This window comes from Paenibacillus solanacearum (genome assembly GCF_910593845.1).
GTDB classification, from domain to species: domain Bacteria; phylum Bacillota; class Bacilli; order Paenibacillales; family NBRC-103111; genus Paenibacillus_G; species Paenibacillus_G solanacearum.
In genome coordinates, this window is sequence record NZ_CAJVAS010000015.1 from 1 (window position 1) to 57671 (window position 57671).

Consider the following 57671-nt stretch of genomic DNA (forward strand, 5'->3'; position numbering starts at 1 on the left):
CCCCAGAGGGCAAGCCCTCTGGTTTGGGCTAATCCGCTTTCGCTCGCCGCTACTTACGGAATCACTTTTGTTTTCTTTTCCTGAGGGTACTTAGATGTTTCAGTTCCCCTCGTCTGCCTCTACATTACCTATGTATTCAGTAATGAGTACGTATCAATTACGATACGTGGGTTTCCCCATTCGGACATCCCCGGATCAAAGCCTGCTTACGGCTCCCCGAGGCGTTATCGTTGTTCGCCACGTCCTTCTTCGGCTCCTGGCGCCTAGGCATCCTCCGTGTGCTCTTATTAGCTTAACCAAACCGCTTCGGTATATATTTTCGCGTTCCGTTGTACTTCGTACAAAGGTCACTTCCGAAAACATATACGCTCCGCTTGCAGCTAAACCTAAAAGATTGAAGATCTATCAAGATCATCTTTAAGGATGATTCAGCATTTGTTGCATTGTTTCGATATCCAGTTTTCAAGGAACAATGTTGCAACTGTTAGATCAACTTGTGATCCGAGTTGCTTCCCAATCCTTTGTTGCCGATAAGGCAACGAAAGCTATAATATCATATTGATGGGCTTGTTTCAAGATACAATATCTCTTAAACTTCAAGAGATAAATGGTGGAGCCAAGCGGGATCGAACCGCTGACCTCCTGCTTGCAAGGCAGGCGCTCTCCCAGCTGAGCTATGGCCCCAAACTCTTGAAAAGAAAACTCCATCAAAACTGAACAAATGAATTTCGAGTGATTAATTTGTCCGATGACCTACAGTCATCATGGACTCCATAGAAAGGAGGTGATCCAGCCGCACCTTCCGATACGGCTACCTTGTTACGACTTCACCCCAATCATCTACCCCACCTTCGGCGGCTGGCCCCCTTGCGGGTTACCCCACCGACTTCGGGTGTTGTAAACTCTCGTGGTGTGACGGGCGGTGTGTACAAGACCCGGGAACGTATTCACCGCGGCATGCTGATCCGCGATTACTAGCAATTCCGACTTCATGCAGGCGAGTTGCAGCCTGCAATCCGAACTGAGACCGGCTTATAAAGATTGGCTCCGCCTCGCGGCTTCGCTTCCCGTTGTACCGGCCATTGTAGTACGTGTGTAGCCCAGGTCATAAGGGGCATGATGATTTGACGTCATCCCCACCTTCCTCCGGTTTGTCACCGGCAGTCAACTTAGAGTGCCCAACTTAAGTGCTGGCAACTAAGTTCAAGGGTTGCGCTCGTTGCGGGACTTAACCCAACATCTCACGACACGAGCTGACGACAACCATGCACCACCTGTCTCCTCTGTCCCGAAGGCCTGCCCTATCTCTAGGACATTCAGAGGGATGTCAAGACCTGGTAAGGTTCTTCGCGTTGCTTCGAATTAAACCACATACTCCACTGCTTGTGCGGGTCCCCGTCAATTCCTTTGAGTTTCACTCTTGCGAGCGTACTCCCCAGGCGGAGTGCTTATTGTGTTTACTTCGGCACCAAGGGTATCGAAACCCCTAACACCTAGCACTCATCGTTTACGGCGTGGACTACCAGGGTATCTAATCCTGTTTGCTCCCCACGCTTTCGCGCCTCAGCGTCAGTTACAGTCCAGAAAGCCGCCTTCGCCACTGGTGTTCCTCCACATCTCTACGCATTTCACCGCTACACGTGGAATTCCGCTTTCCTCTCCTGCACTCAAGTCTTCCAGTTTCCGGTGCGAACCGGGGTTGAGCCCCGGGCTTAAACACCAGACTTAAAAAACCGCCTGCGCGCGCTTTACGCCCAATAATTCCGGACAACGCTTGCCCCCTACGTATTACCGCGGCTGCTGGCACGTAGTTAGCCGGGGCTTTCTTCTCAGGTACCGTCATTCGCAGAGCAGTGACTCTCCACGACGTTCTTCCCTGGCAACAGAGCTTTACGATCCGAAAACCTTCATCACTCACGCGGCGTTGCTCCGTCAGACTTTCGTCCATTGCGGAAGATTCCCTACTGCTGCCTCCCGTAGGAGTCTGGGCCGTGTCTCAGTCCCAGTGTGGCCGATCACCCTCTCAGGTCGGCTACGCATCGTCGCCTTGGTGGGCCATTACCCCGCCAACTAGCTAATGCGCCGCAGGCCCATCTGTAAGCCACAGCTTGCACCGTGTTTTATAAGCGGAACATGCATTCCACTTAGTTATCCGGTCTTAGCTACCGTTTCCGGTAGTTATCCCGATCTTACAGGCAGGTTGCCTACGTGTTACTCACCCGTCCGCCGCTAACCCCGAAGGGTCCGCTCGACTTGCATGTATTAGGCACGCCGCCAGCGTTCGTCCTGAGCCAGGATCAAACTCTCCATTAAGGTTGCTCACAAAATCCGAAGATCATGCTTGCTATAATGTAAGCTGATTGAGCTCATTTCATTCAATAACGCTTAGCACTCGAATTCATTTGTTCAGTTTTCAAGGAGCTTTCGTTAGTGGCAATTTATTTTGCCGTCACAAGAAGTTATCTTATCATGTTTCGACATGTTTTGCAACTATCTTTTTTTCTTTACCGCTTGTCCGATCGTTTAAGTTCTTTCCGTCGTTCTTGGCGGCAAGCAATAATGTATCACAAATCGAGGGGCAATTGCAACTGTATTTTTCGATATTTTTTGTCTTGTCATTTTCGAGTCCATTTCAAGCCATTTCCCACCCTTTTTTACTCTCCCCAATGCCGCAATAGCTATTCATCATCTGAAGCTTTTCAAGCACTTCTAACCTACAATAACTCATGAAATAAAAACCGCCGCTCGCGAATACCTCGCAGCGACGGTGTTAGCCACAATTTGAAATCACGCTTCTCCAAGAAGCTGCAGCAGCTCCTCTTCGTTGTCGATAATCCGGATGCCCAGTTCCTGCGCCTTCGTCAATTTGCTCCCTGCGCTTTCCCCCGCAATCAGGATATCGGTTTTCTTGGACACGCTGCCCGTCACCTTCGCACCGAGACGCTCCAGCTTTTTGGCGCAATCCTCCCTGCCCATCGTCGAAAGTGTACCGGTCAACACGACCGTCTTACCATAGAAAGGATTGTTTTCGCTCGCTGCTGCAAGCTTCTCTTCGGCCCGAGGCTGCACGCCCGAGGCAAGAAGACGCTCAATGCTGCGCTGCATCGCAGGATCGCGGAAAAAGCCGGCAATGCTTTCAGCGACGATATCGCCGATATCGTGAAGTGCTACAAGCTCTTCCGGTTCGGCTTGCATCAATTTGTCCAAACTTCCGAAATGGTCGGCCAGCACCTTGGTCGTTGTCTTCCCTGTGTTCGGTATGCCTAATGCGAACAGGAAGGAAGCCAGGTCGCATGCCTTGCTTTTTTCAAAAGCAGCCAGCAGCTTTTCTGCCTTCTTGGTGCCAAACCGGTCCAGCTTGATCAGATCGTCAAACGTCAATCCGTACAAATCTGCAGGATCCCTCACGCTCAGCTCGTCGTACAGCTGTTCGGCCGTCTTTTCGCTGAACGTATCGATATCCATCGCGTCCCGCGAGGCAAAATGGGTAATACGACCGACGAGCTGCGGCCGGCAATCCAAACGGTTCGTACAGAACAGGTGGGCGCCCTTCACCTCCAGCGCACTGCCGCAAGCAGGGCACACGGCAGGAGGAACGATCTCTTCGCCATCGGCCTCCTCCGTTACTTTACCGAGAATCTCCGGTATGACATCGTTGGAACGACGGATATATACCAGGCTGCCCAAGGCGTGCTTCAAGTTTTTGCGCTCGATATCGTCCACGTTATTCAACGTACAGTTTTGTACCGTTACACCGGCAATATCTACGGCCTCTACCCTCGCCGTCGGCGTCACTTTTCCGGTACGGCCTACGTTCCAGTTCACGCCGAGCAGCGTCGTTACCGCTTCTTCGGCTTCGAATTTATACGCAACCGCCCAGCGAGGGAACTTGTCGGTATACCCCAGCACTTCGCGAGTCCGCATATCGGTGATTTTCACAACCAGACCGTCGATTAAAAAATCAAACGTATTCCGCATGGAAACGACGTTTTGCAGTTCTTCTTCGACAGCCTCGATATGATCGAGAAACTTGAGATACGGGCTCACTTTGAATTTATTTTCGCGTAAGAACGACGTCATTTCCTGATGCGTTTCGAACTGAATCATGTCGGAATAGCCTATATTGTAGAAAAAAGCGTTCAGCTTCCGCTCCGCCGTCACTTTAGGGTTCAAGTTGCGGAGCGCCCCGGCGGCGGCGTTGCGCGCGTTTTTCAGCGGCTCGGCGGCCGTCTTGTTGTATGCATCCAGCACGGACAAATTCATGATTCCTTCGCCCTGCACTTCGATAATGCCTTCGTGATATGGAATTTTCAAAGGAATGGATTTGATCGTCTTCACTTGGGCTAAAATGCCCTCCCCGACCATGCCGCTTCCCCTTGTCGCCGCATGCACCAGCTCGCCGTGATCATAAGTCAAGTTGAGCGTCAGACCGTCAAACTTCAGCTCAATGACAAAGGAAAGCGGCGGCAGCGGCTGGTCCGGGTTCTGTGCGTTATACTCGTTTACGAGCTTTTGCGCACGGGTATGCCAAGCCATCAGATCGTCGTGGTTTTGGGCTTTGTCCAGACTCCAGAGCCGCGCCAAGTGCCGATGCTCCTCGAAGCCTTTCAGCAGTTCCCCGCCCACTCTTGTGGTCGGAGAATGCGGCAGAACAACGCCGGTCTCGGCTTCGAGCTGCAGCAGTTTGGCGTACAACGCATCCCACTCGGCATCGCTGATCGTCGGCTCATCCAGCGTATAATAGTGGTAGTTATGTTTGCTGATTTCTTCGATGAGGGCTTCCATTGTTTCGAAAGCGTCCGGCATCTGGATTCCATCCTCTCGCGTCGCAACGCGGTACCGGCAGGCGGCACCCGTTGTCAACTATATTGGCTAAGCAATGTGCGGTAAAAGACATTGCCCGTATCGGCAAGTGGTCTAGCTCTGCTTCGTGATCGGCGCAAACTTGGCCAGCAGCCGCTTCACGCCGACAGGCGCCGGGAAAGCGATCTGCAGCTCGGTGTCGTCACCCGACCCTTTGATCGCGACGATGACGCCGGTGCCCCACTTGCCGTGCTGGACTTTATCGCCCATGGCGAAGTCCTGCGCGGGCGTCTTCGGAGCGCCTGCAGCCGCGGGTGCAGCGGCCGAACCGCTGCGGAAGCTCACGGGCGCGCGGCCCGCTCCCGCGGCAGGAGAGGCATTCGCAGTGCCGCCGAATCCGCCGGCACTGCCAAAGCGGCGCTCCCCGCCGCCCCAGGCGCTCGAGCCGCCGCTGCGGCCGAATCCGCCACCGGCACGCACGGACTCAACGAGCTCATGCGGGAGCTCGGTCAAAAACCGCGACGGCGCATTGGCCGTCGTGCGCCCGAACAGCGTGCGCATCCGCGCGCACGTCAGGAACAGCTCTTCCTCGGCGCGAGTGATGCCTACGTAAGCGAGGCGCCGCTCCTCCTCAAGCTCCTCGTTGTCCATTAACGCCCGGCTGTGAGGAAACACGCCTTCCTCCAGACCCATAATAAAGACGACGGGAAACTCCAGCCCTTTGGCGCTGTGCATCGTCATGAGCACGACACCGTTTCGTCCTTCTTCGGGATCCTCGTTCATCGAATCGATATCTGCAATTAACGCCAGATCCGTCAAAAAGGAGACCAGCGATTTATCGTCGTTGCGTTTTTCAAAATCCATCGTCACTGACAAAAGCTCGTCGATGTTTTCCAGCCGCGCCTGCGATTCGATCGTATTTTCCCGCTTCAGCTCTTCCCGGTATCCGGATAGCTCCAGCACTTTCTCGGTGAGCTCGGTAACGGACACATACTCGGTCATCCGGTACAAATTCTCGATCATGTCACGGAAGTCGGACAGTGCGTTCCGCGCCCGCGAGCTGATCTCGAGCATCTCGGCATTTTCCAGCATGGCGAACATCGATACGCCGTAGCGTCCGGCGAGTTCCGCGAGCTTATCCACGGTCGTATCGCCAATGCCCCGCTTCGGCACGTTCACCACTCTTGCAAATGAGATGTCATCGTCCGGGTTGGAAACAAGGCGAAGATAAGCCAGTATGTCTTTGATTTCTTTGCGGTCATAGAACTTGATGCCGCCGACGATTTGGTAAGGAATGTCGGACTTGATCAATATTTCCTCCATCACCCGCGATTGAGCGTTGGTCCGGTACAAAATCGCATGATCGCTGTATCGCCTGCCGCCATCGACGTTCTTGCGGATTTCTCCGGTGATGAAATAACCTTCCTCATGCTCCGAATCCGCTTGGTACAGCTTGATTCTGTTGCCTTCTCCCTTGTCGGTCCATAAGTTCTTGGCCTTGCGGCCGATGTTGTTCGCGATGACTTTGTTCGCGGCGTTCAATATAGTGGCGGTGGAGCGGTAGTTCTGCTCCAGCAAAATGGTGGTCGCGTTCGGATAGTCTTTTTCGAAATCGAGAATATTGCTTATATCCGCGCCGCGCCAGCGGTAAATCGACTGGTCGCTGTCGCCGACCACGCAAATACGCTTAAACTTGTCTGCCAGCATCCGGCACAGCATATACTGCGCACGGTTCGTATCCTGATACTCGTCGACGTGAAGGTATTGGAATTTGTTCTGATAAAACTCCAGCACCTCGGGCACTTCCTGAAACAATCGAATCGTCGTCATGATCAGGTCGTCGAAGTCGAGGGAATTGTTGTTTTTCAGCTTATTCTGGTACAGCTTGTACACTTTCGCCACGATGCCGTCAAAATAATCGCCGATCTTGCTCTCCAGCTTCTCCGGCGTCAGCAGTTCGTTCTTCGCATTGCCCAACGCCGCTTGAACGGCTTTCGGCTCGAATTTCTTCGAATCGATGTTAAGTTCTTTCATGCAGTTCTTGATGACGGATAACTGGTCGCCTGAATCCAAGATGGTGAAATTAGAAGTGAATCCGATACGGCTTATATCCCTGCGCAAAATCCGTACGCACATCGAGTGAAATGTCGATACCCAGATATCCTGTCCTTGCGAGCCGACGAGTGCGCCGACCCTCTCCTGCATCTCGCGCGCCGCTTTATTCGTAAAGGTGATCGCCAAAATGCTCCATGGCGCGGCTTTACGCGTGGCGATAAGGTACGCAATGCGGTGCGTCAGCACCCGGGTCTTGCCGCTCCCGGCCCCGGCCATGATCAGCAGCGGCCCGTCCACCGTCTCCACGGCGCGCCTTTGCTGGGGATTCAGTTTTTGCACGGCTTTCATTATATCAACAGGTTCATTCATCATTGTTCTATGAATTTCCTTTCTTTCCTTATTCTCGGGCGGCACACACCGTTGCGAGGGCTTGTTCCAGATCGCTGTACACGGCATTGCCTACGACGATGGTATGCGCCGCCTGCGCCGCTTCCCTCGCCTTATCCGGTCCGTCGATGCCGCCTCCGTAGAACAGTCTTGTTTCGCTGAGCAGCCCGCGAATGCGGCGGACCCATTCCATGTCGCCAAACATGCCGCTGTATTCGAGGTATACGACCGGGCATCGGAACAAATGTTCCGCCATACGCGCATAGGCCTCGACATCTCTCAGCGACAGCTGCGCATCCGCTTCAGTCACTTGCGCTACCGCCGAATTGCCGTTCATGATGATGTAGCCTTCCGTCCTTACGTGTTTCCAGTCCAGCATCGATCCGTATTCCTTGATCGCTCCGTGCTGCTGCCCTACAATCCAATCGGCGTTCTTGGCGTTCAATACGATCGGAATCAGAAACAAGTCGAACCCAGGCACAATCGCCTCCCGGCTCGACACCTCAAGCACACACGGAACCTCGTACCGGCGAATGCGGGCAAGCAGGTCGACGGTATTGTCGAACGTGACGCCCGTCGAACCGCCAACGATCACGGCATCGGTGCCGGATAAGCAAATCTTCTCAAGCGCTTCGTCGGACAATTCCCGGTCAGGATCGAGCTTAAATGCGTGCTTCCATTGGTCCAATCGCAAATGCACGAGTAATCCTCCTGTCGGTCAGTACAAAGCAAGCCTCCCCTATTCCTAAGAGAGAATCGGGGCATCAGCTTGTCTAAAAATAGTCTATGCTACCCCTAAGTCGGTGTCAATCGACGATCCACTCCACTCTTCCGATTATACCACAATAATAGAATGTTTGTTCGTATAAATACCAAAAAATAAAAGCAGTAAAGCGCTCGCGGTTTGCGTGAACTTTACTGCCTCCAGCATCAAACAACGGCGCTTCGGAACACCGATTAAGCCGTCGTTTTGAACTCGGTAATGATCAACCGGTTTTCTTTGACCTGATATACGGATTCGTGATGCATTACCGACCGGGCGTGATCGAAATTCGTGGCGCCTTGCAGCCAGATTTTATACTGGCCTTGCGCCGGCTGCGTCTTGCGCACCTCATATTGACCCCATTCGCTTCGCAGATTGAGCATCGCGCGCGTACTGTTCGCCTTGTATGTCGTCGATGTCGGGTCGTAGCGATAAAAACCGGTGATCAGCCGCTCCGCCATATCGGCGCTGTATACTTGCGTCAGATGAATTCTCATTTCCCTCATGGCGTATGTATCCATTTCCCCTGTGACCGGGGAGGACAATACCCGATATGTCCAATCGTCCACCTGCTTGATCCATGTGATCAACTGATCGTCCTGCTGGTCTATCATCTCTTTGCCCATCGGGGGCGGCGCAATTTGGCTAAACGTATGGAGCAGCCGGTCGCGGCCCACGGTTTTTTGCAGCGTCTGCATTTTCGTATCGTTCTGGACACTTTTTTGCTGTGCACAGCCACCCAGCAGCAAAGCCGTCGCCATCAGTGCAATCCCTATCATTCTCATGAAATCGTTCCCTCCCACACCTGCGTTGTATGTGCATTTTTTCGTATTATGGTTAAAAAACGAAAAACTATACGACAACCCAAACGCAATACGTCGATTCCCGACAGAGGCACTAGCGGTTTCTGCCTAGGCAAGAAAAAAAAGCCCCGCTCCTGTCGATCCAGGCTGCGAGGCTTGTAGATGCTGCTACATCATATATTTGCCGTTGCGGGACGAATCGGTACCGTACTGCTGCTTCGTACCAGACGCGGACACGGATCCGCTTGCGTTCGCGGTCGAACCGCTCGCTGTCGTACTTGCATTGTGGCTTGCCGCGCCGAAGGTATAGTTGCTGCTGTGGCGCGAAGTCGCCGCGTTGCCGGAAGCGCTATACGTTTGCTCCGGCTGGCTTTTCAACCCGTAAGATTCCGCCGTTGTGCCGCCGGAATATTGGTTGCCCGTATAGTCCTGTGCCGATCTGGCGGAGTAATACTCTTGCTGGTCCGACCCGGAGACGGACGATTTCAGCGAAGCGTCTTGCTGCGACGAAGTCGCGGCATATCCATGCGCCGTGCTGGCGGATGGAGCATAACTTGGACTGCCGGTTTGACTATAGCCCTGCTCGGCGTAAGAAGCGCTGCTGTAACCGTGAGCGCCACCGGACAATGCTCCTTGACTGCCGTAGCCACCGGATGCGCTGCTGCCTGACGCAGCCACTCCTTGACTTGCATACCCTGCAGACCCGCTTCCATAGCCGGAAGAATACGAAGGGGCTTGCGCATAAGCTTCATGCTGCATACCGTATTGCGCTTGCTGAGCTTGCTGTTGTTGCTGCTGCTGGTACATCCCGGCCGCAGAAATGCTGCTGTGCTGAAGCGCTTGGTGGACCAGCGATTGCAGCTGCTCCGCCTTGCGGATTTGCTGCTGCAGCTCTTGCTGCACTTCTTGCTGCGAAGCCATTTTCACCGAGCCGTAGCCCTGCATCTGCTCCAATACAGTGAACAGCTCCGCTTGATCCTGGAGCGTTTTTTGCGTCAAGCTGGCAAATGTTTGGCGAATCGCCGGATGCGTGGATTCCAGCGCTGCCGTTGTATATTCGCGAGCCGCGCGTTTCAATTCAGATAGCACCAGGTTGCCCGCATCCTGCTCCTGTAAATGAAAATGCTGCTGCGTTTGCCCTGCTTGCTGCTGTCCAAAAAAGTTTTGCTGCTGATACATCTCTCCAGCACCTCCTTATATTAGTGAGTCATTTGCGTATACTGCTGCAGCGTCCGCAGCAGTTGATCCGTATTTTGCAACCGGTCCTGCGCGATTTGCGTCAATTTTTGCTTCAGTTGCGGCGTCGTGCACTCCGCGGCGCCTTGAACCGCAAGCTTGGCAAGCAGCTCCTCATTCTTTAAGCAATCCGTTATGTACGCCAATTCCTTGGAGCTTACCGTGTTCATCCCTTGCTGCTGTTGTTGTTGTCCTTGATACATCACGTATTCCTCCTTTCGTAAATGACAAAGTGTAGGTTGTCCTGTTTGTGGAAAAATTATGTATGTTTGGCGGAATTATTTAAACATATCCAAAGAAATATAAAAAGCACCCTTTGATCCCCGCGTTGGCGGACCAAAAGGTGCATCGCTTATTTGCTTTACTTCGTTTGAGCGTTATTTGGAGCATTGTTTTGCGCAGCAGCCACTACATCGTTAGCTTTGTCATAAAGCTCTTGAACGGTCGCTGCCGGAATGGTGTACGCCCAATCGCCGCCTTGCTTGGCGATCCATACGTTATCTCCGTCGATTTTACCGACATAGACCGTCGTCGTTTCCTTGTTGTCTTTGCCGACATCTTTCATTTCTACCCGGAGTTCCGGCGCATCGAGCTTGACTTCGGCCACGCGTTTGACCATCTCGTTCGAAGAGATAAACGCCGCCTTATCGAGAATGCCGGACGCATCCGAGCCCTTGATTTCTTTGTCGCCGACCTTCCAATTCGACTCGTAGGATGCCTTTGCCGGATCGTTCTTGGTCAGTGCCCATTTCTTTCCTATCCAATCAACCGTGAGCGAGCGAATTTCCTCATAGTGGATCGTAAACGGGCTTTTTTCCATAAAATCGATCGGCTCTTTCGCCAGCGATTTCACTTTATCGTCACTCAGTTGAAATACTTCCGGCGAATTGTCGACCTTCGCGTACGAGAAGCCGGGCACGGGCAGCGCATTGCCGATCGTCAGCTTATACGTCGTCCCGTTCGTCAATGTTACCGTAAACTCCTGCTTCGGCTTGTCGAGCCCGAATTGGGCCAGATCAGACGGATTCGCGTTCACCGTCTTTTCCTTCGTCGCCCCATTCAGCGAATCAAGCCAACTGGCAGGGGAATATCCGTTGAGCGGCAGCGACGCCGGCTGTGTCATGGTCCATTTGCCGTCTTTTTGCTGCAGCTCGGTGACGCCGCTCTCCTTCTTGATGGTGTAGCTCGCCACTTCTTCTTTTTTCACTGCAACCACTGCGGCAGCTTCCGGCGGTTTCTCTTTAAAAAAGTTTTTGCTGGACGCATACCAGAAGCCCCCGATGCACAACACGAGCAGTACAATGGTCGGAATGAGCCGTTTCATCCTTTTCTCCTCCTCCACCAAATCGTCCCGCCGACGACAAGGAAGAGTAACGGGAATACAAGCACCGTACCGTAGAAAATCATCTTCGCCTGAGTGCCGGTGAGCAGTGCCTGCTGCAGCGCATCGCCTTCGCGCGGACGGATCGTCACCTGATCTTTTTGCTCATGCAGCCAGCCTACGCTGTTCAGCGCAAAGTCGCGGTTGCCCTGCTGCTGGATGACACGATCTACGAGGAACGTGGAACCGCCGAGCACAACAGCTTTCGGTTTCTTATCCTTACTCTCGACGACATAGCCCAAATTGAGCGGCCCTTTGACGTCTTTGTCGTCCAACGCGCTGCGGCTGCTTTCGGCCAGAAGCTTGAGGTCCGTTTCGCCGTATGCTTTATCGGTCGTCTTCAAGATGGCTGTAGCCGGGAAATTTTCCACAGGCTCGTTGCCGAGCGATACCGCCAGCGTCATCATCGTCAGCAGGTTGTACTGCTGAAGCTTGGTCGTAATGTCGTGGAACCCGTACTCCGGAATGATCGTGAGCGGATCATACAATACGCTCTGCTTTGGCTCAATGGCAATCGCATGCTGGTCCTTGATGCCGTAAGCCGCCATCAGGCCGTCAATATTTTTCCAGCCGGACACCATGTCCTTGTTAAAGCCAAGCGCCATGTACAGCTTGCCCTTGCCGTTCATGTAGTTTTTGATCAATTCGGTTTCTTTGTCGCTAATGTCCGTCTCCGGGCCGATGACGAACAAAATATCGGCGTCGTCTGGAATTTTGCCTTCGCGCAGTAAGTTCAATTCCTTCACTTCATAGTTGGCACTTTCGAGACCGCTTCTCCATGTGCTCATTTGGTTAAGCGGAACTTCGTTATGGCCAGACAGGAAGTACACCTTGCTCTTCTCTTTCGCGCTCAGATTGACGATCGCCTGGGTCAGCTTCTCCTCGCCGCTGAATCGGTACTCGCCCTGCTGCTGCCCGGGAATAAACATATCATAGTAATAGATCGTTTTCTTTTGCGTGCCGCTCTCCACTACCAAAACGCCGGACGGATCGACATCGTACTGCTTGGCAATCGCCGGATTTTGCACCATATCGTACTCGTCAAACGTAATTTTTCCGTTGCGTTTTTTGTATTCCTGCGCAAGCTCAACGACTTGCCGTTTAATGAACGGCTCGGTTTGGTCGCTAGTCAGCGAAAGAATGCGCACATCTTTATCGAGCGTTTTCAGCGCTTGCGTCGTCTGCTCGGATAACGTAAATTTCTTGTTTTGCGTCAAATCGACCTGCAAATTTTTCATTGAGTTCAAAAAGATCGAGACGACGATAAATATGCCGATTACAGCCAGCGACAGCACCGCTGCGTTCGTTCCGCGAATCCACTTGTTCATTTGCCTTCCCCCTTCTGCTCCACGCCTCCGCGGCGTGAAAGCGGTTGTCGTTTATCTCCAACGTTTTCTTTCGAGCACTTGAATGCTGAGCACGATAAATACCGCGATAAATGTCACATAAAAAATGACATCGGCAAAATCGAGCACGCCCTTCTGCAAGTCGCCCGCTCTTCCAACGATGGAGAAGATGCCGAGGTAGTCTTTGATTTTACCGCCAACGGAATCGCCCAGCCATTCGATGGTCCAGAACAACAGCAGGATTGCAAAGCCCGCAATACCGGACACCATCTGGTGGGCCGACAATGAAGAGGCAAACAGGCCGACCGCCATCATCGCCGCTCCCATCAGGAACATTGCCAGAAAGGACAGCCACATGACCGGCAGATCCAAATCGCCGTATACGCTCAGGATCAGGGGGTAAATCAAGCTCCCCGCCACAAGCAGCAACTGCACCACAATCGCCGAGATATATTTTCCAACGACAATTTCCGTAATGCTCGCCGGCGATGTAAGCAGCAGCTCATCCGTTCCTTGACGCAGTTCATCGGAAACGAGTCGCATCGTAAGCAGCGGGATGATGAACAGGAACACGAACGTAATGGTGCCGAACACCGGACGAACGTCTACGATGTAAGGAGGGTACAGGAAGTTTGCGCTGAAGAAGTACCCTGCGATTACGAAAAAGAATGCAAACGCCGCGTAAGCGATCGGCGAATAAAAATACAGCTGCAGCTCTTTTCTTGCCATAGCTAGCGTTCTACGCATTCGAGGTCACCTCCTTGTCGGAAGCGTCTTCCGATTGCGCGGTATCGAGTCGTTCGTTTGTAGTCAGCTTGAGGAAAATCTCTTCCAGGCTGAGCGATTCTTTCTTCATCGAGAGAATCGGGTAACGCCGCTCGGCAAGACGGTAGAACAATGCCTCACGCACGTCCACGCGGTCCGCCGCAGAGACGAGAACCTTCACCGTATCGCTCAATACCGGGGTTGTTGCCGTCTCGCTGGATGCCTCCAATGACTGCGCTTCCTCGGTACCCGCTTCTACTTCTGCTTCCACTGGCGCCGATCCCGTATGTTCCGCAGCCGCATCTTCCTGCGTCAGCTCCCGTACGCCGGAAACGCCCGGTACGCTGCGCAGTTCGGACAGTACCGCCTCCCGCGGCCCTTTCACTTCAAGCGATACCTCGAACGTTTCGTCCATGGAGTTCGCCAGACGATCCGGCTGCCCGTCAAGAACGATTCGCCCCTGGTTGATGATCAGCACGCGATTGCACAGCGTGTTGATTTCCGGCAAAATGTGCGTGCTGAGCAGCACGGTGTGATTCTCACCCAGCTCTCGAATGAGCTGGCGAATTTCAATAATTTGCTTCGGGTCCAGACCCGACGTCGGCTCGTCCAGTACGAGCAAATCCGGACTGTGCAAAATCGCCTGCGCCAAGCCAATCCGCTGCTTGTAGCCTTTGGACAGGCTGCGGATGATCTGCTTCTCCCGCCCCTGCAGCCCAAGCCGCTCGATGACTTCGCCGATGCGGCGCTTCTGCTCCTTCACGGGGATGCCTCGGAGATCGGCGATAAACTGCAAGTACGCCGTGACCGTCATCTCCGGATAAAGCGGAGGTGTCTCCGGCAAATACCCGATTTTTTGCCGCGCTTTCTTCGGATGATCCGCCATCGACAGCCCGTCAATCGTAATCGAGCCGTGCGTCGGATTCAAATAGCCGGTGATCATCCGCATTGTCGTCGTTTTGCCGGCGCCGTTCGGCCCGAGAAAACCGACGATTTCTCCGCGACTCATCGAAAAATCGATGCTTTGGACCCCTCTCTGGTTTTCGTACAATTTGCTGACCTGTTTGACCTCAAGCACGTCAAAACCTCCCATCGTCGCCACGATTTCCATATTCAAGTCATTTCCATCTTTTATGCAGGTTAACCAACAACAGCATATCGGCGGAACCCTAACCCAACCTTAACTATACCTGAAAATTAGATTAAAATTTTGTGTCTAAATTGTGAACAGATAAATAGGTGATAAATTTATTTATATTTTTATGAAACTTCTAATTCCAACACAATACGTTCTATATCATTTTTATCTTTTACAGTGGAAGGTGCCATTTCCAAATAAATTTTCAAGTTATCGAGCCCTTTCACCTTGTTTCCCAACTTCAAATATGAAAGTCCCATAAACCTATAAGCCTCAAAGTATTGATTCTCAACTACCAGGCGACTCATAATTTCAATGGTTTGTTTATAATCAGCATTAAAATATATTAACTGTGCTTTTTTAAATAGTAATTCTTGATTATTCGCATCTTGTCCAAGACCATGATTAATAATAAGTAACGCATCGTCGTACTTTCCTTCAGTCATTTTAATAGCAGCAGCATTGTTATAAGCTTCTTTAATATTCGGAGTCTTATTTATTGCATTCTCATAATGAGTCAGTGCATCAGAAAAATTACTTCGCTTCCTGTATACATTCCCTAAATGAAATTCGCATTCGCCATTTCCTGGTTCGCTGTGTATGCATTTTTCCAGTAAAGGCTGGGCTTCTTCCCATTTCCCCTGTTGAATTAATGACACCGCCTTCTGGTAATCACTTAATTCCGGGATATCGACTTTGAAGGCTTGATAAGCCCAATAACCCGCAAAAGCAAGAATAAAAACAACGCCAAGAGATAATAAAATCTTTTGTTTCATTAGTTACCTCCAGATGCTTGCATAAATATCGCGTGACTAAAAAAAAAGAGTCAACCGCAAAGGTCGACTCTTTAAAAACAGCTTCTCTATTCTTTGTATACGTAAATGGTCACCGTACTTGCCTCGTCACCATTTTGTTTCTTCAGTCCATTAATATCAACTTTATGATAGCCAACTGTCAATGGGCTTGGCAATTCAACGGAAAGATACACATTTTCGTTTACAGTGTTTTTGTAAACAGAATATGTTACTCCGCTTACAGTTGAAGGACCAAAAGCAAAAGAAAGCGAGTTTTGCGCAGCTTTGTCAGCAATTACATCGCTAAATTTGATCACGAGGTAATTCGCTGTAGTAACGTTAATTCCGTTTAGGTTAGCGTTAACTCCAAGGATATTATCTTGGGAATAAACCACATCTGTAACCGTACCGCCAGTTACTATACCTGTTGAAGAAGCGTACAAGTAAACTGCGCCGATTACAGACAGAGAATTCGACACCGTAATGGTGTACACACTTTTAGTGACTGAGTTTTGAGCAGTTACGATGACTACGTTTCCTGTTTCGACATTGCCCGTTTTTACAGTCGTTTCATCTGTCTCGTACACTTCGAGAGTCGCGCCAACTGCTGGGGTTAATCCTGCTTTGAACGCTTCTACCGATGTGCCGAACGGCACATTGCCAATGCTTTGACCATTTACTGTGTAAACAGTAGATGTTACCGATGCGTCGTTGCTAAGCGATGGTCCAGACAAAACAGTAACTGTGTATACGCTCGTGGTTACTGTATCTTGAGCCGTCACGATAACTACGTTTCCTGTTTCAACGTTACCCGTCTTCACCGTTGTTTGATCGGCCGCGTACACTTCGAGAGTCGCACCAACTGCTGGCGTTAATCCCGCTTTGAACGCTTCTACCGATGTGCCGAACGGCACATTGCCAATGCTTTGACCATTTACTGTGTAAACAGTAGATGTTACTGATGCGTCGTTGCTAAGCGATGGTCCAGACAGAACAGTAATCGTGTATACACTCGTGGTCAGTGTATCTTGAGCTGTTACGATGACTACGTTTCCTGTTTCAACGTTACCCGTCTTCACCGTTGTTTGGTCGGCCGCGTACACTTCGAGAGTCGCACCAACTGCTGGCGTTAATCCCGCTTTGAACGCTTCTACCGATGTGCCGAACGGCACATTGCCAATGCTTTGACCATTTACCGTGTAAACAGTAGATGTTACCGATGCGTCGTTGCTAGGTGCAGGAACATATCCTGTAAACGATTTGCCCGTGTTTACACCCTTGTAGCTAAGCGTGTATGCTTTGCCCGGCGTTTGAGCAGAAGTTTGCAGAGCAACAACATCTGTTGTACCTTGCTTCACAGCAGCGCTATTGACTACCAGGTCATTGTCAAAAGTGAAATCTTCTTTATCTACGGAACCGACCGGTTCTAAAAAGTAAACTTCTACGTAAGACGCATCAAACCCTTTGATACCCTTAACAGCTGTTTTCGCAGCTTTAACGGTAACAACAAATACTTTCGTTGTAGTCAAGCTATCCAACGTGATCGTTGCTGTTAATGTTACTTCTATATCATTCAGTTGGCTGAACACTTCACCACTATTACTGATGACTTCAGGCTTATCGGAATTCCACACTACAGTGGCGCCATTACTTCCGGTTAACGGCAATTTCAGGTTACTTGCTACATTGCCGGAAGTTTCCCCAGTTGCATAAGTAATTTTCAAATCATTTTTCGCAATAGCAATCTTAACGGCATCCAAGATCCCACCAATAGCGGAATCTATCAAATCAGACAAGTTTCCGCTAGGAGCATCAATCGGGATGTCCATGATTCTGTTCTTCGTGTTGTCACCCTCGAGCTTCAGCTTCGCTTTGATTTGAATGCTTTGGAGATTTACATTGTCCAAAATGTTCAATGCCGCACCGGCAACTGCCGCAATAACAGATCTGATCGTACCTGCGCCACTCAAAGAAAGATTGGCGTTGGCCGAGTTCAATGAAATCGAACCGATGTCAGATCCCGCAGCGGCATTAAGCGTAATTCGCCCGTTAACCGTGATAGAGCCGATGGAGCCTTCCACCGAAATCTGTTGTCCCGGAGTGGACGGATTTACGGTAATTCCGCCAAACGCATCGCGATTGCTAGTAGCGTTCTTGATAATTGCTTGGGAAGTCACATTCGTCGCCTTAATCGAGGTGTTTCCTTCAGCAACGATACGAACTGAAACCGTTTGGTTAGAAGCCCGTACGGTCAGATTTGTCGTGATTTTGATGTTCGCGAAATGGATCGACTCGCTTGCACCCGAGGCAACTTCAACGTTAGCGGCCTCAATGTTTTTCAAAGTCACAGAGCCGGTTGCACCCGGATCAAGCGTAAGCGTACCCGTAATCTTCGCAGTCTTTCCATCCTCAGGACCAAAATCTCCTGCTCCCAAAGTAACATTACCGGAAATCGTTTCGCCAGCCTTCAGGCGGTCTGCGACTGAAGCATTGTTGGAGCCGCCGCCGGAGTATCCTCCGCCACCGCCGTAACTGCCACCGCCGCCAGTGCTGCCTGTGCCAGTCGAACCGCCAGTGGATGGCTTCTCTTCTGCTTTAGCAATCGCTTGAGCCTTATCTACGAACTTGGTTTTGTTCGTTTTGAACTCATAAGCCAGACGCGCGAGCGCTTGGCGTTCAGCGTTTGCTTTTGGATTAAAGCTCAGGGTGCCGTTGCTGTTCTCGATGCCTTGTACAAAGCCCATCTTGAACGCAAGGGACACATGCGCTTTAGCCCAGCTCGAAACTTGAGCCAGATCGCTCAGCTTAGCATCAGCTGCGACCTTCTTAGCCGTCTCTTCCAGGCCCATAGCCCGTACGAAAAATACGACAAGCTCTTCTCTCGTTACATTAGCATCCGGAGAAAATGTCGTTGCGGATGTACCGTCGGTAATACCCGACTCGACCAGCGCGCCAACATAACCGCGGTACCAGCTGTCCTTGCTTACATCTGCAAAAGACGCCGCTTTATCCGCGTTCTCCTTTTTCCCTAATGCCAAAACAATGATTTTAGCCAACTCGGCACGAGTCATTGCCTTTGTCGGTTGGAAACTGCCGTCTTCGTAACCGGACACAATACCGGCGTCGACAAGGGCTTGAATCTCGGTCTTCGCGTAAGAATCAGCAATGTCCTTGAGCTTGACAGCTTCCGCACCGAGCGCCATGGCAGGCGCCAGCATACCGAAGAGCAAGGCAACCACAAGGACGGAACTGATCTTCTTACGCAGTTCCTTGTAAGACATGTGTTTCTCCTCCTGTATATGTAATTTTCAAAGATCGTTGCAGAACGAACTGGACCATCCCTCTCCAAGTCGGATGAGAATAGTCCCCCGTCTGCGGCATTGACCTTTCGATCAACGTAGATCTATTGTATTAGATTTCTATTAAAATTTCATTACAATATTTCCAGTTTTACTCTATTAAATTTTCTTTATAATCCACATAACCTATTGACATTTGTATTTTCGGGAAAATTAGTCACCTGAGTAAGCTCTTAGTTTATGTAAAACAGTAGTGTCACTGTACAATCACTTTATAAAAAGCAGACACAACTAAGATCGTTTCTATGAAAATAGCCCTATGCACATACTTTCTAAAAAATATAAAAGACTTCCCGCCTCCATGAAAGAGGGGGAAGTCCCGTTACGTTAAACTATTTCACCAATTGCCCGCGCGTCACGCCCAGCTGGTTCGTCGCTTTTAACGACTTCCACACATGGGTGCCGCTGATCTCGCCATTTAGCGCGCGCTCGTACAAAGAGAGCACCTCGCGCACTTTATCCGGTGTTTCCTCCAGAAATTCGACGCGGTAAGTCGAAACGCCAAGCTCCATAAAGTTGGCTAAATACTCTGCACCGGACTGGTCAATTGCATTGTACACCGTGTTGCGGCATCCTTCATCCACTCGCACCGGATGGGAGAAGCCCACGCGGTCCTGCAGCGATGCGCGATGCTCCTCGCACGGACGGCCGCAGTTCGTATAGTCCGTTCCTTCGCTGAGGAACGTGCAGTATACGCAGTGCTCGGTGTGGAACATCGGCATGTGCTGATGGATCACGACCTCGAGCTTCGACGCGTCCGAACGGCGCAGCAGGTCGACCATCTGCTGGATGTTCAGATCGTAAGACGGTGTGACGCGGGTCAGTCCCGCTTCCAGGAACAGCGCCGCCGTCTTATGGTTGGCGACGTTCAGTGAGAAGTCGCCGATCAGTTCCGGCCGGGCCGCCTCAGGATGCTCGGCGAGGTAGCGCATGAACCAGTAGACGGCGCCCGTATTGCGAAGCAGAACAGCATCCGGCCCCAGGTTCAGGATGTTTCGAAAATAGCCCGTTTCGCCGGGCATATGAATGCGCGGGGTTGCCAGCGCAATCCGCTTGCCCGCCGCATGGGCGGCTTCCACGGCGGCGGGGAACTGCTTGATGAACTCGAAGTCGGCGTAGACGAGATCGACGTTCATCGAGCATGCCGCCTGCACCTGCTCCAGGCTGCGGCACAGCGCCGTCAGCCGCGAGCGCCCACGCCCGCCTGCGGACGCAGCCTCCGCAGCCGCACCTTGCGGCGTATCGCCGTATACGTCAACGCTGCGCTTGACGAAAGCCCGCGGCTGTTCCCGGAGCGCCGCGAGCGATTCCGCCGCGGTGCGGCGCATCTGGTTCAGCTCGCGCATCGGCACGATCAAGTCGCCGTTTAAGTGAACGTCGACCGAGGCCAGTGCAAAGATCGTCCCGCCGAGCCGGCCGAACTGTTCTTCGAACAGCGCAGCGTCCATCGGACGCTTCTCTGCCGGTACTAGGGACAGCTCCGATTCCACGGTCACGGAATGTCCCGCTTCGACATCCGTCCATACGCTCTTCAGCGGCTGTCCTGCTGAGCCGATCACCTTCACGTGAACCGGAAAAACGCGGTAAGGCTTATCCGTTTCGAACGTTTGCCGCAGACGCTTGTCCAAATGCGGATCGTTCGTCTTCCAGACCCGGTCTCCTACATGGATGCGTCCCAGATTGACGTCTTGACGTCCAGGCACGATTTCCACCAGACCACCGGGCGCTTCGCCCTCCAGCTTCGTGCCTTTCCGGCGCAAATCATAGACGCGGCCGCCCTCTTCTTTTTTCGTCGGATCGCCCGCATCAAAGACAATCCCGTCGCCCCGCTTGAGCGGCGCTTCCAGCTCGCAGAGCACCCCATCCCGCAGCACTTGCTTCACTCTTCCGAGATAGACACCGCGGCTCTTCGGGAACGTGCCGTCCACCAGTTGCTTGTTGTTCGTCCCTTTCAAGAATCCGAATGAAAACCCGCGCGAAAAGCTTTGCTCCAGCTCCCGCAGCTCCTCCTTGGTCGGCTTCGCATCCTTCCCTTCGAAGTAACGATCGATGGCGCTGCGGTATTTGCTTACGACGTTGGCCACGTATTCCGGGCTTTTGAGCCGCCCTTCGATTTTGAAAGAAGTGACGCCCGCCTCGATCAGCTCAGGCACCAGCTCCAGCGCCGCCAAGTCTTTGGGAGAGAGCAGGTAGGCCACATCCCCCATCGGCTTTTCCACGCCGTCCACCATCAGGTCATACGGCAGCCGGCACGCCTGCGCACATTCCCCGCGATTGGCCGAGCGGCCTCCCCACATTTCCGACGTCAAGCACTGGCCGGAATACGACACACAGAGTGCGCCGTGCACGAACACTTCCATCGGAAGCTTCGCTTGATCGCCGATCTGCTTAATTTGCTTCAGATTGTTCTCGCGTCCGAGCACGACTCGTTCGATATCGAACGGCTTAGTGAACTCCACCGCCTCCGGCGAAGTGATCGTCATTTGCGTCGAGCCGTGAATCGGAAAGTCCGGCGATATCTCGCGAATCAATCTGACGAGCCCGAGATCCTGGACGATGACCGCATCCACTCCGGCATCAATACAGGCATCGATCAAGTTTCGAGCGTCCTCCAACTCTTCTTCAAACACCAAAATATTAAACGTCAAAAAACCTTTGACGCCGTAACGATGCAAAAACGACATAATATCCGGGAGCTCGTCCATCTGAAAATTGTTAGCCCGGGCCCGCGCATTAAATTTTTCCACGCCAAAAAATATCGCGTCTGCCCCATTGGCGACGGCTGCCCGCATACAGTCCCAATCGCCCGCCGGCGCGAGCAGCTCTATATCCGATTTGCGAATGTTCGTTTCGCGCATAAGTTGATCGTTCCTCCACAATGACTAATTTCATAGCAATTTCTGAAACACTGAAAATAGGATCTATATCTTTCATAGTGTACCAGAAAAGAAACTTGTAAACCATGCGCCCTGCCCGGCCAGTGGAAGGTAACATTTTGAAGCTTGTCTGGAGTTTAGCCCTGCTACATTTTCCGGCGCCGAATCACTCGATTACGCCCCGAACTGCGTACCAAGCCCCTCCCGGTACCATAAAGGAAACGAGCTTTGGCACGAAAGCGTGAAATATGTCTCCTTCGAACAGCATGAACGGAGCTACAAAGGAAACCAACTGGAGAACCATACAGCTCGGCGAACCGCCAGCACCGGAAGACTTCGAAGACAGCGAATTGGAATCGACAGCAAACAGGCATCTATTATTAATAGAAGAAAGCGGTTTATTCCGAGCAGTTGATGAGAGCTTGTTCCGCCTGCCTTCGCACAATCCGAGCCGCCTCGACACAGTTTAACAAAGCCCGCTATCCGTGCTATAATGGCAAAGTAGTGTAACCATGCGGCAATAGAGGGAATTTTTGAATGAAAAAAATGAAAAGCAAGGCCGTTCTTACGGTGCTTTGCGTGCTTGCCGCGGCTCTTGCGGTTTTTCTGTTTACAGCCAAAAAAGAGCTGACGGTCCGCATGCTGTACGCGACGGAGGGCGATGCTTACGATCCAGCGGCATTCGGCCATCTCAGCCAATCGCTGGTGGCGAATTTGGACCTGACACGTGCAAGTTTGAGCGGTCTAAGCGCACGAAAGCTCCAATCGTACGATACAGTGTATTTGGACCCGTCGCTGCACGACAGCATGACCGACACTCAGCGAACGCTGCTGCAGGAATATGTCGCCAAAGGCGGTCATTTGTTCCTTGAAAATCGTTTCGCCGATACGTTTCCTCCCGATTTCCTCGGGGCCAAGCAGGTCGTCGACATCCCGCCTCCGGCCCGGAATTTGAAGCCGAACGGCGAATTGAACGATACCGGTCCGATGCAGTACCCGGAAGTGGATTATAACCTGCAAGGGCTGCAAAAGCTGCTGAAGCAGTTTGCCGACACGTATTTCAAGCATGATACGGAAAATACGCTTGCCCGGTTTTCATGGGGCAAAGGCGTCGTTCCTTCGACAGCCGTGACGATCGCTTCGATGAACGGCGTTTCGCTCTATACGCTTAATCGGATCGGCGAAGGCACTGTATTGTTCAGCGGCACGCTGCTGCCTAACCGGTACTACTTGAACGGATACGACTTGGGCAGCGGCATGGATCCGAAGCTTGGCTTCGACAAGCTGGCGGCAGAGCTGAACGCAGCGACCCAACCGGTACCCGGCGCGCTGTACTTTGACCGGAATCAGCTGCCGATCCAGCCTTACTTCCATTTTACGTTCGCAGCAGGCAGCGCTTTGTTCCGCTCCGAGTATGCCGCCTTCGTCGCCAAGGAAACGTTCGGCTACAGTGTAAAAAAAGTACTCGGGCCCTACGGTCGCCCGGCCATGGCGCATCAAAACCACTTCGAAGCGCTGGAAGCGATCCGCGACGGCGAAGGCATTCAATGGGCCGAGCTGCTGAAAAAGTACAAGCAGATTCCTTCGTTCTCGCTCGTCCGCTCTTCGTTCACTTGGGGGCGATGGCAGGAATCGGTGGCCGTGCATTTGAACACGGGCACGAATGCCAAGCCGGCGTTTGTCGGAGAAACGCCGAATTCGTTTTACTCCAGCGGCACGCGGCTCATGAGCGAGGAGGGGCCGATTCGCCTGGCGAATTACCCCGAGTACAAATCGCTCGGCGATGCAATCACGCTGCCGTACCGCGCTTATCCGGCGCTGGCGGATCTCGACGGCAACGGCAAGCCCGATCTGATCGTCGGCTCAGGCGACGGTCGGATCTATGTGTACCGCGGCATGGGAGCCGCCGCCGCGTCGGCTTACGCCGGACAGCAGCTCCCGGCGGACGTACCTGCTCCCGCCGCCTTCGTCAAGCGGGAGCCTGTGCGGCTCGCGAGCGGCGCAGCGCTCGAGACAGGCCCGTACGCCAGCGTCGCGGCGTACGATCTCAATGCCGACGGCCGGACCGATCTGATCGTGGGCCTGCCGGACGGCACGCTCGCCGTCGCCTATGGCGAAGCCGGCGGCACGTTCAAACCGCCCGTCCCGCTGCTGGCGGACGGGCAGCCTATTCGCGGCGCGTCGCCTCTGGCCGCGGCGGCAGGCGACGTCACCGGAGACGGCATTCCCGACCTTGTGGTCGGGGATGCCGCCGGCAAGGTGACGCTGTATCGCGGCGAGCGGAGCGCCTCCGGCGTGCTCGCCTTCGGCAAAGGCACGGTCGCTGCGCAGTTGCCCGCTAAATTCGCGGCACCGTCCGTCCGTGATATGGACGGTGATGGCAAACCCGACCTTGTCGTCGGCAGCCAGGAAGGCGACCTGCGCATCTACCTGCAGCAGGCCAGTGCGAGTGGCAGTGTCGCTTGGCGCGACGCTGGGGTAATCGAAGCCGCGAGCGTGAACCAGCTCGGAAATCATGCGCTCGTTGGCGGACACAATGCGGTCCCGTTATGGGCCGACCTGAACGGCGACGGCAAAGACGATCTGATCGTCGGACAGCTTGAATTCGGCATTCCGACGAACGTCGACGATCCGGCATTTCCTTATAGAGAGCAGCTGACCGCATTTATAGAATATACGAAAGCCCACGGGCTGGAGCTTTACCCGCATCTGTTCGTGCATAACTTTACAAGCGATGCCCAAGAGAAGCAGGAGATCGCCCTGCACCGCAAAGCATTCGACACACTCGGTATCCCTTGGGTAATGCCCGGTACCAATCAGCATACATGGCGCATCAACAATCCGGACCGGGCCCAGACGCTGCGCAACGAACGGGAAGCCGATATCTGGTTCAATTTTGGCTTCAAGCCAGCCGATATTCGCCACGAGCCTCGTCTTGGCATCGAGTATAACTGGGGCTTGCCGTTCCTGATGACGGATAGCTCCGGGCTTCCGGACATGAAGCGCCCGATGCTGCTGTCAACGCCTGCTCCGGTGCTCCGAACCGATCCGCGATACTCGACGGTAGATTTGTTCGAAGCGTACGCAGCCCAAGATATGCCGATTGATTATTTCGAGCATATCGAATATCATTTTCCGGCGAATACGCCGCCGCTGCTCGAATTCGTGAAATATTTGGACCAACTGCGCAACGAATACGGATATAACTTCATGACAGAGCCGCAGATGGCTAGAAGTTACATGAACACGTTGACGACACGCGTTGATTTATATCGTCCCTGGTATGAAGCGATCGCCGACCGGCTGAAAAAAATGCTCGGCATGATGGTAGAGCCCCGATTTCATGTGAAGCCGGACATCTCCGGAGTCCCTGCTCAAGCCGCCGAGTACAAAGGAACCCTCGGCCTTGTCGTTGAGCCGGGACAGCCTTACGCGGACAAGCAAGCAGTGACCAGCGCCGAGGTGAGGGATATCCGCGAGCATCGGCTGTATTTTGGAGCTTCTGACGATACGGTCGTCCGGTTTACAACTGCAGACCGGGCCGCTTCGATGGAAACGAAGCTTCACATAACACGCTCCAATACGCCTTATACACTGCAAAAGTCCGGGACGCAATGGACGTTGGCACTAAAGGCGCCGGGCATGCAGCAAATACAGCTGAAAAGCGCGCAGACGCTCTCCATTGAAGGCGACGCGCTAACCGTAGAACGCGACGAAGCACAGCAAACGTACACGGTCACGCATTTCGGCGACCCGGCCACCGTCACGGTGCGCATCTTGCCCTAAGGCTTCCGTAAAAACCGGCACTGCCCGGTCCAACACACATAACGTACATGGATGAACGCGCGGACGGTTCCGCCAGGCATTTTGCAGCCCGGCGCCCGTCCCGCTCCCATGTTTTAAGCATATCTCATTTTTCCATATCAAGGAGGCCTACTTATGCAAGAGCTGCTGGAAGAGCTGGAGGCTCACATCAGGAACCGATATGAAATCGAGGAAGACGATGATGAATTTACGCCGGACGTACATTTGTTCGATTACGGGTACGTCGACTCGATCGGCGCTACCGCGCTGATCGCCCACATCGAGAAAACATACGGCATGCAAGTGACGAACCAGGACTTGATGCTGTATCCGCTCAACACCGTCCGCGAAATCGCGCAATTCATTCACAACAAGAGGGCGAGGTAGCACCATGGAATGTATCGTATCACTGGAGGGTCTTGCCTCGAGTCAGCATGGCCAGTTGAAATATGCAGTGGCCTTTATTGACGAAACGATTCAGAACATCACACTGGAAGCGAACCAGATCCGCATCGCACATCAGTCTCCGAAAGGAAACGAAGCAATAGAGAGCCGTGTGCGCCGTCTGATCGAACGTTTCTCCCAAGGCGATTTCGGCTTTAAGGAAAATATTTTGTTCGAGCATCGTGTGAATACACCGTACGAAGGCGACATTATCGCCGAACTGACCGAGCGCAAAATTATAAAGGTGCTGGAACCCGGCCTGTTTATTTTCCGCGAGCCGTTCTCGAGCCTGATGCGCTTTCTCGATTACAGCTTCGTTTCGAAAGTCGCGGGCCGTTTCGAGGGCGTAACGGAAGAGCATTATCCGGCGGTTATTCATGCTGATACGCTCAATAAAACGAATCACTTCACCTCGTTTCCGGAGCATATCCATTTCCTGACGCATTTGCGCGAAGATCTCGACATCATTGAAACGTTCTCCCAATCGATTCGCGATGCCGGGGGCTGGAAGCAGGAAGGCCAGCCGCTTGATTTGAACGAAACGATGCCGAAGCCGAAGTTCACGATGAACCCTTCGACCTGCTACCACTGCTATGAAGGGCTGCAAAATGAAACGCTGGAAGGCGAAGGACGCATTGTGACGGCGATCTCCAAGTGCCACCGCTTCGAATCGCGCAACCATACCGATTTCGGACGGCTGCTTGATTTCAGCATGCGTGAAATCATCTTCGTCGGCAAGCCGGATTTCGTGAAGGAGCATCGTCTGCAAGCGATCGAATATTTGAAGGAACTCGCTGTAGAATGGAACGTGGACAGTATGCTGGAAATCGCCAACGATCCGTTCTTCACGAACGACTTCCAAGTGAAAGCTTCGTTCCAACGCAATCAGGAAATGAAATACGAGCTGCGTCTGTCGATCCCGCGTATCAACAAGTCGATCGCCTGCAGCTCCGTCAACTTCCACAGCAATACGTTCGGCAATGCATTTAATATTAAGATGGGCAAACGAAACGCCGTTACGGGCTGCGTAGGCTTCGGGATCGAACGCTGGGCATTTGCTTTCCTGTCGCAGTACGGACTGGACGAAGCTGCGTGGCCTGCCGCCTTCCGCGAGCAGTATCACGCCTGGCAGCAAAAATCGCTCTAGGCATCCGCCCGCAAGTGAAGTGGAGTTGACCTATCGCTCTAGACCTTTAGCGCAGTCGTTGTCCGCCTGTTTCAAGCGATAATCCGGTCTTGTCATCATGCTATGCTAACCGGATGTTCCATAGGCATCGTCAGGCCGCTTCGGTCCTGCACCCCGATGGAAACAGATCCGTTATATTCGGCTGGCGTTCTCCATGGCCAGCCTCCAATTCATCCATAAAGCGTGGTTTACAAACTTATGATTGCGTTTCTGAGGAAAAACAGCTTCGTGCTGTTTCTGCTAGCCGCCTTCGTACTGTCGGATTGGATCATCGGTACCTGGGATCCGATGGTCACATCGCGGCGTTTTTATAAAAACGACTTCACCAAAACGTTATTCCATCATCAATGGCTTGATCACGGGCCTGTCTTCTTCGGCAATTCGGCTGTGACCGGCGCTTATATCGAGGAGCAATCGAAGTCGAGGCTGATCGAGATGGGATTGTCATACGGCAAACTGACGGACTTGAAGGCGATTCTCGAGCAGGAGCGCTTCCGGATGGAAGGGCAGCTTGTCATAGGCATCGACGTGCATACGATGATCGACAGCTTGGAGACAGACCCTACGTACCCATGGTTCAAGCCGTGGTATCAGCCTTATGCATACACATACCGGGACTACTTCCGCGATTCGGGCACCGAAATCGTAAAGCAGCTCTATAAAGGCATAGTAGAGTTGAATCCTTCCGAGCTGCTCGCTTATCAGCCTCGATGGATCGATAAAGAGCTGTACTTCGGACAAAAGCCGGGTGACGAGCTCCGCACCAAGTGGGCCGACTACGATAAACGATTCGGCTGGATGTCGCAGCCCGATTACAAGGAAAACCTGGACGCACTGTCTTGGATCATCGGTTACAGCCAGGCGCATCAGCTGCCGCTGAGGGTGGTTTGGATGCCATGGAACCGCGGCTATCAACTGCCGCCCTACATGCCGGGTCTGCAGCAGGAAGTAAACCGCAGGCTGGACGCAGCCGGCGTTCCCGTTCTGAATCTGCTCACGACATACGACCCGAAATATTTTCACGATCTCGTTCACTTGAGCCGGCAAGAAGGCGCTCCCGTGTTTACGAAGGAGGTGGACGCATGGCTCGCTTCGCTCGCAAAGCCTTCGAAGTAATCATCTATCTCGCCATGCTCATTATGGTGCTCATTTATTTTACAGGCAAAGGTTTGTTTATTTATGAAGGCTTTTAATGGCTTGATCTCTGCCTGTGCCGTATCGCATATGGCTGCAATGGTATGGCGGTCTGCATGGACAGGCCTTGGCATTGGCCGGCACCGGCATGGAGGTAATGACGCATGTGGTATTTAAACATGAACGCGGTGATGGCGATCGCCGGCATGGCCCTTGTGCTGGCTTGCACCCGCTGGTGGCCTGCGAATAAGCGCGTGCTGCTGCTTGCGTTCAATCTGTGCTTCCTGCTGCTGTTCAGTAAGAAGCTGTTCGCTTTTTATTTGGCCTATACGGCGCTCAATTATTTGGCTTTCCTGCTGTTATGCCATACCGAACGTTTCCGCAAGGGCTGGTTTATCGGGCTGATCTTCCTGAACGTCGCGGGCGTATCGACGCTGCGTTTGTTTGGTATGGACGTGTTCACACATCCGCTGTTCGACGCAGTGATCCTGCTCGGCCTCATTTACAACGTCCTGAAAGTGATCGATGCGCTGTACTTCGCATACTTTTTCGGCAAAGACGCCCGCGCGTCCGTACTCGATTATTTTAATTATATCTTGTTTATTCCGACGTTTACGTCCGGACCGATCTTGAAGTTCCGCGATTTTATGGCCGACACGAAGCAGCCTCACCGGATCGACGCGGCGCAGACGGAGCAAAGCATCAAACGTATCCTTGTGGGCATGTTCAAAAAAATTGTGCTCGTCACCTGGATGACCGATGTTTTCAATCACTTTACGCAAGGCCAAGGTGAGCTTTATACGCACGAGTCGTTATTTTTGATGGTATGGTTTTACGCACTTATCTTTTTCGATTTCTCCGGTTATTCGGATATTGCCGTCGGCTTCGGACGACTGATGGGCTATAATATTCCGGAAAATTTTAAAAAACCGTTCCTGTCCCCCACGCTCACTCAATATTGGAGGAACTGGCATGCGACGCTTGGAGATTGGTTTCGCGACCATATCTTCATCTTCTTCTCCCGCCAAACGCCGACGAAATGGACCGCAGCCTGCTTGTCTGTCCTCATTATGGTACTGATCGGCTTATGGCATGGGTTCTCATGGCTTTATGCGCTGTGGGGCGTGTATCACGGCATATTGCTTGCGCTGGAAAATATGTTGGGACGTACCACGGTGAACAAGAGGAAAGTATCGCGCATGTATTTTTACGGCCGCTGCCTTTTAACGCAGCTGTTCGTTACCGCAGCGGTCATTGTGTATGGCGGCAGTGAGGAAACGGTAATCAAAATATACAAAGGGCTTGTCCATTGGCCCTTTTCGTGAAGTAGGAAAAGCAGCATTCCCGTTACGCGGACTGCTGCTTTTTGCTTTGTTATGAAGCGTCCGACTGTTTGACTATGGGCTGATCCTCTTCTTCTCTTGCCATGGAGGATATGATCGAACAATGTATATCTTTCCCGGTCGTCGAAATGAATAGCTCCCCTATGCTTTGGTAAATGTTATTGCTGTCCATCTTGTGCACCTGCACATTGCCCGACTTGGCATTGATGTTCAGCAGAAGCTGCCCTGGTAGCTCTACAAGGCAATGAAACTTTTTAAAGCTGTTTGGGAAGCGAAGCCAGCTGCCTGATACGGTTTCAACGATTTGGGTGTCTTTAACGATCATTCGATCCGCCCTCTCTTTAAAAAGTTTGTTGTCCTTTCAATTTCATTGTATCGGAAACGCTCTGCAAAGAAACAGGAACACTGTCGAGGCTCCATGTCGAAGCAGCTTTTTTTAATTGACCTATGACTGGTTTGGTTCAGGCTGTCGAGGTTTGTCCGAAACTCACACTTTGAGATGCGGGATAGTTAATGTTATAATTTGGGTTGGACTTATCGATTGAACACGCGTACATTTCCTAATATTCCTTACGGAGGTGCTTTACATGAAATTAGGCGTATTTACCGTATTGTTTGGGCAAAAGCCTTTGGAAGAAGCGCTCGACTATATTGCGTCCAAAGGATTGGAAGCTGTTGAAATCGGCACGGGCGGATATCCGGGCAATGCACACTGCAACCCGGATGTGCTTCTTGCCGATGAAAGCAAATTGAAGGCATTCAAGCAAGCCGTGCAATCACGCGGATTGACGATCAGCGCCTTAAGCTGCCATGCCAACCCGCTTCACCCGCAAAAGGCGATATCGCAGGCGGACCAAAGCCTGATCCTGAAAACGATCGACCTCGCGCAAAAGCTGGAAGTCCCTGTCATCAATACGTTCTCCGGCTGCCCGGGAGACTCCGATGATGCGAAGTACCCGAACTGGCCTGTCGCTCCGTGGCCGCCTGACTTCCAGGAAATTCTCGACTGGCAGTGGGCTAATAAAGTGATCCCGTATTGGACGGAAACCGGAAAATACGCTTCCGACCGCAGCATCAAGATTGGCCTCGAGCTTCATGGCGGCTTCTCCGTACATACACCGGCCACACTATTGCGCTTGCGTGAAGCGGCTGGCGAAGCGATCGGTGCCAACCTGGATCCAAGCCATATGTGGTGGCAAGGCATCGATCCTGTACAAGCTGTACAAATTCTTGGCCGCGCCGGCGCGATTCACCATTTCCACGCCAAAGACACGACAATCGATCCAATCAACGTCAACCGTTACGGCATCACCGATATGCAGCCATACACCAATATGCTGGATCGGGCATGGCAGTTCCGTACCGTCGGTTACGGCCACGACCTGAAGACATGGGCCGATATTATTAGCGCCCTTCGTCTGGTTGGATATGATTATGTCGTCAGCATCGAGCACGAAGACGGCTTGATGTCCGTTGATGAAGGCTTCACGAAAGCTGTACAAAACTTGCAGCAAATTTTGATCAAAGAGCCGCTTGGTGAAATGTGGTGGGCGTAACCTGATAACCCCTACCGGCAGTCGGTGAGGAAACAAAAAAGGCACTCCTTGCATACTTCGAAAAGTATCGTAAGGAGTGCTTATTTGTATAAAAAAGCCCCGGACAAGCGTCAGCGCATTTGCCCGGGACCTTCGTTTGGTTATTTTCGAACTCGCGTTGTACTACAGTCTTCCCATCCAGCCAAGCACCATCACAACGTCCATGGTTACAAATACGGCTAAACTAACCAATCCAAAGCCGATGGCAAACGGATTTTTCTTCGGTGCGGCAAGCAATCGAACGACACCGATCACGATCACGATGGTGAACAAAACGACGAACGGATCAAATCCGGAGTACGTACTGGCCGTTGTTGCTGCTCCTTCAGCCAAAAACATGGAGAGACCTCCTTCTGTATACAGAAATGCTTAATTTCTATCTTAGCTTGACTAGCCTGGAAGTGCAAGCGGTTTGCCTTAGCTGTAACAACTTTGTCAACTTTATGAACCACGTGAAAAGGTTGCTGTGGCGAACCTTCCCCTGAGCCTCTTTGCTAAGCCAATTTTCGTTAACCAAATCAAACATCAATTATACGATGTCCACTTTTTCTACATTTTATAACTTGATCTTCCATCTTCATTCGCACAAAAAGCGCCCTCAGCCTTACCCGACAGGCGCCTTCTGTATCCGATTGCTAGACTACCGCCTCGTTCATGTCCTTCAATCGCCGGTTGTAATCTTCGGACCGGACACGGTCTCGCTCCAGAATGGGCTTCAAGTATTTGCCCGTATATGAGCCCTCCACCTTCACCACATTCTCCGGCGTACCGGTAGCGACGATCATACCGCCCCGATTACCGCCTTCCGGTCCCAAGTCGATGAGGTAATCGGCCGTTTTGATCACGTCCAAGTTATGTTCAATGACAAGGACCGTTTCTCCATTCTCTACGAGCCGATGCAAGATCTTAAGCAGCCGGTCAATATCGTCGATGTGCAGACCGGTTGTTGGCTCATCAAGAATATAGATCGTTTTGCCCGTGCTTCGGCGGTAAAGCTCGGCCGCCAGCTTGACGCGCTGCGCCTCGCCGCCAGAAAGGGTCGTAGCCGGCTGTCCGAGATTCATATAGCCTAAGCCAACGTCCAGCAGCGTCTGCAGCTTGCGATGAATTCTCGGCACGTTTTTGAAAAACTCACATGCATCCTCGATCGTCATTTCCAGCAAGTCCGCAATGCTTTTACCTTTATACTTAACCTCAAGCGTTTCCCGGTTATACCGTTTGCCTTTGCAAACTTCGCATGGCACGTATACATCCGGCAGGAAGTGCATCTCGATCTTAATAATACCGTCGCCACGGCACGCCTCGCAGCGCCCGCCCTTAACGTTAAAGCTGAAGCGTCCCTTCTTGTAGCCGCGCACTTTCGCTTCGTTCGTCGCCGAGTATACGTCGCGAATGTCGTCAAACACGCCGGTATACGTAGCCGGATTGGAGCGAGGCGTTCTTCCGATCGGCGACTGGTCAATATCGATCACCTTATCGACATGCTCCAGCCCTTTAAACTCCTTATACTCGCCCGGACGCACCTTCGCTCCGTTCAACTCTTTGGCCAGCGTCTTAAACAAAATTTCGTTAATCAGCGTACTTTTGCCAGAGCCCGATACACCTGTCACGCAGCTGAATACGCCCAACGGAATTTTCACGTTGACGTTTTTCAGATTGTTTTCTTTGGCTCCCTTAACTTCCAGCCATTTGCCGTTCGGCTTGCGGCGTTCGGCCGCGACGGGAATAAACCGTTTGCCGCTTAAATATTGGCCGGTCAAGGAATGGTCGTTCTGCATGATTTGCTCTGGCGTTCCCTGGGCCACGACTTGCCCGCCGTGAATCCCCGCTCCCGGCCCGATATCAATAATATAATCGGCGGCCATCATCGTATCTTCGTCGTGCTCAACGACAATAAGCGTATTTCCGAGATCGCGCATATGTTCAAGCGTCTTGATCAGTCGGTCGTTATCACGCTGGTGCAGCCCGATGCTCGGCTCGTCCAAAATGTACAGCACGCCCATTAAGCTCGATCCGATCTGCGTAGCCAGCCTGATCCGCTGCGCTTCGCCGCCGGACAACGTGCCTGCCGCGCGATGCAGCGTCAAATAATCCAGACCGACATTGACTAGAAATCCGAGACGCGCTCTGATTTCTTTGAGAATAAGTTGAGAGATTTGCACCTCCCGGTCGGTTAAGGCAAGCCCTTCAGACCATACCTGCGCCTCCCCGATCGACAGAGAAGTGACATGCGCAATGTTCTTATCGTTGATCGTGACGGCGAGCGTCTCCGGCTTCAAGCGCTGCCCTTTGCACTTGGAGCAAGGCTTGGCGCTCATATAGGACTCGATATGTTCCCGAATTCCTTCGGAGAACGTATCGCGATAACGCCGCTCCAAATTGTGCACAATACCTTCAAAAGCGACCATCGCTTCCTTCCGGTGCCCAAAATCGTTCTCGTATTTGAATTTGACCTTCTCTCCGCCCGTGCCGTAGAGCAGCTTATTCATTTGCTCCTTCGTGAGCTCGGATACCGGCTTGTTTTGCGGGATGCCGTAATGCTCACAGACGGCGGCCAAAAATTGCGGGTAATAGTTCGAAGTGCTCCCTGCCCACGCTTCGAATGCGCCTTCGTCGATGGAGAGCTTCGGATTCGGGACGAGCAGCTCCGGGTCAACGATCATCTTCATGCCTAAACCGTCGCAGTCCGGGCAAGCACCGAACGGGCTGTTGAAGGAAAACATCCTTGGCGCCAATTCCTCCATGCTGAACCCGCATTCGGGACAAGCCAGGTTTTGGCTGAACAGCAGCTCCTCCTTCTCCATGACGTCGACGATGACACGCCCATCGGCCATCTTGAGGGCGGTTTCGAGCGAATCGGCAAGCCGGGTCTGTACGTCGGTCTTGACGACGATCCGGTCAACGACCACTTCAATGGTATGCTTCTTGTTCTTATCCAGTTCAATCTGCTCGGACAGCTCGCGAATCTCGCCGTCGACGCGAACCCGGACGAAGCCTTGCTTCTGGATATCGGCGAACAGCTTCGTATGCTCGCCCTTTCGGCCGGAGATGATCGGCGCCAATATTTGCAGCCGGGTCCGCTCCGGGTACTCCATAATCCGGTCGACCATCTGCTCAATCGTCTGCGAAGTGATTTCGATCTTGTGCTCCGGACAATGCGGACGACCGATTCTGGCGAACAGCAAGCGCAAGTAGTCGTATATTTCCGTTACCGTACCGACGGTAGAACGCGGGTTGCGGCTTGTCGTTTTCTGATCGATGGAAATCGCCGGCGACAAGCCATCGATCGAGTCGACATCCGGCTTGTCCATTTGGCCGAGAAACTGCCGCGCGTACGCGGACAGCGACTCGACGTATCTTCTTTGCCCCTCGGCATAGATCGTATCGAACGCAAGCGACGACTTGCCCGAGCCGCTGAGCCCCGTCAATACGACGAATTTATCGCGCGGGATGGTGATGTCAATATTTTTCAAATTATGCGCCCGCGCGCCTTTAATTACGATGTTATCCCTGCTCACGATCCATCCAACCTTCCCTTCGTTACAGCTCCGCCTTCAGCTCCATGACCGCATCGCGAAGCTCAGCGGCGCGTTCAAACTGCAGGTTTTTGGCTGCTTCCTTCATTTCTTGCTCCAATCGTTCGATCAGCGACATGCGGTCTTTCTTCGACATCTTCGCTTGTTTCACTTCGGTTAAATAATCTGCCTTCGATTCGGCAACCTTCGTCGCCTCGATGACGTCTCTTACTTTCTTCTGTATCGTTTGCGGCGTAATGCCGTGCTTCTCATTATAGGCCATTTGAATCGAACGGCGGCGGTAGGTCTCCTGAATCGCTTTGGCCATCGAATCGGTCTCTTTGTCCGCATACATGATGACCCGGCCGTTGGCATTCCGCGCCGCACGGCCGATCGTTTGAATGAGCGAACGCTCCGCGCGCAGGAATCCTTCTTTGTCGGCGTCCAGTATCGCGACGAGCGACACTTCCGGCAGATCGAGGCCCTCGCGCAGCAGGTTGATGCCAACCAGCACGTGAAATACGCCCAGGCGCAAATCGCGAAGAATCTGCATCCGTTCGAGCGTCTTAATATCCGAGTGCAAATAACGCACCTTGATGCCGATCTCCTTGAAATAATCGGTCAAGTCCTCAGACATTTTCTTCGTCAGCGTCGTTACGAGCACGCGTTCGTCCTTCTTGATCCGATCCTGTATTTCTCCGAGCAGGTCGTCGATTTGCCCTTTGGTCGGACGAACCTCGATCTCCGGATCGACCAGGCCGGTAGGCCGGATGATTTGCTGCACCATCTCGGGGCAATGCTCGATTTCATAAGGGCCCGGCGTCGCCGAAATATAGACGATCTGCTTGACCTTCTGCTCGAATTCCTCGAACCGCAGCGGCCGGTTATCGAGCGCGGACGGCAGCCGGAAGCCGTGATCGACGAGCACTTCCTTGCGCGCCCGGTCGCCGTTGTACATCGCCCGGATTTGCGGCAGCGAAACATGGGACTCGTCCACAAGAATCAGCATGTCGTCCGGGAAGTAGTCCATCAGCGTGTACGGCGTCGCCCCACGTTCTCGGAAAGTCAGCGGCCCCGAGTAGTTCTCGATGCCGGAGCAGAAGCCCATCTCCTGCATCATCTCAATGTCGTACCGTGTCCGCTGCTCCAGCCGCTGCGCCTCAAGCAGTTTGCCCTGCTCCTTCAGCTCGGCCAGCCGTTCTTCAAGCTCCCTCTCGATATTGACGAGCGCGCGCTTCATCGTATCTTCATGCGTAACGAAGTGGGAGGCCGGGAATATGGCGATATGATCCCTTTCCCCGACGATTTCCCCGGTCAGCACGTCGATCTCGGTGATTCGTTCGATCTCGTCCCCGAACAGCTCGACGCGAACCGCGTGTTCGCCGCGGGAAGCCGGAAAAATCTCAACGACATCACCTCTGACGCGGAATGTGCCGCGAACAAAGTTCATGTCGTTGCGCTGGTACTGGATGTCGATCAGGTTGTGCAAAATGTCGTTGCGCGACCGCTCCATACCTACCCGCAGCGACAGCACCAGGTCCCGGTACTCCATTGGAGAACCGAGACCGTAAATGCACGAAACGCTGGCAACGATAATGACGTCCCGGCGTTCGAACAAAGAGCTGGTAGCGGAGTGGCGGAGCTTGTCGATCTCTTCATTAATACTGGAATCTTTCTCGATATACGTATCCGAAGACGGAATGTACGCTTCCGGCTGGTAATAGTCGTAATAGCTTACGAAGTACGACACCGCGTTGTTCGGAAAAAACTCCTTAAGCTCGCTGCAAAGCTGCGCCGCAAGCGTCTTGTTATGGGCGATCAGCAGCGTCGGCCTGTTCAGCTGAGCGATCACGTGGGCCGCGGTAAACGTCTTCCCCGTTCCCGTCGCTCCAAGGAGCGTCTGATGTCTTTTCCCTGAACGAATGCCTTCTACCAGCCTCGTTATCGCTTGCGGCTGATCTCCCTGAGGGGTATAATCGGAGATCAGCTCGAATTTGCGATCGCTGTAGATTACTTCATTCCTTTTATTCATTTCATCACCCATCCGCTATAGAGTGTTTTCTTTTCTATCTAAACTTTTGTGTGCGCTTTTCCGATAAATAGTTATGGTCATTTGTGCCGGTTCGACTTCGTTCGACGAACATTCCGCAGCCAAACGGCTGTAACGTTGTCGAAAAACGTTGATCATGACAGGGCCTTCCACGGGTTCTTCCAATGAAACTTTGCCTTGGTGATCGCAATTTCGGTTCAACCGGTCGCAGGATCAAAGACAGCTCACATGAAGGACCGAAACGAACCGTCAATTGAACCGGACGTTTACCGACCTTATAAGAATATTTGTTCCCATATATTATACCTTTTTTCTCACTCTGTTGCAAACGAATCCCATTTCCTGTTTTTCCTTGTACACTGGGTTGGGACAAGTGACCGGCAGATGCGACAAGCATTATATTATAGTGAATCTAGGGGTGGAAGCGAAAGTGGATTTAACTACAGTATTAGGTCTTTTATTAGGGATCGGCGCCTTGCTTGGGGGGTATATTTGGGACGGCGGCCATATGAGCGCCTTGCTCATTCCCAGCGCCGCGCTAATCGTATTCGGCGGTACGTTCGGCGCCGTCATCGTCAGCTTTCCTATGTCCCGCTTGAAAGAACTTCCAAAGGCGCTTGCCATGGCATTTAAAGAAACGAAGCGTGATCCTGCGGCCATCATCGATGAGATCGTCGATATGGCAACGGTTGCGCGCAGAGAAGGCGTGCTTGCGCTTGAGCAGCGCGCGCAGGAGCATCCGAACCACTTTTTGCGGGACGGGCTCATGATGGTCGTCGACGGCACCGATCCGGAGCTGACCCGGCAAATCCTGGAGCTTGAGATGGATGCACACGAAAATCACCACGAAGGCTGGGCAAAAATCTTCGAAGCCGGCGGCGGTTACGCTCCGACGATGGGCATTATCGGCACCGTCTTGGGCCTGATTCACGTGCTTGGCAATTTATCCGATCCCGGCAGTCTCGGCCCGGCCATCGCCGTTGCGTTCGCCGCAACGCTGTATGGCGTCGCCTCCGCCAACGTAATTTACTTGCCGATCGCCAATAAAATCAAAGTTCGCAGCAAAGAGCAAATTTCCGAGATGGAACTGATGCTGGAGGGCATCCTCGCGTTGCAGGCTGGCGAAAATCCGCAGCTGATTAAGAAAAAACTGAATTCCTTCTTCCATCAAGAACAGAAAAATGGCGAAGAAGGTGAAAGCAATGGCGAGGAATAGAAAGAAAAATGAAGCGCATGAAAATAGCGAGCGATGGCTCATTACTTATTCCGACTTAATTACACTGCTGCTTGTCTTTTTCATTATCATGTACGCCATGAGTAAGGTGGACGTATCCAAATATGAGATTTTGGCGCAATCTCTCGCCTTTGAATTCAAAAAGGCCGACACGATGATGCCAAACGGCCTCGGCGTCATGGGAGCCCAAGGTCCGGGTAAGGGCGGCGATGCCGACCAGGAGCTTCAACAGCTCGCGAAAGAAGCGAAGGAAAAAGAAGAATGGGAAAAACGCGAGAAGCAGCTGGAAGATCTGCTGCAAAAAATTCAAACCTACATCGAACAAAATAATTTGCAGGCGCAAATCTCGGCGGCCAATACGCCCCGCGGCGTAGCCGTGACGCTGAACGATCTCTTTCTGTTCGACCTTGGGAAAGCGGACTTGAAAGCAGCCGCGTATCCGATTCTGAACCAGCTTGCCGAACTGATCCCGACGTTGAATGCGGTGATCAGCATCGAAGGCCATACGGACGATCTCCCGTTATCCACCGGGTCGGCGTATAAGGACAACTGGGGTTTATCCCAGGCGCGTTCGCTGTCGGTCTTACGCTACTTCATCTATAATTCGCAGCTTGATCAAAAGAGGTTCGTCTCGACGGCCTATGCCGATACGAAGCCGATCGCAGCGAATGACAGCGCGGAGAACCGAGCCAAAAACCGGCGCGTCGAAATCGTCGTTTTGCGAGAAGCCGCCCCAAGTTCCATCAAGAAGTAAAACTGCCATTGTTTCAGCGCTGACCGACTACAGGCGGGAATCACAGGCAGGTTCTACCCATCACAGCCTAAGAATAAGAAGCATCGCAAAAAGCCGCTGGCGCGCAAAACGAACGCCAGCGGCTTTTTTACATTGATTTGGAGGAAGGCTTCTTGCTGCCTGGAAGCCCTTGTACTTTCGAACGGAAGTAAGCCAAGATCGACGGTTGCGCCGCTTTGGCATAATACAGCGCGCCTTGATCCGGCGCCAATATAATGCCAAGCTGATGATGCTCTCCCGAGAACACCGCCCGTTTTACAAACTTGCTCTCCCCTGCCAAATTGATAATTTCCAGCTTGCAAAAGGCTGGATTCGACCGCATCGCTTCATGAAGCTCCTGCTTCGATCTTACAGGTATACCGTTCACCTTATACACGGACTCGCCGACAAGCAGCCCCAGCTCTTCCGCCGCACTGCCCGGTATAATGCCTAATATTTTGAGCCCCTTGGCGCCATGAACAAAGTATGGGCTTCGTGCGCTTTCATCCCAGTGGCTGTACCAGATGATCGCCTCGTGCAGCACAATGCACAGCAAGCTGGCAGCTGCGAGAAAGACCGGCCACATCGCCGCTATCCCGGCCAAGCCGAGCAGGACTATCGCGTATATAAACAACAGATTGGAGCTGATGCGGACCTTGTCGTTGGGCAGCCGGGACATCGTCATCTCCGCGAAGCCGATCATGACCGGAAAACCGATAATCGTCCAGCCGCCCTGCCACAGGTCTCCTCCGAGCAGCGGCGTCCACGGCAGCGCATTGCCCGCCCCTTGCATAGGTACGAGCAAAAACAAAGTTACCGGCCAGAATCCTTGCAAATGATAACCGCCGACAATTTTACCGCGTTTGCTCTCATAAAACATCGGTGTTCCGAAACGGGTTCCTTGCTTGCGAACATAGATAGCTTCGACCAAGTGCAGCACCGCTACCAGCGCCAGCAGCGCAGGCATGTTGATCTGACTGATCGCATCAGTCAGCCAGGCAACCGCGGGGATCGTGCCAAGCGGCGGTACGACGTGCAAGATCGCCTGCAGCAGGCCGATCGCTCCCACCGCGTAAGCCCAGCATAAAAAACGTACCTTAATGAAAAGCAGAACCAGGGAAACGCCCCAAAGCAGCAGTGTCGCTCTCGGCTCCAGCGTCGCGCCAACCGCAGCCATGACGACGGAGGCGAATATCCCTCCAACGAAGCCCCAGAGCACGGTTCTCCACGTCTCGGAAAGCAGCGAATGCAGCCGCGTTGCGAACAGTCTCCGTTCCAGCGCAATTTGCCTTCGATACTGCAGCACGACAAACAAAATACCTACATAATAAAAAGGATGCAATAACAGCTGCAGTAAGGCATGCAGCCCTCGATTCCCCACTTCCAATGCAGCGTCCATGGCTTGCTCCTTTGCGCGACAAAATGAAAAGAAGGTCAAGCTTCATTTCCTGAAGCCTGCCTTCTTTAATGATTTCGACGCGAGCGATGCTTTTCCTGCTGTGCGTTCCAAAATCCCGAATTGTGTAAAATCCGTCGCGTTTACTTTTTGACGCCAATTGCCGCTTCGACCTGCTGGACCGCCGCTTTCAGCTGCAAATCGTTTTTCGGGTCGCGGATCGCCGTAAGAACGGCTTTCTCCAGCTTATTCGCCGTTTCCGTATCGACCTCACCGGTCACCGGCAAACTGTTCATGCGCTGGAACGCTTTGACGGCCGTCGCCGTTTTGTCGCTGAAATATCCGTCCGAACGGTCGGGACTGTATCCGAGTCCCTGCAGCATCGTTTGGAGATTTTTGACGTCCTCGCTGTTCATATCCGGCTTAAGCTCCGATTTTTTGGAGAGCGGCGCCACTTTGAAGAATGCAGGCTGCTCGACCGGCACGTCCGGGGAGATGCCCTTCTTATGAATCCACGTGCCGTTAGGCGTCAGCCATTTGTACACGGTCATCTTAATGTTGCTGCCGTCGCCCATCTCTTTTTCGAACGTCACCTGTACGGTGCCTTTACCGAACGTCGTTTCCCCGACGAGCTTGCTGCCAGCCGAGTCGCGCAGCGCGCCTGCTAATATTTCCGAAGCACTGGCGCTTCCTTTGTTGATGAGCACTGTCACCGGATACGGCTTGCCCGTGCCTTGAGACGGCGTTTCTTCCTTCTCGCCTTTGCGATTCTCGATCTGCACGATCGCTTTACCCTTCGGTACGAACGGCTCCACGATCTCGACGACCGCGGACAACAAGCCGCCCGGATCGTTGCGGACATCGATGATCAAACCTTTCATGCCGCTGGCTTCGAGCTTTTTCAGCTCCTCCTTGAAGCGCGGCGCCGTGTTGCTCGCGAACTGGCGAATCTCGATCTTGCCGATGTTATTCGGCAGCATTTCGCCAAACACCGTCTCTACGTCGATGTCGTCGCGAACGACAATGACGGAGATCGGTTCCGGCGTCCCCGACCGGCCGATTTCGAGCTTGGCCTGCGTCCCTTTCGGTCCGCGTATTTTCATAATCGCCTGATTCAGCGTCAAGCCATCCAGCTTCTCGCCATTGACCGAGAGGATCACGTCATTGGCATGAAGTCCGGCTTTCTCGGCAGGCGAGCCTTTGATCGGCGAAACAATCGTAACTTTCCCGTCCTCAGAGGTCACCTCTGCCCCGATTCCCTGGAACGAAGAAGCGATATTCTCGTCAAACTGCTGCGCTTCCTTCTGATCCATATAAACGGTAAACGGATCGTCCAGCGTGGCGAGCATGCCGTTAATCGCACCGTTCACGATCTTCTCGTGATCGACCTCGTTCAAAAATTTGTTCTCGATCAATTGATACGTCGTAGCCAGCTTGGCGTAATCTTTGCCGGTTAACCCGGATGCGCCTCCGCCTAAAGCCGCGCCATCCTTGCCGCCCGCCGCGAAAATCGACGGATTCACAATCGTCAGCGTCATAATGCTGCTGGCGAACATGGACAGCAAGATAAATGCCAGTACCGTACGTCCTTTAAACGTCATTTCTCTCTCCACACCGCCTTTGCTGTTGCCTTCCCGCCCGCAGCGGTTCCAAACAACTTGTCTTTATAGTTTATGACAAGCTTTGGAAATTTATGAGCGGTCTGCGTTTATTTCATGCCCAAATACGGTTTCGGATCGACCGGTTGTTCGTTAACTCTCACTTCAAAATGCAGGTGGTTGCCCGTCGCGCGGCCCGTCGCCCCGACCTCGGCAATTTTTTGCCCGCGTTTGACGGTGTCGCCTTTATTCACCACAATGCCGTCGTTGCGAATATGCCCGTACAGCGTCCATACGCCTTTGCCGTGATCGATGATCACGCAGTTGCCGAAGCCGCTCCACCAGGATGCGAGGATGACAACGCCGTCTTCTGCCGCGAAAATGCTCGTGCCGTTCGGTGAAGGCAAGTCGAGTCCCGTATGGCCCGCCGGCTTGCCCGTGAACGGGTCTTTCCTTACGCCATAGTCCGACGACATCGATACGACTTTTGGCAGCGGATAGCCGAATTTTCCTCCGCTATACGTATACGCCGGCGTCGTCGGCTTGCCGCTCTTGGCGGCTTCCGCCTGCTTCGCTTGCTGCAACGCCCTTTGCTTGGCCGCTTCCTGACTTGCCGCCTTGATCAGCTCTTGTTCCGCTTCTTCACTGATTTCCTCAAGCTCCTTCTCCTTTTTGGAGAGGCTGGCGATCCGCACTTCTTTTTCCTTTTCCTTCACGACGAGATCTTCCTTGATCGCGGCCGCTTCGGCATATAAATTTTTAACCTCTGTCAGCTGTTTCTCAATCACGACCCTCGTATCGGCAATGACGCCGCGGTCGCGTTTGTTCGCGTCCAATATTTCCTTATCTTGATTGACGATCGATTTGAGCGCGTTGAGCCGGTCGAGAAAATCGCCAAAGCTGGTCGAGCTGAGCAGCACATCCGCATACGATACGACGCCATTCATATACATAAGCCGGATACGCGACCTGAGCATTTGATCACGGGATGTAATCCGCGCCTCAGCCTCCTCCAACTGCTTGGCGTTCTCGTTCAGCGAATCGGTTACCGTGTCGACCTGGTCGTTCAGCTTGACGAGCTTCTGGTTCGTTACGTCAATCTGCTCCAAAATGTAATTGATATCATTATTGATCTGCTGCTTTTCCGCCTGTACCTTGCCTATTTCCTTTTCCGCATTGGCGGCTTTCTGCTGAGCGGCCGCTTTCGTTTTCTTGAGCTGGTTGAGCTCCTGCTGAATCCGTTCCGACTCCGAAATCGCGAAACCGTACTGAGGCACAAGCAGCGCCCCCATCAAACCCGCGGTTATCACGAGAGGTAGATATGATTTTTTCAACACCGTTCCTCCTCGTTATGGTTTCAATCCCAGCTATACCCGCAAAAACTTGCGTACCGAAAGCGTACTTCCCCAAATACCGATCAACACGCCGATGCCGAGCAGCAATCCTCCTACTTGGAGATAAATCTCATGATATGGCAGCAGTTGAATCAGCAGCAGGTTCAAGTCGAGCTCAACGGACTTCATTAACTGCCAATACCCGTACAGCAGAACGACGACAGGAATGACCGATCCGATGATGCCCAGCAGCGCCCCCTCGATAAAAAAAGGCCAGCGAATAAACGAGTTGGTCGCGCCGACAAGCTTCATGATCCCAATCTCGCGGCGCCGAGCGACAATCGTAATCTTGATCGTGTTGGATATGAGGAACATCGCCGTCAGCGCAAGTCCCGCAACGAGCACAAGACCAATATTGCGGACGATGGACGTTACCTTAAACATCGTCTCCACCGTTCCCTGTCCATAGCTGACGCGATAAATCGGTTTGGTCGTCTTGCCGTTATTCAGACTGCTGATTTGCTGCGCTACCTGAGCCACGCCCCGGGGTTCGGTCACTTCCACAGTGAACGAATCGTTAAGCGGGTTGTTTTCTCCGTCAAAGCCTTCCAGCAGCTGTTTGCCGCTTTCTCCAAGCTTCTCGCGCAAATACTTGAGCCCTTCCTCCTTGGACACGAAGGTCACCTTGTCCACTTTCGGGATGGCGCTAATATCGCTGTGCAGCTGCGTAATTTGATCCTGCGGCGTATTGACCTCAAGGTATACGCGTATCTCCACTTGCTGTTCGATTTGCTTGGCAAGGAAGTTTACGTTCAAGGTCAACACCAGAAAAACGCCTAATATAAAAAGCGAAATGGCAATCGAGCTGATCGAGGCAAACGACATCCAGCCGTTCCGTACGACGTTCTTCGTCCCTTCGCGGAGATGCCTTACGACCGTACTAATCCTCATAGCCGTATTCACCTCTAATTTCATCCCGGACAATTTTGCCCGATTCGACAGCGAGCACCCGCTTGCGCATCGTATTGACGATCTCCTTGTTATGCGTAGCCATTACGATGGTCGTACCGCGGAAGTTGATCTCTTCCATCAGCTTCATGATATCCCACGACGTATCGGGGTCCAGGTTACCTGTCGGTTCGTCGGCGACGATAACCGAAGGATTATTGACGATCGCCCTGGCGATGGCCACCCGCTGCTGCTCTCCGCCCGACAGCTGCGTAGGCAGCGAATGGAGCTTGTCCTTCAGCTTCACGAGATCGAGCACTTCCATCGCGCGCTTGCGGATAATCTTCTTCGGCGCCTCGATGACTTCCATAGCGAACGCGACATTCTCGAATACCGTAAGCTTAGGAAGCAGGCGATAGTCTTGAAAAATAACGCCGATATTGCGCCGAACGTATGGAATTTTACGCTGCTTGAGCTTTTCCAGATTAAATCCGTTTACAAAAATGGTGCCTTTCGTCGGACGTTCTTCCCTATAGATGAGCTTCATGAATGTCGATTTACCGGCGCCCGACGGGCCGACGACGTAGACGAATTCGTTGCGGTCCACCTTCACGCTGATGCCTTTGAGAGCATGGCTTCCGTCCGGATACGTTTTCCATACGTCTTGCATTTCTATCACGGTATCACATCCTGATTGAATTACGGGCTATTCTGCCACAAATAAACCAAAACGCATTAGCCCTGCATGTCCCTTTAGGTCCGTTCCCAATGCCTGCGCTTACGGCAGCATTTATCGAATCCTAGCCTTTATAAGTTCGACATGAAAACCCAAATTCCTTTAAGTCTCAGTGAATTTCTACACTTTGCCGCAGGAGCCTCCGTGCGGAAAGCTTAGACACCAGGTGACGAGCGCCTGCAATCGACGGCATGTTTTTCACGCGTCAGCGGCGCGCGCTTTAGGAGGACGTGCTGAGGAAAGTTTTGCGCTGCGTCCGCATATAGATGAGCAACAACGGTGTACGAGCTCACTTCACGGACAAAGGAGCGGCTGTCATGGCAGGAGTAAGCCCGCGCATGCTCTGGACGCTGATCGGGTCGCTGGTGTTGATCCTCTCGGCCCTAGCAACGATGGCGGTATACGGCTCGTTGCCCCATGTTCCCTCGCGAGTCGCTATCGGGGACTGGGTCGTCGGCGGAATGCCGGCAGCCGAGCTGGAGCGGCAATTGCATGAAAAAGTAGAGCGGCTGATGAATCAAACTATAAGCTTAACCATAAAACCGGGCGGAAACGGTGAACCCGGCGCGGCGGCGGATTTTACCTTGAAGCAGCTTGGGCTTGTGGTGGGCGAGCAACAGATGGTCGAGCAGCTTCGCCCGATCCGCGAAGGATCGGCCTTCCGCAAAGCTGTCTATAAGTGGCGCATTCGGGGGCAGCAGTGGTCGCTGGAGCGCGGATTTAACGAGGAAACGCTGAAAGCCTCACTGCAAAAGGCGTTTCCGCAGGTATATGCCCGCTTGCCCGCCAACGCGCAGCGCATCATTCATGCGGAAGATACGATCGGATATGCGCCGGACGTTCGGGTCGAACGCCTGGATGAAGCGGCGCTTGTAAGCGCGCTGGAAGCGATACTCCCCAGCTGGGGCTCCCCCCGGTGGGCAGGAGACGACCTGTGCGGACCCGCCGGTGAGGGGGGCGGCACAGGCGCTAATTCCGGTGCCTCTGGACAAAAGACGCCATCTCTTCCAGCACCCCTGAAAATCATAGAGCCACAGCTTACGGTCCAGATGCTGCAAGCGCAAGGGATCGTGCGCAAAATCAGCGAGTTCTCTACCTTTTACCCGCCTAGCCCGTCGTCGTCCATTAGCAGCGAAGGACGGGTGCATAACGTACAGTCGACCGCTGCCTCCATCCAGGATGTGCTGCTGAAGCCGGGCGACGTGTTTGACTATGCGCCCTATGTGGAGAAGACGGAGAAAACATGCGGCTACAAGGAAGCGCCGGTCATCATTAACGGCAAGCTCGTGCCGGGCATCGGCGGCGGCATATGCCAAGTGTCGTCCACGCTGTACAACGCGGTTTTGCGCGCCGGGCTGGAGATTGTCGAGCGGCGCAACCATTCGCTTCCCGTCAGCTACGTTCCACTCGGTCAGGACGCCACGTTCGCGAGTGGCTATATCAACTTCAAGTTCCGCAACAATACGCAGCATTACTTGCTCATTCGCACCGCGACCGATGCGCGCGGCATGTCTGTCAAGCTGTTCGGCCAGACGCCTCCCGACATCACGTACGAGGTCGAGTCCAAGACCGTCCAAACGCTGCAGCCGCCGGCCAAATACGTGTTGAATCCTGCCTTGCCTGCCGGTAAGAAGGAAGTAATCAGCAAAGGAAAACCGGGCTATATTGTGGAAACGTACCGCATTAAGAAGCAGAACGGGGTCGTCGTTTCTACGGAAAAAATATCGCGCGACACGTATTCCGCGCAGCCGACCATCATCGCTTCCAACAACAATACAGGCAGCATTGACCGCACTGCGCCCGGACCCGGCAATACGGCGCCGCTCATCGAAGACGGCATCCGGGGTCCGAACTTCCGCTGAATCCGCGAAGCGAGCACGGCTCCCCTTCCTGGACGCAACGGGGTGGTGCCATAGGCGGTAATTTCGGCTACTTGCCCCGGCCATGCCCTGTATGCCAAAAAGCCCGCGCCTGTGTCGCTTAGGAGCCGCTTTCCGATTGCCGTATTAGCCGACAATCAAAGGTGCGTTTCCTAAACACAGGTGCGGGCTTTCGTCCGCGGGTCCGGAATTGGACCGTGTATCCGTCCATTCCTGCCCCTTTTCCGGGATAACCCCAAGGAAGCTCCTCGAAGCTGCCTATGAGAAGCTTTATCTGCTCTTGTCGTAATATTGATCGAACCATGCGGTCGCGTGAGACAACACCTCTTCGGCCCTCACAATGGCCCCGCTCACTTGACCGTTTGCCGTACCGCCGTATACGTTGCGGGCGTTCACGACCCGCTCCGGCTGCAGCACGTCGTAAATATCCGCGTCGAACAGGTTGGAGAACTGGTGATATTCCTCCAGCTTCAGGTCGAGCAAAAACTTTTGCTGCTGAATGCAGTACAGCACCGTTTTGCCGATGACTTCATGCGCCTGACGGAACGGCATACCTTTGTTCACCAAGTAATCAGCGATATCGGTCGCGTTGGAGAAGTCCTGGTTCACCGCTTGCCGCATCCTGTCCTTGTTGACTTTCATCGTGCTGATCATCGGAGCAAACAGCTGCAGCGCCCCTTGCAGCGTACGGACCGTATCGAACATGCCTTCCTTGTCTTCCTGCATGTCCTTGTTGTACGCAAGCGGCAGCGACTTTAAGACGGTCAGGAGACCGAACAGGTTGCCGTAGACGCGGCCGGTTTTGCCGCGAACAAGCTCCGCCACGTCCGGGTTTTTCTTTTGCGGCATAATGCTGCTGCCCGTACAGAACGCGTCGTCGAGCTCGATGAAGCGGAACTCCGTGCTGGACCACAGCACGAATTCCTCGCACAGGCGGGACAAGTGCATCATGATCATCGCCGCGTTGGATAAAAACTCGACGATGAAATCGCGGTCGCTGACCGCATCGAGCGAGTTCTCGTACACGCCGTCAAAGCCAAGCTGCTGCGCGACAAAGTGACGGTCGATCGGGAACGTCGTCCCCGCCAGCGCACCGGCACCCAGGGGCAGCACATTGACGCGTTTGTAGCTGTCCTGCAGCCGCTCGATATCGCGCTGGAACATCGATACGTAAGCCATCAGGTGATGGGCGAACAAAATCGGCTGCGCCCGCTGCAAATGCGTGTAGCCCGGCACAATCGTATCAAGATTCGCTTTTGCCTGCCCGATCAGCGCTTCCTGCACTTTGTTCAGCAGTCCGACGAATTCGACCACACGCTTGCGCAGCCACAAATGCATATCGGTCGCGACCTGATCGTTCCGGCTGCGTCCCGTATGCAGCTTGCCGCCGACCGGCCCCACTTCATCGATCAAGGTCTTCTCGATGTTCATATGGATATCTTCGTCGCTCACCGAATACTCCAGTTCGCCGCGGCGGATCATGCCTTGCACTTTATGCAGGCCGTCCTTGATCTTCTCGACGTCGTCGAGCGGCAAAATGCCGCATTTGCCGAGCATCGTCACATGCGCCAGGCTGCCTTGAATATCTTCTTCGGCCAGTTCTTTATCGAACAAAATGGAGGCCGTATATTCCTCCACCAGCTGGTCTGTTTTTTTCGTAAATCGTCCACCCCAAAGCTTTGACACGTTGGTTGCTCCCTTCGCCGAACATGTTCTTCTCTACGTTAAACACAGGCTTAGGGCTTCCCTGTGAAGGAAACCCTAAGCTCCTGAACGATGCATTCAAATTGGCTATTCTTTGTTCCGCTTCTACGCGAGGTGAGCGGGTAATCCGCTTATTTCCCTGCGTTCTGATTCACGCCGGCCGCTACGCGCAGGCGCAGTGCGTTCAGACGGATGAAGCCCGTCGCATCGCCTTGGTCGTATGCCTTCGTCGGGTCGGCCTCCATCGTAGCGATGTTCGGGTTGTACAGGCTGACCGGGCTCTTCACGCCGGCGGCCGTTACGTTACCTTTGTACAGCTTCAGGCGGACGGTACCGCTCACGTTCTTCTGGCTTTCGGTCACAAGGGCTTGTACCACCAGACGTTCCGGAGCGAACCAGAAGCCGTTGTATACGAGCGATGCGTATTTCGAAATAAGCGAGTCGCGCAAGTGCATCACTTCGCGGTCCATCGTCAGCGATTCCATCTTGCGGTGCGCCGTGAATAGAATGGAGCCGCCCGGCGTTTCGTACACGCCCCGGCTCTTCATGCCGACGAAACGGTTCTCTACCATGTCGACGCGCCCTACGCCATGCTTGCCGCCGAGCTCGTTCAATTTCTCCATAATGTGCAGCGGAATCATGCGCTCGCCATTGACGGCAACGCAGTTTCCTTGTTCGAACTCCAGTTCGATGTACTCGGCTTGATCCGGAGCATCTTCAGGATCGGCGCTGAGCAGGAACATATCTTTGTTTGACGGCGCACTTGCGTCAAACCACGGATCTTCCAGCACGCCGCTCTCATAGCTGATATGCAACAGGTTGCGGTCCATGGAGTACGGCTTGGACGCCGATGCCGTGACCGGAATGCCGTGCTTCTCCGCATATGCGATCATTTCCGCACGTCCCGGGAATTGCTCGCGGAACTGCTCAAGACGCCATGGCGCGATCACTTCGATATCCGGCGTCAAAGCTGCCGCCGTCAGCTCGAAGCGCACCTGGTCGTTCCCTTTGCCCGTTGCACCATGGGCAATTGCCGTTGCGCCTTCCGCACGGGCGATCTCGACCATACGCTTGGCGATCAGCGGACGCGCGATGCTGGTGCCGAGCAGGTACTGTCCTTCGTACAATGCTCCCGCCTGGAACATCGGGAAGATGAAGTCGCGGGCGAACTCTTCGCGCAGATCATCGATGTATACTTTCGACGCGCCGGTGTTCAGCGCTTTTTCCTCCAAGCCGTCAAGCTCTTCCTTTTGCCCGATATCGGCCGTGAACGCAATGATCTCCGCATCGTACGTTTCTTTCAGCCATTTCAAAATAATCGACGTATCCAAACCGCCGGAATACGCCAATACGATTTTTTGCTTTGCCATCGTGTTTCCGCTCTCCTTTGATATCACATGTCATGCTTCAACCCCTCGGTAGTACCGGAAAACGCTTTGAGCTTGGCGGGCGGGTGCTATGCTCCTCACTATCCTTCGATTTCGCATGACACCGCCGCCCATCACCCAAAACGAACCGCCCGGTTTCGACCGATTCTGTTACATAATCGCAGCCATAACCGCTTTTTGCGCATGCAGCCGGTTTTCGGCCTGATCGAAAATAACGGAGTTTTTGCCGTCGATGACGCTCTCCGATACTTCCTCGCCGCGGTGTGCCGGCAGGCAGTGCATGAACAGGTAGTCTTTTTTCGCATATTTGACGAGCTCGTCGTTCACCTGGTAGTTTTTGAAGGCGATCTCCCGCTCTTTTTGCTCCGCTTCAAAGCCCATCGACGCCCAAACATCGGTATAGACAACGTCCGCATCCGCAATCGCTTCTTTCGCGTCCGTGCCAACGTACAAGCTTCCTCCGGTTTGCGCCGCAAACTCCCTGGAGAGCTTCAGAACCTCGCTGTCCGGCTCGTAGCCTTCCGGCGTGGCAACGGCAAAATGAATGCCAAGCTTCGCCGCGCCCATCATAAGCGAGTGTACCATATTATTCCCGTCGCCGATATAGGCTACCTTGAGCCCTTGCAGGCGGCCCTTCTTCTCCTGTACCGTCTGGTAGTCGGCCAGCGCCTGGCACGGATGGGACAAATCGGTCAGTCCGTTGATCACCGGGATCGTCGCCCCACGGGCCAGATCGATGACCGTCCGGTGCGCGTACGTCCGGATCATAATGCCGTCGAGGTAACGCGACATCGTCTGCGCCGTATCGTAAATCGTTTCTCCGCGGCCAAGCTGCAAATCGTTTTTGCTCAGGAACAGCGCATGCCCCCCGAGCTGGTACATTCCGACTTCGAAGGAAACGCGCGTGCGCGTGGACGATTTCTCAAAAATCATCCCCAGCGTCTTCCCTTTCAACGGCTGGTACACTTCCCCCGCCTTTTGCTTCCGCTTCAGATCGATCGCCAAATCGATCAAATATTGAATCTCTTCAGGCGCATAATCGACCAAGCCGATAAAATCGCGACCTCTGAGCGACATTGCCAAGTCCTGCTCCACGGTTCCTGCCATCGAAGCATCTCCTTTCTGCTGTAACCCTCATGTGGTTCATCATTCGATAAGGCACAGGGATCGAGAGCCCTTGCTTGCATGAAGCATAGACTCTTCGGCGCCTGTACCCTTATTACACTACCCGTACGTCCTTTCCTTAAACCGCGGCCGCCGCATGTTTGGCCAGCACGGCGCAAATCGTCTCCAGCCCGCGGTCGAGCTCTTCCCTGGAGATCAACAGGCTCGGCGCCAAACGAATGACGTTCGGCCCTGCGGAGACAACGAGCACACCCTGCTCATGGATCGCGGCGATTAAATCAGCCGATGGCCCGCTGAGCTGAATCCCGATCAGCATGCCCAGCCCGCGCACGTGCTGCACAAGCGGATTGCCCTCCAGCTTGCGGGACAGCTCGCTGACGATATACTCGCCAAGCTCGGCCGCGCGCTGCGGCAGCTTCTCGGCTAGCATCGTCTCCAGCGTAGCGATGCCCGCCGCCGTAGACAAATAGTTGCCTCCGAACGTCGAGCCGTGGGCTCCCGCCGAAAACGCTTCGCGCAGCTTCTCTTTGCCGAGCATCGCGCCGATCGGGATGCCGTTGCCGAGCCCTTTGGCCAAGGTGAACACGTCCGGCTCGATGCCGTAATGCTCATAAGCGAAAAGCTTGCCCGTCCGGCCCATGCCGGTCTGTATTTCATCGATGATCAGCAGCAGCCCATGCTGCTTGCACAGCTCCGCGATCCGCTTCACAAATGCCGGATCGGCCGGATTGACGCCGCCTTCGCCCTGCACCATCTCCAGCATGATCGCGCACGTTTTGTCGCTGATTAGCTTCTCCGTGCCTTCCGCATCGTTGAAGGGCGCGTATACGAACCCTTCCGGCAGCGGTGCAAAGCCTTCCTTCACTTTATCCTGCCCAGTCGCCGTCAGCGTCGCTAGCGTCCGTCCATGGAACGACATGTGGAAAGTAATGATCTCATAGCGCTCAGGCTGCCCGATCACCTTCTGATAGTAACGGCGCGCCAGCTTGATGGCCGCCTCGTTCGCCTCCGCTCCGCTATTGCAGAAAAACACGGCGTCCGCGCAGCTGTTGTCGACCAGAAGCTGCGCCAGCTTCTCCTGATCCGGAATGTGGAACAAGTTGCTTGTATGCCAGAGCGTATCCACCTGCTGCTTGAGCCGCTCCGTGACCTGCTTGGGAGCATGCCCCAAATTCGTGACGGCCAGACCGCACATCAAGTCCAAATACTCCTTGCCGTTCTCATCCCACAGCCTGCTGCCGTCCCCCTTCACAAACGTAAAAGGATACCGTGCGTAATTCGGAAACAATGCGCTTTGAGCCTCTCCCATGTCGTTCACTCCTTTATATGGAAAAATAATATGTTTTTATGGCTTTTTCGGCGATTGGCTGTAACAGCAATGCATTACGCGCTACGCGCGCACAATCCGCGTACCGATGCCGCCTTCTTTCAGCGCCTTGCTGAGCACATAAGGCACCGATCCGTCCACGATCACCACTTCACGCACGTCGCCTTGGATGCATTGTACGGCAGCGCGCACCTTCGGAATCATGCCGCCGTAAATTTCTCCGCTCGCGATCATCTCGTCGATCTCTTGCACGGTGACTGCGGCCAGCACGCGCTTGTCGCCGTCAACCGTCTTCATGATACCCGGCACGTCGGTCACGACGATCATCCGCTCGACGCCGAGGTGGGAAGCAACCGCTCCCGCCGCCGTATCAGCATTAATGTTGTAACGCTGACCGCCGTCCGCGCCGATACCGACCGGTGCAATGACCGGCATGTAGCCCATAGCAACAACGCCTTTAATCAGCTCGGCGTTCACGTTCGTCACGTCGCCGACAAGACCCACCTGGTCGCTGTTAGCGACCGGCTGTGCCTGAATCAGGTTGCCGTCGACGCCGGACAGCCCGAGTGCCTTGGCGCCGGAGCGCTGGATTTTGCGGACAATTTCCTTGTTAATTTGTCCGGCCAGCACCATCTCCACAACGTCGAGCACCGCTTCATTCGTCTTGCGCAGCCCGTTGACGAACTCCGTCTCAATGCCGAGTTTGCCGAGCGTATCCGAGATCGCCGGCCCGCCGCCATGCACGATCACCGGGATGACGCCATCCTGCTGCAGCTGCCGCAAATCATCGAAAAACAAATCCGGCAGCGCAGCGAGCGTGCTGCCGCCGCATTTCATTACAAAACAGCTGTTCATCCGCACGTTTCCCCTTTAATCTATATAAATCGGTATAATTTTATAAAAATGAATGATTAAGTCCGGTATGCCGCATTAATTCGCACGTAATCATACGTCAAATCGCAGCCCCAAGCGGTCGCAGTCGCGTCGCCCATGTTCAAATCCACATGAATTTGCACAAGCTCGCCCTTCAAATACTCCTCCGCACGGTCTTCATCGAACTTGACCGGACGTGACTGCTTCAGCACGGAAATATCGCCGAGACGGATATCGACCGTCTCCGTTTGAACCGGCTGTCCTGCGCGACCGACGGCCGCGATGATGCGGCCCCAGTTAGCGTCCGCCCCGAAGCAGGCCGATTTGACCAGGCTCGAGCCGATGACGGTCTTGGCGATAGCCCGCGCCGCATCGCGCGAAGCCGCGCCCGCTACCGTAACCTCGATCAGCTTCGTCGCGCCTTCGCCGTCCCGCGCAATCGCCTTCGCCAAATATTCGCCGACATGCGTGAATGCGCCCGCGAACGCCGCCCAGTCCGGATGCTCCGGCGTCAGGCTGTCGTTACCGGCGAGTCCGCTCGCCATGACGACGACCATATCGTTCGTGCTCGTATCACCGTCAACCGTAATCATATTGAACGTCGAATCGGTCACTTCGTTCAGCAGCTTTTGCAGCATCGCGCTGTCGATGTTCGCGTCCGTGGTCATGAAGCCGAGCATGGTCGCCATATTCGGGTGAATCATGCCCGAGCCCTTCGCCGCACCGGCGATATGTACCGTGCGGCCGCCTACCGTCAGGCGTACGCAAATTTCTTTCTTCACGAGGTCGGTCGTCAAGATCGCCTGGCAGAAGTCGTCTCCGCCGTCCGCCCGCGTCTCCGCCGGCAGCTTCTCGATACCGCTCAGCACCTTCGGCATCGGGAGCAGCTCGCCGATCACGCCTGTGGACGTGACGCCGACCAAATGGTCCGCCACGCCGAACGCTTTGGCGGCCGCCGAACGCATCGCGCGCGCGTCATCCTCGCCCTGCTGGCCGGTGCAAGCGTTGGCGTTCCCGCTGTTCACCAGCATCACCTGCAGCTTGCCTCCGGCTGCGATGCTCTCCTGCGTTACTTTCAGCGGCGCCGCCTGGAATTGGTTGAGTGTGTATACGCCCGCCGCCTGAGCCGGCACCTCGCATACAATGACACCAAGGTCATGGCGCTGCGTCTTCTTCAGGCCGCAGTGCAGCCCGCCTGCGCGAAAACCGCTCGGCGTCGTAACCGAGCCTTCCGGCACTACTACATAATCGTTCACCATCATCGTTCCCTTCCCCATCGTTCGCGTAACACTTTATGGATATACCGGAGTGAACGCCAGCCCGGTCGCTTCATCCCAGCCCATCATCAAGTTCAAGTTCTGCACCGCTTGCCCGGCCGCGCCCTTCACCACATTGTCAATGACCGAGATGATCGTAAGCCGGCCTGTGCGCGGATCGAGGGACATCCCGATATCGCAATAGTTAGAGCCCCATACTTCCTTCGTCGCCGGATATTTCCCCTTATCCCGAATGCGGACGAACGGCCGCCCTTCATAATAGCTGCGGTACAGCTCGCGGATGTCGTCCTCGCTCCGCGTTTCTTTCAAATTGACGTAGATCGTCGATAATATGCCGCGCGTCATCGGCACCAGATGCGTCGTGAACGTCATAACCACATCTTCTCCGGCAAGCCGCCCCAGCACCTGTTCGATTTCCGGCGTATGCTGATGTTTGTTCACTTTATACGCAAGGAAGTTTTCGTTGATCTCGGCGTAATGCACGAGCAGACTCAGTCCGCGACCGGCGCCGGAAACGCCGGATTTGGCGTCGGCGATGATCGACTTCAGGTCGATCCAGCCGCTGGCCGCAAGCGGCGCAAGCCCAAGCAGCGTCGCCGTCGGGTAGCACCCCGGGTTCGAGATGAAGCTCGCGCCTTTGACTTCTTCGCCAAATACTTCGGCAAGCCCGTATACGGCCTTCTCCACGTATGCGGCGTCCGCAGGCTTATGCTTATACCACGCTTCGTAGACTTCCCCGGATTTCAGCCGGAAGTCGCCGGATATATCGATCACCTTCAGCCCGGCGTCATATAATTTCGGAGCCAGCTCCGTAGCCACCCCATGAGGCGTAGCCAGAAACACGACATCGGCCTTCTCGCGGATCAAATCCACGTCCACCGCGTCCAGCTTGTCGGTCAATATTTGATTCAAATGCGGATAGCCGTCCGCGATCGGAGCCCCCGCGCTGGAAGAAGATATGACCGATGTGATCGCCACATTCGGATGCATAAGCAGCAGCCGAATAAGCTCGACCCCGCCGTATCCCGTCGACCCGATAATGGCCGCTCTCAATTTCGTAGACATTTCCGTTCCCTCCACATAAAAACTATGTATTATTATACATCCGAAGGTATAATAATACAACGACTATTTTCCCCGCCAGCAGCTTTATTTTCCCTTATTCGGTCTCAAATACAGACCCTACGGCCCGAGGATATGCCCGTCCATCTGCCGCTCCAGCCTGGCCTCCGACCGCTCCGAATCCCATTGCAGCCGGTAACCGAGCAGCTTGGCCGCATCCGCCAGCCGAATCAGGGCAAAGTTGTTATGCACATGCACCGGCGCTTGCACCGAATGCTCGCTTTGAGGAGATTCTTTATATGCATAACGAATTTGCTTCGTATCCACATCGTATCGCACTTGGACAGCTCCTAGCAAGTGAAAAGTCTCCAGCAGCGGAGCCCACGGCTCCCCCTCGATGACCAGCGGCTTCAATCCCCCGGTATAGCGCAGGCCGGTTCCGCCGACGTTCACTTTCATGAAGGGCAGATGCCTCGCTACGACGCTGCCGCCCAGCAGCGTCAGCCTCCCCGTGTTAAGCTCTTCTTTCTGCCGCTCGCTCAGATGTGCGATTTTGTCCTTCGCTTCCTTCGGCGCGATCTTGATTTTATATTTTTTATCCATATATCCGTGAAAATCAGCCATCTCCCGCTCCGTCACGCTCGTCAGGCTGCGTCCGTGCATGCGTCCCAGCAGCACACCGATCGATTCGGCCGCAAGCGCGCCGTTCGCCTGAATGCGCGTACTGCCGTAGGCGACAGCAGACGAGCCTACCAGCTTCCCAGTCATTATGACATTATGGTAGCCTTTGGCCAAATAGCTGCGCAGCGGCATGCCATACTGATCAGGCTTGCCTATGGCCAGTCCTTCCCGATTGGACGGTGAGCCTTGAATGTCCATAAAATAACCGCCGATGCTCACATTATCCCAGAACATCCGCCCGCTCATCAAATCCGTCGCTTGCAGCACATAGGCCGCCGGGTAATGATAATATTCGCGGATATACAGCTCTTGCGGCTCTCCGTTCAGCTCCGCTCGCTCAAAGCCGGTCAAATGCCTGCGGAGATGCTCCAGAATGCCCGGCATTTCTTCCTGCGCGGCCTGCTTGCCTCGCTCGACCGTCTCCGGCTTGCTCGGGTCCACCCCGTAAACTTGCAGCGCGTTGATTAATACTTCCCCATCCCCTTGATTGAGAATATTGAGCCCCCGCAAGTTGAGCATCTGTGGATTGCGCAGACGATACTGCCCTACGATGGGCGGGAATCCGTATGCGATGTTTCCATCCACATAGGTGTCCGGCCCGTAGAGGCTGGCCCGCTCCATTTTATCCAGCCTCCAGAATTGTCCGTACAGCCGCTGCCAATCAACGTTTTTGAAGCGCATCATGTATGTCGCGCTCATGAATTCAGGCTGCGGCGGCGCTTCGCCAGCTCCTTCACGCCCCCCTTGATATAAAGCCCCTAGTCCTGGAAGCGGTTCCAGAAATAACTTCCGCAAAAGCGCCGCATCATCCGAATTGTCGACGACGTAGGCCGGGTGAACTTCCTGGTTTTTGCCGTCCTTCGTATAGCGAATGGATTGCACGATTCCGTCCGTCTCGGTCAGGCCGGTCAGTGCAACTCCCTTCTCAATCGGGATGCCTTGAATAAGCCGGTGAAAATAAGCGGCGAACTGGGACTTCTTCCGAATATGCCCCGCTTCGTACTGCTCGAACAGCTCCTTCATCCCGCCTTGTACGATCGACTCCCCTTGTTCATTGTACACCCCGTCCAAGTATTGCATTTCTCCCTGGATCAACTGGCCTCCCAGCCGCTGCTTCGGCTCCAGGATCAGCACGCTGAGCCCCTCCTGCTTCGCTCTGCGGGCCAGGTACATTCCTTCCAGCTCCGTGCCGATGATGACGACGTCCGCATTGCGGTTCAGCGGGTTGCGCAGCAGGAAGCCCCCATCGCTATCACGTGCCGTCATGCCGTATACCGTACCCAAACCGCTAATCCCGACCGCAGCCAAACCGGCCGTAAGCATCATCCACCATCGTTTCTTCATCCTGTTTCGTCTCCCCAGCAAGCCATGTCCGTCTGACTGAAATCGTATCGGATTTGGTAAGCGAATTCAATCCCCGACGGACTGCTTTTGTACTGAAATTTTTGGCATTTCGGTACACTATATGCTAAGGAGTCAAGCCCGATCCCGATTTGTTAAATCCTTCGCCCAGCACCTCATTCGTATCGCTCAAAATGACGAACGCTTTCGGGTCGATC

The 57671-nt window shown here is 53.7% G+C and carries 41 protein-coding genes, 1 tRNA gene and 2 rRNA genes (1 of these 44 running past the window's edge); 9 read left to right on the plus strand and 35 right to left on the minus strand.

Annotated features, from left to right (window positions below; genetic code table 11):
• The 16 genes from KXG62_RS17095 to KXG62_RS17170 all read right to left on the minus strand — a co-directional run.
• A 23S ribosomal RNA gene (locus KXG62_RS17095) occupies nucleotides 1–298 on the minus strand; the annotation flags it as partial.
• Between the two features lie 310 nt (nucleotides 299–608).
• Nucleotides 609–684, minus strand: a tRNA-Ala gene (locus KXG62_RS17100).
• A 93-nt stretch (nucleotides 685–777) separates the two neighbouring features.
• A 16S ribosomal RNA gene (locus KXG62_RS17105) occupies nucleotides 778–2313 on the minus strand.
• 474 nt (nucleotides 2314–2787) lie between these two features.
• Nucleotides 2788–4806 carry an NAD-dependent DNA ligase LigA gene (gene ligA, locus KXG62_RS17110; protein ID WP_218093217.1) on the minus strand — a complete coding sequence of 673 codons (2019 nt, stop codon included), beginning with the start codon at nucleotides 4804–4806 and terminating at the stop codon, nucleotides 2788–2790.
• Nucleotides 4807–4917: 111 nt separating this feature from the next.
• On the minus strand, nucleotides 4918–7230 hold the full coding sequence (gene pcrA, locus KXG62_RS17115) for a DNA helicase PcrA (RefSeq protein WP_218093218.1): 2313 nt from the start codon (nucleotides 7228–7230) through the stop codon (nucleotides 4918–4920).
• Between the two features lie 25 nt (nucleotides 7231–7255).
• Nucleotides 7256–7945, minus strand: a complete 690-nt coding sequence (gene pcrB / locus KXG62_RS17120; protein ID WP_218093219.1) for a heptaprenylglyceryl phosphate synthase — start codon at nucleotides 7943–7945, stop codon at nucleotides 7256–7258.
• A gap of 257 nt (nucleotides 7946–8202) precedes the next feature.
• On the minus strand, nucleotides 8203–8793 hold the full coding sequence (locus KXG62_RS17125) for a hypothetical protein (RefSeq protein ID WP_218093220.1): 591 nt from the start codon (nucleotides 8791–8793) through the stop codon (nucleotides 8203–8205).
• Nucleotides 8794–8979: 186 nt separating this feature from the next.
• Complete coding sequence (locus tag KXG62_RS17130) at nucleotides 8980–9990, minus strand: spore coat protein (RefSeq protein ID WP_218093221.1); 1011 nt, start codon at nucleotides 9988–9990, stop codon at nucleotides 8980–8982.
• A 20-nt stretch (nucleotides 9991–10010) separates the two neighbouring features.
• Nucleotides 10011–10250: a spore coat protein gene (locus KXG62_RS17135; protein WP_218093222.1), complete on the minus strand. Its 240-nt coding sequence runs from the start codon at nucleotides 10248–10250 to the stop codon at nucleotides 10011–10013.
• A gap of 158 nt (nucleotides 10251–10408) precedes the next feature.
• Complete coding sequence (locus tag KXG62_RS17140) at nucleotides 10409–11371, minus strand: DUF4340 domain-containing protein (protein WP_218093223.1); 963 nt, start codon at nucleotides 11369–11371, stop codon at nucleotides 10409–10411.
• Nucleotides 11368–12756: a GldG family protein gene (locus KXG62_RS17145; protein ID WP_218093224.1), complete on the minus strand. Its 1389-nt coding sequence runs from the start codon at nucleotides 12754–12756 to the stop codon at nucleotides 11368–11370. Before KXG62_RS17145 ends, KXG62_RS17140 begins: the two co-directional genes overlap by 4 nt.
• A gap of 51 nt (nucleotides 12757–12807) precedes the next feature.
• Nucleotides 12808–13521 carry an ABC transporter permease subunit gene (locus tag KXG62_RS17150; RefSeq protein ID WP_218093225.1) on the minus strand — a complete coding sequence of 238 codons (714 nt, stop codon included), beginning with the start codon at nucleotides 13519–13521 and terminating at the stop codon, nucleotides 12808–12810.
• Nucleotides 13514–14650, minus strand: a complete 1137-nt coding sequence (locus tag KXG62_RS17155; RefSeq protein ID WP_246627500.1) for an ABC transporter ATP-binding protein — start codon at nucleotides 14648–14650, stop codon at nucleotides 13514–13516. Before KXG62_RS17155 ends, KXG62_RS17150 begins: the two co-directional genes overlap by 8 nt.
• Nucleotides 14651–14799: 149 nt before the next feature.
• Nucleotides 14800–15453 (minus strand): tetratricopeptide repeat protein, encoded by a 654-nt coding sequence (locus tag KXG62_RS17160; protein WP_218093226.1) that lies wholly within the window; start codon nucleotides 15451–15453, stop codon nucleotides 14800–14802.
• 86 nt (nucleotides 15454–15539) lie between these two features.
• Nucleotides 15540–18752: an S-layer homology domain-containing protein gene (locus KXG62_RS17165; RefSeq protein WP_218093227.1), complete on the minus strand. Its 3213-nt coding sequence runs from the start codon at nucleotides 18750–18752 to the stop codon at nucleotides 15540–15542.
• A gap of 410 nt (nucleotides 18753–19162) precedes the next feature.
• Nucleotides 19163–21688 carry a U32 family peptidase gene (locus KXG62_RS17170; protein WP_218093228.1) on the minus strand — a complete coding sequence of 842 codons (2526 nt, stop codon included), beginning with the start codon at nucleotides 21686–21688 and terminating at the stop codon, nucleotides 19163–19165.
• Between the two features lie 555 nt (nucleotides 21689–22243).
• On the opposite strand from KXG62_RS17170, the gene KXG62_RS17175 reads away from it, so the two are divergent.
• The 5 genes from KXG62_RS17175 (at nucleotide 22244) to KXG62_RS17195 (ending at nucleotide 29599) form a co-directional block, all read left to right on the plus strand.
• Nucleotides 22244–25492 (plus strand): FG-GAP repeat domain-containing protein, encoded by a 3249-nt coding sequence (locus tag KXG62_RS17175; RefSeq protein WP_218093229.1) that lies wholly within the window; start codon nucleotides 22244–22246, stop codon nucleotides 25490–25492.
• Between the two features lie 153 nt (nucleotides 25493–25645).
• Nucleotides 25646–25897 carry an acyl carrier protein gene (locus tag KXG62_RS17180; RefSeq protein ID WP_218093230.1) on the plus strand — a complete coding sequence of 84 codons (252 nt, stop codon included), beginning with the start codon at nucleotides 25646–25648 and terminating at the stop codon, nucleotides 25895–25897.
• Nucleotides 25898–25901: 4 nt separating this feature from the next.
• The gene (locus tag KXG62_RS17185) at nucleotides 25902–27101 is read left to right on the plus strand and encodes a class-II aminoacyl-tRNA synthetase family protein (RefSeq protein WP_218093231.1); all 1200 of its coding nucleotides are present in this window, start codon (nucleotides 25902–25904) and stop codon (nucleotides 27099–27101) included.
• Nucleotides 27102–27338: 237 nt separating this feature from the next.
• Nucleotides 27339–28256, plus strand: coding sequence for a hypothetical protein (locus KXG62_RS17190; RefSeq protein WP_218093232.1), 918 nt, complete (start codon nucleotides 27339–27341; stop codon nucleotides 28254–28256).
• Between the two features lie 182 nt (nucleotides 28257–28438).
• Nucleotides 28439–29599, plus strand: coding sequence for an MBOAT family O-acyltransferase (locus KXG62_RS17195; protein WP_218093233.1), 1161 nt, complete (start codon nucleotides 28439–28441; stop codon nucleotides 29597–29599).
• A gap of 49 nt (nucleotides 29600–29648) precedes the next feature.
• On the opposite strand, the gene KXG62_RS17200 is transcribed toward KXG62_RS17195, so the two are convergent.
• Complete coding sequence (locus tag KXG62_RS17200; RefSeq protein ID WP_246627495.1) at nucleotides 29649–29942, minus strand: hypothetical protein; 294 nt, start codon at nucleotides 29940–29942, stop codon at nucleotides 29649–29651.
• A 262-nt stretch (nucleotides 29943–30204) separates the two neighbouring features.
• Here KXG62_RS17200 and KXG62_RS17205 point away from each other — a divergent pair, with 262 nt between their 5' ends.
• The gene (locus tag KXG62_RS17205; RefSeq protein ID WP_218093234.1) at nucleotides 30205–31173 is read left to right on the plus strand and encodes a sugar phosphate isomerase/epimerase family protein; all 969 of its coding nucleotides are present in this window, start codon (nucleotides 30205–30207) and stop codon (nucleotides 31171–31173) included.
• Nucleotides 31174–31335: 162 nt separating this feature from the next.
• Here KXG62_RS17205 and KXG62_RS17210 read toward each other — a convergent pair whose 3' ends face one another.
• From KXG62_RS17210 to uvrB, 3 genes are all read right to left on the minus strand, one after another.
• On the minus strand, nucleotides 31336–31551 hold the full coding sequence (locus KXG62_RS17210) for a hypothetical protein (RefSeq protein WP_218093235.1): 216 nt from the start codon (nucleotides 31549–31551) through the stop codon (nucleotides 31336–31338).
• A 296-nt stretch (nucleotides 31552–31847) separates the two neighbouring features.
• Nucleotides 31848–34730 carry an excinuclease ABC subunit UvrA gene (gene uvrA / locus KXG62_RS17215; RefSeq protein WP_218093236.1) on the minus strand — a complete coding sequence of 961 codons (2883 nt, stop codon included), beginning with the start codon at nucleotides 34728–34730 and terminating at the stop codon, nucleotides 31848–31850.
• Nucleotides 34731–34752: 22 nt separating this feature from the next.
• Entirely contained in the window at nucleotides 34753–36759 is a 2007-nt protein-coding gene (gene uvrB / locus KXG62_RS17220; protein ID WP_218093237.1) for an excinuclease ABC subunit UvrB, read from the minus strand.
• 448 nt (nucleotides 36760–37207) lie between these two features.
• Between uvrB and KXG62_RS17225 the strand changes: the two genes are divergently transcribed.
• Together KXG62_RS17225 and KXG62_RS17230 are read left to right on the plus strand one after the other, a co-directional pair.
• Nucleotides 37208–37993, plus strand: coding sequence for a flagellar motor protein (locus KXG62_RS17225; RefSeq protein ID WP_218093238.1), 786 nt, complete (start codon nucleotides 37208–37210; stop codon nucleotides 37991–37993).
• Complete coding sequence (locus KXG62_RS17230) at nucleotides 37980–38765, plus strand: flagellar motor protein MotB (RefSeq protein WP_218093239.1); 786 nt, start codon at nucleotides 37980–37982, stop codon at nucleotides 38763–38765. The genes KXG62_RS17225 and KXG62_RS17230 overlap by 14 nt, the downstream gene beginning before the upstream one ends.
• 127 nt (nucleotides 38766–38892) lie before the next feature.
• On the opposite strand, the gene KXG62_RS17235 is transcribed toward KXG62_RS17230, so the two are convergent.
• From KXG62_RS17235 to KXG62_RS34660, 6 genes are all read right to left on the minus strand, one after another.
• A complete protein-coding gene (locus KXG62_RS17235; protein WP_218093240.1) occupies nucleotides 38893–40182 on the minus strand; it encodes a PDZ domain-containing protein in 1290 nt (429 codons plus the stop codon).
• 140 nt (nucleotides 40183–40322) lie between these two features.
• Nucleotides 40323–41780, minus strand: coding sequence for a S41 family peptidase (locus tag KXG62_RS17240; RefSeq protein ID WP_218093241.1), 1458 nt, complete (start codon nucleotides 41778–41780; stop codon nucleotides 40323–40325).
• A 107-nt stretch (nucleotides 41781–41887) separates the two neighbouring features.
• The gene (locus KXG62_RS17245) at nucleotides 41888–43114 is read right to left on the minus strand and encodes a murein hydrolase activator EnvC family protein (protein WP_218093242.1); all 1227 of its coding nucleotides are present in this window, start codon (nucleotides 43112–43114) and stop codon (nucleotides 41888–41890) included.
• A 30-nt stretch (nucleotides 43115–43144) separates the two neighbouring features.
• Nucleotides 43145–44062, minus strand: coding sequence for a permease-like cell division protein FtsX (gene ftsX, locus KXG62_RS17250; protein ID WP_218093243.1), 918 nt, complete (start codon nucleotides 44060–44062; stop codon nucleotides 43145–43147).
• Complete coding sequence (gene ftsE, locus KXG62_RS17255) at nucleotides 44052–44738, minus strand: cell division ATP-binding protein FtsE (RefSeq protein ID WP_218093244.1); 687 nt, start codon at nucleotides 44736–44738, stop codon at nucleotides 44052–44054. Before ftsE ends, ftsX begins: the two co-directional genes overlap by 11 nt.
• Nucleotides 44739–45110: 372 nt before the next feature.
• Complete coding sequence (locus KXG62_RS34660; RefSeq protein ID WP_425517353.1) at nucleotides 45111–45185, minus strand: DUF3649 domain-containing protein; 75 nt, start codon at nucleotides 45183–45185, stop codon at nucleotides 45111–45113.
• Between KXG62_RS34660 and KXG62_RS17260 the strand changes: the two genes are divergently transcribed.
• Nucleotides 45161–46657: a VanW family protein gene (locus tag KXG62_RS17260; protein ID WP_425517354.1), complete on the plus strand. Its 1497-nt coding sequence runs from the start codon at nucleotides 45161–45163 to the stop codon at nucleotides 46655–46657. The genes KXG62_RS34660 and KXG62_RS17260 overlap by 25 nt on opposite strands.
• A gap of 288 nt (nucleotides 46658–46945) precedes the next feature.
• On the opposite strand, the gene argH is transcribed toward KXG62_RS17260, so the two are convergent.
• From argH to KXG62_RS17305, 9 genes are all read right to left on the minus strand, one after another.
• Nucleotides 46946–48361, minus strand: a complete 1416-nt coding sequence (argH, locus tag KXG62_RS17265) for an argininosuccinate lyase (RefSeq protein ID WP_218093246.1) — start codon at nucleotides 48359–48361, stop codon at nucleotides 46946–46948.
• Nucleotides 48362–48510: 149 nt separating this feature from the next.
• On the minus strand, nucleotides 48511–49749 hold the full coding sequence (locus KXG62_RS17270; RefSeq protein WP_218093247.1) for an argininosuccinate synthase: 1239 nt from the start codon (nucleotides 49747–49749) through the stop codon (nucleotides 48511–48513).
• Between the two features lie 168 nt (nucleotides 49750–49917).
• Complete coding sequence (gene argF, locus KXG62_RS17275) at nucleotides 49918–50874, minus strand: ornithine carbamoyltransferase (protein ID WP_218093248.1); 957 nt, start codon at nucleotides 50872–50874, stop codon at nucleotides 49918–49920.
• A 136-nt stretch (nucleotides 50875–51010) separates the two neighbouring features.
• Nucleotides 51011–52201, minus strand: coding sequence for an acetylornithine transaminase (argD, locus tag KXG62_RS17280; RefSeq protein WP_218093249.1), 1191 nt, complete (start codon nucleotides 52199–52201; stop codon nucleotides 51011–51013).
• Between the two features lie 81 nt (nucleotides 52202–52282).
• Entirely contained in the window at nucleotides 52283–53074 is a 792-nt protein-coding gene (argB, locus tag KXG62_RS17285) for an acetylglutamate kinase (RefSeq protein WP_218093250.1), read from the minus strand.
• Between the two features lie 56 nt (nucleotides 53075–53130).
• Nucleotides 53131–54369 (minus strand): bifunctional glutamate N-acetyltransferase/amino-acid acetyltransferase ArgJ, encoded by a 1239-nt coding sequence (argJ, locus tag KXG62_RS17290; RefSeq protein WP_246627496.1) that lies wholly within the window; start codon nucleotides 54367–54369, stop codon nucleotides 53131–53133.
• A gap of 15 nt (nucleotides 54370–54384) precedes the next feature.
• Entirely contained in the window at nucleotides 54385–55434 is a 1050-nt protein-coding gene (gene argC, locus KXG62_RS17295) for an N-acetyl-gamma-glutamyl-phosphate reductase (protein ID WP_218093251.1), read from the minus strand.
• Between the two features lie 117 nt (nucleotides 55435–55551).
• Nucleotides 55552–57456, minus strand: a complete 1905-nt coding sequence (locus KXG62_RS17300; protein ID WP_218093252.1) for an FAD-dependent oxidoreductase — start codon at nucleotides 57454–57456, stop codon at nucleotides 55552–55554.
• A gap of 124 nt (nucleotides 57457–57580) precedes the next feature.
• Nucleotides 57581–57671: the final stretch of a YitT family protein gene (locus tag KXG62_RS17305; RefSeq protein WP_425517350.1), read on the minus strand. It continues 908 nt past the right edge of the window; the window shows 91 of its 999 coding nt (coding positions 909–999); the start codon falls outside the window, past its right edge — the gene reads right to left on this strand; its stop codon occupies nucleotides 57581–57583.

Excerpts from the sequence above, each read along its gene's own strand:
- KXG62_RS17140 (WP_218093223.1), bottom strand. The coding sequence starts at position 11,371 with ATGAAACGGCTCATTCCGACCATTGTACTGCTCGTGTTGTGCATCGGG.
- argJ (WP_246627496.1), bottom strand. The coding sequence starts at position 54,369 with ATGGGGAAGGGAACGATGATGGTGAACGATTATGTAGTAGTGCCGGAA.
- argF (WP_218093248.1), bottom strand. The coding sequence starts at position 50,874 with ATGGCAGGAACCGTGGAGCAGGACTTGGCAATGTCGCTCAGAGGTCGC.
- ftsX (WP_218093243.1), bottom strand. The coding sequence starts at position 44,062 with ATGAGGATTAGTACGGTCGTAAGGCATCTCCGCGAAGGGACGAAGAAC.
- KXG62_RS17160 (WP_218093226.1), bottom strand. The coding sequence starts at position 15,453 with ATGAAACAAAAGATTTTATTATCTCTTGGCGTTGTTTTTATTCTTGCT.
- KXG62_RS17190 (WP_218093232.1), top strand. The coding sequence starts at position 27,339 with ATGATTGCGTTTCTGAGGAAAAACAGCTTCGTGCTGTTTCTGCTAGCC.
- KXG62_RS17185 (WP_218093231.1), top strand. The coding sequence starts at position 25,902 with ATGGAATGTATCGTATCACTGGAGGGTCTTGCCTCGAGTCAGCATGGC.
- KXG62_RS17210 (WP_218093235.1), bottom strand. The coding sequence starts at position 31,551 with ATGTTTTTGGCTGAAGGAGCAGCAACAACGGCCAGTACGTACTCCGGA.
- KXG62_RS17145 (WP_218093224.1), bottom strand. The coding sequence starts at position 12,756 with ATGAACAAGTGGATTCGCGGAACGAACGCAGCGGTGCTGTCGCTGGCT.
- KXG62_RS17195 (WP_218093233.1), top strand. The coding sequence starts at position 28,439 with ATGTGGTATTTAAACATGAACGCGGTGATGGCGATCGCCGGCATGGCC.
- KXG62_RS17130 (WP_218093221.1), bottom strand. The coding sequence starts at position 9,990 with ATGTATCAGCAGCAAAACTTTTTTGGACAGCAGCAAGCAGGGCAAACG.
- KXG62_RS17170 (WP_218093228.1), bottom strand. The coding sequence starts at position 21,688 with ATGCGCGAAACGAACATTCGCAAATCGGATATAGAGCTGCTCGCGCCG.
- KXG62_RS17135 (WP_218093222.1), bottom strand. The coding sequence starts at position 10,250 with ATGTATCAAGGACAACAACAACAGCAGCAAGGGATGAACACGGTAAGC.
- ligA (WP_218093217.1), bottom strand. The coding sequence starts at position 4,806 with ATGCCGGACGCTTTCGAAACAATGGAAGCCCTCATCGAAGAAATCAGC.
- argB (WP_218093250.1), bottom strand. The coding sequence starts at position 53,074 with ATGAACAGCTGTTTTGTAATGAAATGCGGCGGCAGCACGCTCGCTGCG.
- KXG62_RS17165 (WP_218093227.1), bottom strand. The coding sequence starts at position 18,752 with ATGTCTTACAAGGAACTGCGTAAGAAGATCAGTTCCGTCCTTGTGGTT.
- KXG62_RS17180 (WP_218093230.1), top strand. The coding sequence starts at position 25,646 with ATGCAAGAGCTGCTGGAAGAGCTGGAGGCTCACATCAGGAACCGATAT.
- KXG62_RS17200 (WP_246627495.1), bottom strand. The coding sequence starts at position 29,942 with ATGATCGTTAAAGACACCCAAATCGTTGAAACCGTATCAGGCAGCTGG.
- KXG62_RS17175 (WP_218093229.1), top strand. The coding sequence starts at position 22,244 with ATGAAAAAAATGAAAAGCAAGGCCGTTCTTACGGTGCTTTGCGTGCTT.
- KXG62_RS17270 (WP_218093247.1), bottom strand. The coding sequence starts at position 49,749 with ATGGCAAAGCAAAAAATCGTATTGGCGTATTCCGGCGGTTTGGATACG.
- uvrB (WP_218093237.1), bottom strand. The coding sequence starts at position 36,759 with ATGAATAAAAGGAATGAAGTAATCTACAGCGATCGCAAATTCGAGCTG.
- KXG62_RS17205 (WP_218093234.1), top strand. The coding sequence starts at position 30,205 with ATGAAATTAGGCGTATTTACCGTATTGTTTGGGCAAAAGCCTTTGGAA.
- pcrA (WP_218093218.1), bottom strand. The coding sequence starts at position 7,230 with ATGATGAATGAACCTGTTGATATAATGAAAGCCGTGCAAAAACTGAAT.
- KXG62_RS17235 (WP_218093240.1), bottom strand. The coding sequence starts at position 40,182 with ATGGACGCTGCATTGGAAGTGGGGAATCGAGGGCTGCATGCCTTACTG.
- KXG62_RS17230 (WP_218093239.1), top strand. The coding sequence starts at position 37,980 with ATGGCGAGGAATAGAAAGAAAAATGAAGCGCATGAAAATAGCGAGCGA.
- argD (WP_218093249.1), bottom strand. The coding sequence starts at position 52,201 with ATGGGAGAGGCTCAAAGCGCATTGTTTCCGAATTACGCACGGTATCCT.
- KXG62_RS17150 (WP_218093225.1), bottom strand. The coding sequence starts at position 13,521 with ATGCGTAGAACGCTAGCTATGGCAAGAAAAGAGCTGCAGCTGTATTTT.
- KXG62_RS17300 (WP_218093252.1), bottom strand. The coding sequence starts at position 57,456 with ATGAAGAAACGATGGTGGATGATGCTTACGGCCGGTTTGGCTGCGGTC.
- KXG62_RS17240 (WP_218093241.1), bottom strand. The coding sequence starts at position 41,780 with ATGACGTTTAAAGGACGTACGGTACTGGCATTTATCTTGCTGTCCATG.
- KXG62_RS17155 (WP_246627500.1), bottom strand. The coding sequence starts at position 14,650 with ATGGAAATCGTGGCGACGATGGGAGGTTTTGACGTGCTTGAGGTCAAA.
- KXG62_RS17125 (WP_218093220.1), bottom strand. The coding sequence starts at position 8,793 with ATGAGAATGATAGGGATTGCACTGATGGCGACGGCTTTGCTGCTGGGT.
- argC (WP_218093251.1), bottom strand. The coding sequence starts at position 55,434 with ATGTCTACGAAATTGAGAGCGGCCATTATCGGGTCGACGGGATACGGC.